The sequence below is a fragment of the Streptomyces carpinensis genome, assembly GCF_002154505.1.
Classification (GTDB): domain Bacteria; phylum Actinomycetota; class Actinomycetes; order Streptomycetales; family Streptomycetaceae; genus Streptomyces; species Streptomyces carpinensis.
Genome location: NZ_MUBM01000016.1, coordinates 1 through 54,272, shown reverse-complemented (window position 1 = coordinate 54,272; position 54,272 = coordinate 1). Strand labels below are relative to the sequence as shown.

Sequence of the window (54,272 nt, the reverse complement as noted above, 5' to 3'; positions counted from 1 at the left end):
CATCGGTGAACGCCCCGTACCCCTCGCCGATGTGGTCGTGACAGATTCTGAGCATGTCGGCGGTGAGGTCCGTGGCCGAGGTCGGCGAGAGCGGGGCGGCGAATTCGCGCACCGCGGCCGCGACCTCGGCGAGGGCACCCGTGTCCACCCCGAGAACGCGATGCGCTCCGAGCCCTGCCACGAGACCGGCCATGGTGCCGCCGGACCCGAGCGCCACCACGGTGTGTCGCAGGTGGGGAACCTGAGCCTTGAGCTCCTCCGCACAGCGGAGGTATCCGCGGGCCGCGAGCGTGCTCGATCCTCCGAAAGGAATGAGGGCCGGCCGCTTGCCTTGACGCCGAAGCTGCTCGGTAACGGCTGCGGCTTCCCGGGCCAGGTGGGAGGCGTCGACATTGCCTGCCCAGACGACGTGCGCACCCATAAGACCGTCCAGCACCAGGTTGCCCGAGTGTGACGTCCCAGGGAATGCCGGGAAGACCAGTACGGCGTCCAGGCCCGATCGGGCGGCTGCCGCCGCCGTCAGGCGGGCGTGGTTGCTCTGCGGGGCGCCGGTGGTCACCAGGGTGTCGGCCCCCTCGGCGAGCGCGGCCCCAACGGTCCATTCGAGCTTGCGGATCTTGTTGCCGCCGCCACCGAGCCCGGTCAGGTCGTCACGTTTGATCCATAGATCATCGGGCTGCAGGCCGACGGCGGCGGCCAGGCGGGGGAGTGGTTCGACCGGGGTGGGAAAGGTGCCCAGGCTGATACGACGGGGAGCGATGGTGGTCACTAAATTCCCTTGTGTGTAGGTGTTCCTGGACGTTCCCTGGCGATGGTCGAGGGCCTGCTTGGCCTTGACAGCCTCGCACGACGACTGGCTGGATGCCCGCGGAGAGACGACGACCGGCTGTACGGCGCGGAGAGCGGCTGACCCGTATGCGCCACCGCGGTGCGGTCGGCGGTCCGCAGGACGCAACTCCAAGCTGGGTACCACTCTGCGGCCGCCGCGTGTCAGCTGTCGTCGGTTGCCGCGGACTCCCGCCGCCGCTTGCGCTCCCGGTACTGGCGCATGGACACGGCGGAGCCGCAGCTGGGGCTGCAGTACAGGGCGCCACCGTTGCGGGTGCGGTCGAAGAAGCCGAAGTGGCAAGGAGGGTTACGGCAGGCCTTGACGCGTCCCCAGTCGCCACGCTGGGCGAAGGTCGTGACTGCGGCGAGCACACCGGCGAACGCGCGGGCGACCCCGGTCTGCTCGCATGACAGGCGGGCGCCTTCGGCGGTCACGACGGTGACGAGGGGGTAGAGCCGTCCGACGCGGCGCAGGTGCTGCTCGGCGGCCTCCAGTGGCGCGCCGAGGCTGGGCTCGTCGCCGGAGTGGGCGAGCAGCACGGTCACCAGGGCGTCCCGCATCTCGCGAGCGGCCGCGGCGTCGTGCGGTGAAGGTGGCGCGGTTCGGCAGCCTGGCCGGGACGGCGAACTCTCGAACGCCTACGTTGACGGCGGCGCCGGACATGCCGCCGGTCCGGAACTTGACCTCACTCCCGGCGGCTCCTCGAGGTCTTGCTGACCTAAACGACGGGATCCCCGGCGCACCACCGCTCCCGTACCAGGCCCCCGGCGGGACAAATAGCCTAGTCGCAGGGGTGGTTGGAGTCGAGAAGCGTCCCAGGAGAAGGGAATCGGCCCCTGACGCGAGGTGGAGTCGTCACCGCACTCGCAATGGCCGCCGCGATCGGCTTCGTCGCCCCAGCTCAGGTTCAGTCCACCGCTCAACTGTCCGCGTAAGTCGGCGACGGCTGGCGCCGCGGAACCATCACCAGCAGCCCCGCCGGGATCAACTGCCACACGGCGTGGGACCCGTACGTCGGCGACCAGCCGCCGAACCCGACTGGCACCTGCACCGCGAGCTTCCCGGTCAGGACGCCTTGTCCCCGTCGGTTCCATCGGCCAGGTGGTGTCCCGCCTCAACTAGACCTTCACCTACCGCGTCGGTGAAGGCCGCGATGGCCTCATTGTGCCGGGTGGGGACCCAGACCACTGACGTCAGCCAGGCCAGGGGCGCGCCTTCGAGGGGGCGCCATACCAGGCCGGAGACGAGTGGTGTGGTTGGGGCCTCGTTCAGGTGCACGCCTCGGCCCGCGAGCACCAGCCCGTGCACGAAGTCGGGGTTGCGGGCGTGCCGAATGGCGCCAGGCAGGAAGCCCCCGTCCCGGCATGCCAGCAGCATGTGGTCGTACAGCCGTGGCGCCATCATCCGCGGGAAGATCACCAGGGATGCCCCGTCGAGGTCCCGCAGTCGGACCGGTGCGTCGCCCTCGGCGCAGGGATGATCCTCATGGAGCACCACTCCCAGGTCCCGCCGGGCCAGTGGGCCGGAGTCCAGTCCGACCGTGTCCGCGGGATGGCGGACCACCCCCGCATCCAGTTCACCCTCCCGCAGCCGTACCAGCTGCTCGTCGGTGGTCAGTTCGTGCAGGTCGATCAGGACGTCGGGGACGCGTCGGGAGAAGCTCTCGGTGAGCGTGCACAGCACGGAAGGTTTGGTGTCCGGCGGTACGCCGACGCGCAAAGCACCCGCCTCCCCGGGCCGCAGCCTGCGCATCGCTTAACGGGCGGTGTCGACACCAGCCAGGACGGGGCGCACGTGTTCCAGCAGCAGCGCGCCTGCCTCGGTCAGCTGGATCCGAGGCCGGGTTCGGTCGAAGAGTCGTACGCCCAGTTCGCGTTCCAGGTCGCGGATGCGCTGGGACAGCGGGGGCTGAGCCATGTGCAGGCGCTCGGCGGCCCGGCCGAAGTGCAGCTCCTCGGCGAGTACGGCGAAGTAACGCAGGTGGCGAAGCTCCATCGGCGCACCATATCGCTGCGATATCACCGGCAGTCCCGAATGGTGTTAGCCCCATCACATGGGTGGCTGTTTGCATGTCTGCCCACGGGGGTTTCGCCACAGGACGTTCCCCCGCCCTTCTGCTCGGTCCTGACGCCGCCCTATGCGTCCCGGCCGCCCCGTCCGAGGAAAGGAACCGCGCCATGCCCGGATCCATCACCGTCACTCGCTACCCCGTCACCGCCGGCGAGAGCGAGGCATATGTCCTCGAAGTGACTCTCAACCGCCCCGACAAGCTCAACGCATGGACTGCCTCCATGCGCTCGGAGTTGGTGGCCGCGCTCGACGCCGCGGGCGATGACAACCAATGCCGGGCCGTCGTCCTGACCGGTGCCGGACGGGCGTTCTGTGCTGGGCAGGACCTCGCGGAGACCGCCGCCATTGACCCCGACGACCACGCCGCGGCCGAAGAGTGGATCAACGACTTCGGACAGCTGTTCCGGGCCGTGCGCGGCCTGGACAAGCCGGTAATCGCCGCCGTCAACGGTGTCGCGGCCGGCTCCGGATTCCAGTTCGCCCTCCTCGCCGACCTGCGCGTCGGACACGCGGGGGTGCGGATGGGCCAGCCCGAAGTGCTCTCCGGCATTCCCAGCATCACCGGCATCTGGGCCATGCGCGGCATCCTCGGCCGCGCCAAGACGACCGAGTTCGCGCTCACCGGCCGGCTGGTCCACGGCGAGGAGGCGCTGCGACTCGGGCTGCTGACCCGTCTGGTGGACGAAGACCGGGTCAAGGAGGAGGCACGGGCAGAGGCCGCGCGGCTGGCACAGCTGCCGCCTGGTGCCCTCGCACTAACCAAGGGCCGGCTGCGCGAGCTGGACGACGCCGGACTCGACGAAGCGATCGACGCGGCCAAGAAAGTGCACGCGGCCGCCTACGCCACCGGAGAGCCGCAGCGCGAGATGGCCCGCTTCCTCTCCAGCCGTCACCGCTGAGTCCGCCCTTACCTCTTCAAGGAGTTGCTGCCATGTCCACCGGCGTCACCACCGCCGATCCCGTCCACGACGGCGAGACCGCCTACCCGCGTCTCGTCGAAGGCCATCACTGGAGCGTCCCAAAGACGTACAACATGGCCGCCGACGTCGCCGACCGACACCCGGGCGACCGGCTGGCACTGATCTTCGAGGACCATACCGGCCACCGGGAGGAGGTCCACTGGCAGCAGATCCAGGACCGCTCCCGACAAATCGCCGCCCACCTGCACGCCCTCGGAGTTCGCAAGGGCGACCGAGTGGCGGTACTGCTGCCGCAGCGCCCCGACACCCCGGCCACCTACCTGGGCGTGCTGCGCACCGGCGCGATCCTGGTGACGATGTCCCTGCTGTGGGCCGACGAGCCGATCCGCTACCGGCTCGCCGACTCCGGCGCCACAGTGCTCGTCACAGAGTCCGGGGCGCTGCACCGCGCGAACGGCTTCGACGGCACCGTCGTCGACGTGGACGATCCGGCGATCATGACCCACCCACCCGAGTTCACCACGGCCGATACCGCGGCCGACGACCCGGCGCTGATCTTCTACACCTCCGGTACCACCGGCGCGGCCAAGGGCATCGTCCACGCCCACCGCACCCTCCTGGGGCACAACGAGTTCCGCTACTGCCACGACCTACGGCCCGGGGACGTGTTCTACGGAGCGGGCGACTGGGCCTGGTCGATGGCCAAGCTGATGGGCCCGCTGAGAGCGGGCGCCGTGCACCTGGTCTACCGCCCGGCCGGCGGATTCGACCCGGCCGGCCTGCTGGCCAGCATGGCCCGCAACCAGGTCACCACAGCCCTGGTCAACCCCACATTCCTGCGCAAAATGCGCGAAGAGATACCGGACGCGGGCACCCGGTACCCGCAGGCCTTGCGAGTGGTCTGCTGCTCCAACGAGCCGCTCACCCCCGATCTCATCGACTGGTTCCGCGACCAGTTCGGTGTCACCCTGCTCGACTACTACGGCTCCACCGAGTCCTATCCGCTGCTCGGGAACTACCCAGGCGTGCCCGTCAAGCCCGGCTCCATGGGCCGCCCCCTGCCCGGCTGGGACGTCGCACTCCTGGACGATGACGGACATGAGGTCCCGGTGGGAGAGCCGGGCGAGATCTGCCTGCGGGCGGGCTCCAACCCGCAGTTCCCCCTCGGCTACTGGCAGCGCCCTGAAGCGTCCGCCGAGACGTTCGGCGGCACCTGGTACCACACCAAGGACCAGGCGGTGCGCGACGAGGACGGATACTTCTGGTTCCTGGGCCGCACCGACGACGTGATCAAGACCTCCGGGTACCGTGTCGGTCCGTACGAAGTGGAGGCCGTCCTGCGCGAACATCCCGCCGTCGCCGACGCCGGTGTCGTGGGCGTCCCCGACCCAGTCCGCGGCCAGGCGGTCAAGGCATGGATCGAACTCGCACCCGGCCACCAGCCCTCCCAGGAACTGGCCCGCGAAATCTCCGACCACACCCGCAGGTCCCACTCCCGCTTCGCCTATCCGCGACTGATCGAGTTCATCGACGAACTACCCCGCTCGGCCACCGGAAAGATCCAGCGCGCCGCCCTCCGCGCCCGTGACCTCAGCACACCCGCCCCCCGCCCTGTAACAGGGACACCGAGCCGGAAGGACGGACCGAGATGACGAGCCACCGCCCCAGCAGCGCGCCCATAACCGCGGACGGCACCACCGTCCCTGAACCTGCCCCGGCCGAAGCACCCGCGATCCGCCGAAAGGTAGCCGCGGCCACCGCGATCGGCAACTTCGTCGAATGGTTCGACTCGGGCGCCTACGCCGTCATGTCGGCCACCCTCGCGAGCCTGTTCTTCCCCCAGTACGACACCACCGCAGCCCTGCTGGCGACCTGGGCCATCTTCGCGGGCGGCTTCGTCGCACGCCCGCTGGGCGCGGTGTTCTTCGGCCGCTACGGTGACCGCATCGGCCGCAACCGGATGCTCGCGCTCAGCGTGCTGTGCATGAGCGGCTCGACGCTCCTGATCGGGCTGCTGCCCAGCTACTCGGTCATCGGCATCACCGCGCCCGTGCTGCTCTTCCTGCTGCGGGCCGTCCAAGGGTTCTCCACAGGCGGCGAGTACACCGGCGCCTCAGCGTTCATCATGGAGTACGCTCCCGAAGGGCGCCGCGCCCGCTTTGCCAGCGTCGTCGCCATCACCGTCGGCCTGGCGTCGGTGGCAGGCTCCCTCACTGGCCTGCTCATCACCACCTCCTTGGATGAAGCCTCCCTGCGCAGCTGGGGCTGGCGCATACCCTTCCTGCTGGCCGGCCCGCTCGGCCTGATCGGCTTGTATCTCCGCAGCCGAATCGAAGACACCCCGGTCTTCCGGTCCATGGAACGGCGCGAGGCGGTACGCCATGCGCCGATCCGCGACGCGTGGCGGGTATGCCGCCGCCAGGTGCTCACGCTGTTCGGATACAGCATCACCAACGCCGTCGGCTACTACCTGATGAGCAGCTACCTGATCGCATACATGTCGGAAGAGGTGGGCTACAGCAAGTCGCAGGCCATGCTGACGGGGTGCGTAGCCATGCTCGCCTACAGCGCCGCCTGCCCGCTGATGGCCGCGGCCAGCGACCGCTACGGGCGCCGGCCGATGCTATTCACGGCGTGCGCGGGCTTCGCGGTGATCACCTTGCCCGCCTTCTGGCTGATCGGAACATCCCTGGCAGGAGCGCTGGTGGGAACGGCGGTCCTGGCGGTACTCGTCGCGGTGATCGGCACGTCGAACGTACCGGCCATGGTCGAGATGTTCCCGGGCCAACTGCGCGCGAGCGGTTCCGCGCTGGGCTACACCGCCGCCTACGTACTTTTCGGCGGCACCGCCCCGTTCGTGGCAACTGGGCTGGTCACTCTTACCGGCACCCCGCTCGCCCCGGGCTTTTACCTGATGGGCTTGGCCGTCGTCTCAAGCCTGGTCGTCCACTTCTCCTTCCGAGAGACCGCACACCTGCCACTGGCCCGCACAACGGTGCTGGAGAGCTGACAGCCCTCTTCCCGACAACCGGAGCGTCGGCCCGCACTTCATCCGCGGGCCGACGCACCCATTCTCGGCTTGTGCGAGTGAGCCCGAAGAAGCTGATAATGGCGGTAATTCGGCGACCGCGCACCTGGTGTGCCTCCCCCATGGTGCCGAAGCCGTCGCCCTTGTCGTCGTCATCGCTCAGCGGCTCAGTAGTCGCTTTCGTCGTACACGATCAGCCCACGAATGACTCGGCCTTCGAGCATGTCGTCATAGGCTTCGTCGATGTCCTCGAGGCGGTAGGTCCGGGTCACGAGGTCAGCCAGATTGAGGCGGCCCGCTCGGTACTCGTGCAGCAGCCGCGGAACCTGCGAGCGGGTGCCGTCGGCCGACGTCATGACCTGTAGCGCGAGTACATCCTCGAAGACCCGGTACGTCACGAGGGCGATCCGGTGGCCGATCAAGCGCTACAACTCTGGGCGGCCCCACCGACCCTGCAGCTTCGAGCCCCTGCTGACGACCCCGGCGTCATCCCGTTTCCCGCGCAGCGGATCCAGCGTGACGACGTGCTCGGCGTGCTCGGCGGGCTCATCCACGGGTATCACAACGTCGCCTGACGTAGTTCCTACAGTCGATGGAAGCCAGGGCAGTGCAGTCGCGAGGCTTTTGGAACCCTACAGTGGTGACGGCCTACCGGTGGTCGCCCGAAGACCTCGCCGCGACCTGGGATTGGCCAAGGTCGCCCCGTGATCCGTGAGCCGCCCCCGACAGGCGGCGGTTCCAGGAGGTCCTGCTCCTCGCCTCCAAGACCTGAACACTTTCATCAGGCATCCCGTTGTCGCAGCACCGCACCGCCCAGCAGCAGTGCGGTGGCTGCCCACAACGCCAGTACGCCCAGCCCCGTCCACGGGCCGATAGGCAGCTGGCTGAGTTCGGTCGTCGTCTGGATCGCCAGGCCCGCGGGCATAGGGCCGATGCGGGCCAGCTGACGCTGCAGCCACGGGTCGGTCACGACGTGGCTGAGCAGAGGAAAGAGGTACAGCAGGGCCAGGACTGTGCCCGAGGCCGCCGCGCCGTCGCGGACGGCGAAGGTGACGCCGAGCGTTGGCCCTGGCATCCCGCCCCAGGGCAGGGCTTCGCCGTGGTCGCTTCGCTGTACTAAGCCTGCGACGGCGTCGGGTTCAGTGACCTTCGCCTGCGGATATGGACAGCCGCTTGACGAAGGTCTTGCCGCCGTCGCGGGATTCGTACACGCCGTCCTTGGTAGCGGCCAGGACGTGGCCGGTGTCGAGGGCGGTCAGGGCCGCCGGTTGGCCGCCCGGGACCGTGCCGGTCTTCTGCCATGTGGCACCGCCGTCGACGCTGCGGTGCAGGCCGCCTGAGAGGTCGACGCCGTTCAGAGCGTCGGTCTTGGGCCAGGAGAGGAAGGCCAGGATCTGGCCGGATCCCTTGCCGAATGTCTTGCCGCCGTCGGTGCTCCGGGCGACGCCGGCCTCGGTGGTCGCCAACACCAGATCCGGGTCCTTGGAGCTGACGGCGCCCTCACCGCGGCCGCCGCCATCACCTTCCTGATCCGCCGCGCTCGGCGCCGCCCCGTCGCATCCCGGTCGGTCGTCGTGCCGACCCAGCTCGTTCCCGCCCCCGTGGAGGCCCGCAACGATGGCCGCTGACATCAAGGCCCGCACCACCACCGCTCGCGTGGCCCGCGAGCGAGAAGAGGAACGCCAAAGACGCATCCGGCGGTGGCGCAACCTCGGTGTCCTCGCCGGGACAGCACACCTAGTGCGGCGGTGGGGCGCTGCCCGTTGGACTGCGCCCCACCGCCACGGCTTCTACCGCTCAGTCGGCCGGCGTCAGCGCCACCTCGGCACTGCCGGAGAGGGCCGGCAGGCCGCTCGGTGGGGTGTCCGTGTAGGAGGCGTGGAACACCGCCTTGAGGTTGCTCGCACCGGCGTGGCCGCCGTCCACGAAGGTCTTGAACGACCCACTGCAGCCGCTGCTCGAGGACAGCGGATGTCCGTGGGCGTCATGGCCGAGGATGAACGAGACACTGACCTTCGAGCAGTCCACCGGCTGGTCGTCCGTCACGTTGACCGTCCAGGTGACCGTGTCCCCCCAGTGGAACGCGGTGCCGCCGTGCGGAGCCGGGTCGGTCGTGAGGGAGACGACCGGCGCCCTGTTGCCGACCACCACGGGCACCGAAGCCGAGGCCGAGCGGCCGGTGCTGTCGGTCACCTTCAGCGTGGCGTCGAACACGCCGTTGCCGGTGAAGGTGTGCGCCGGGTTCGCCTCGGTGGAGTCCACGGTGCCGTCGGCGTTGAAGTCCCACGCGTAGCTGAGGGCGTCACCGTCGGCGTCCTTCGTTCCCGTGCTGGAGAACTGGACCGTGAGCGGGTTGGTGCCGTTCGTCACGGACGCGGCGACCTTCGGCTCGGGAGTGCGGTTGCCCCGCGTGAAGTCGATGCGGGCGAGTTGGGCCTCGGGGAGCTCGGCGAAGTACCCCGTGCCGTACTCCAGGACGTACAGCGCGCCGTCCGGACCGAACTCCGCGTCCATCGGACCGTCCGTGATGATCGAGGGGATCGCGTCCTCGATCTTCTCGATCTCGTTGTTCTTGCCAAGACTCAGGGCCTTGACCTGGTCGCGGGTCCACTCCATGAACAGCGGCTTGCCGTCGAAGTACTGCGGCCAGCGGATCGGGGAGGTGCTGTGCTTGTCGTACACGTAGGACGGGCCGCCCATGGGGCCGATGCCGCCCGTGCCGAGCTCCGGGAACTTCTCCGAGGCCCCGTAGCCGTACCACATCTGGGGGTTCTTCACCGGCGGCAGCTCGCGCAGACCGGTGTTGTAGCGCGAATCGTTGACCGGCTTGCTGCAGTCGAAGGCGCCGCTGGACTTCTTGGTGGCGAAGTCGTAGTCCTGGTAGGGCTGGTCGGTGGTGACGCAGAACGGCCAGCCGTAGTTGGCGGGACGGTCGATGACCATCCAGCGGCCCTGACCCTGGGGGCCGCGGCCGGGGTTCGGCTGCCCGGCGTCGGGAGAGTAGTCACCGAGGTAGAGGTCCCCGGTCTTCTCGTCCACCGTGAAACGGAACGGATTGCGCAGACCCATCGCGTAGATCTCGGGACGGGTCTTGGGCGTGCCCGGTTCGAAGAGGTTACCGTCCGGGATCGAGTAGCCGCCGTGCGTCTTCACCTTGATGCGCAGGACCTTGCCGCGCAGGTCGTTGGTGTTCCCCGCGGAGCGGCGGGCGTCGTAGGCCGGGTTGCGGCCGGGGCGGTCGTCGATGGGGTTGTACCCGTCCGAGGAGAACGGGTTGGAGTCGTCACCGGTCGACAGGTAGAGGTTGCCCTGGTGGTCGAAATCGATCTTGCCACCGACGTGGCAGCATATGCCGCGGTCGACCGGGACGTCGAGGATCTTCTGCTCGGTGTCGAAGTCGAGAGTGTGGCCTACCAGCTTGAACCGCGAGAGGCGTATGACGCCCTTGTACTTGGCGAAGTCCTCGGGCGTGCCGTACTCGGGCGCGTCGCCCTCGTTGACGCCCGCGGTCGCCGGGTCGTCCACGGGGGTGTTCAGACGGGGAGAGTAGTAGAGGTAGACCCAGTGGTTCTTGCTGAACTTCGGGTCGATCGCAATGCCCTGCACGCCCTCCTCGTCGTGCTGGTAGAGCCCTGCGGGGCTGTTCTTCATGTCGGCGGCGAGGAAGTTGACGCCGCTCTTCGGATCGTGGATCCGCACCTCACCGGTGCGCGCGGTGTGCAGCACCCGACTGTCGGGCAGGACGGCGAGGGCCATGGGTTCGCCCGGGCGGTCGTCGAGTGTGACCTTCTGAAAGGCCGACTGGTCCGGCGGGGCCGCATCGGCCTTCGCGGCTTGGGCGGCGGTAGCGGGCATCAACCCGACCATTCCCGCGAGCAAGGTTGCCCCCACGAGGGCGGTGATCCGTCTGCTGCGCACTCAGAACCTCCTGTGGCTCTGGCCGTCGGCCGCAGAGCATGAGTCCATGCTTCTCAGCCGGTTCACGGGCGCGGCGCCCGTGAACAGGGACCGGCGCAGATGCTATTGGCCAGTCTTTTACCGCGTCAAGGACAAAGTTGACTGGTTTTTAGGCATAGTTAGGGCTAGACAGAGCGAAGCTCTAATGTTCGGGTCGTTCGGCGTCCTTCAAGCGCCTGGTCCTTGACCTCGGCGGCGCCGACCCAGACAACGGCTGATCGAGCGAACCCGAAACCCCGTCAACCCCTCCTGACCAGTTCGGTGCCATCAACGAACGTGTCGCAAGCCCCAAACCGAATGGATCTTTGCTGGAGTGGCCGTTCTGACCAGGGAGCCTCCGGATTGATGCGCAGTCTGGGCCGGCAGTCGGTGGGCATGGACGAGCTGGTCGAGCACTGGACGGTGCTCGATGACGAGTTGGAACTCGTCGCGGGGAAGCGCGACGCAATTGGGCTTCGCGGTCGTCCGTCAGGGCCTCAAGATCAACTCGTTGCCCCGTTAACGCGTATCTGGGTCACCCCCCAATGGATGGGAGGACAACGACGCCGTCGCCCGCGCGACCTACAAGGCGTGGATCGGGCGCTACACCCACGACCCCGCCGTCGTCCAGTTCACCACCGAGGAGAACGACGGCGTACAGCGAATCCTGCGCAAGTGGGTCGTCGACCGGGAGGTCGTCACTGAACCCGGCGATCCGCTGTAGAACGCGCGTTCCCGGCCACGCTTCGGCCGTCACCCAGAAGACGGACAGTGCAATCTCGGTTTTGATGCGCAGGCATTGCCCCAGTGACCTGGGAATCCAGGCCGATCGGGGCCACGCTCAGCTGCATAGAGTGATCGAAGCGGATCAGTTCGTGTCGTGATGCACATCAACACGAGGCTTTCACCTCTCTATGCCGGATCCTCCCCTCATGCGGTCACCGAGGCCGCATCCGGCCGAGGAGAGAACCGATCGCCCGGGTGCTGTGGCGGCGAGCTGCGGTTCTACGAGCACGTGCGCTCGCCGCGGCAGTGGGCGGGATGGCTGGAGGATGTGATCACGCCGCTGTGGAGCCGGGTCGGCGGAGGCTGCCATCCCAACCGGGACACCGAGGCCGCCATCCGGGCCGCCGGATTCACCGTCACCGACATCGACCGCTTCGGCTTCTCCTTCTCGCCGTTCGTGCCGAAAACGCTGCATATCGCGGGCACCGCCGTACAGTCCTGACGGCCGGGCGCCACAGGCCGCCCGGCCGCCCGGCCGTCACGCCGTGGCGCCGCGCTCCTTGAGCATGTCCGCCATCAGCTTCATCTCCGCCTCCTGGCTGTCCACCATGCTCTGGGCCAGCCGGCGCACCTGCTCGGTCTTCGCCATCCCGGCCGCGGCCTGGGACATCGCGATGCCGCCCTTGTGGTGGGCGGTCAGCAGCCGCAGGTAGAGGATCTCGGCCTGCTTGCCGCTGGCCTTGCGGAGCTGGTCCATCTGGGTGTTGGTGGCCATGCCGGGCATGAGCGAGCCGTCGTGGCGGTTCACCCGCTGAGTTGACGACTTGGCGCTGATCCCGAGGGACGGTGCGAGGCAGGCGAGTGTGGGGGCGGCTCGCCCGGCGCAGCTGCTCTACGCGAGGACGATGAGAGCGCCTGCTGGTCCGTGGAGGCCCGCGACGGAGCCGTCGAGGGCTAGGGCCGCTGGTGGGGTCTGGCATGCGAGCCCGACGCCACGCGCCTCGTTGAATGATCTGATGGCGCACTCCATACCCGGGCGAGGTGTGGCGCGAGCTGCCGACCCGTGAGTCATCCCAGGGCGCGGCCGAACCTGACGCTCACCTTGCGGCAGATCCGGTCGGTTGATCTTGCGGAGTAGAGTCGAACCACCTGCGCGAGAACTGGCGTCAGTACCACGCCAAGAGATTTAGATCATGCGCGTCGACCCGGGCCCGGGCGCCGACTGGCCGCCTCAAGTGTCAGAGACGCTCGAGCAGCTCAGCCTTCTTGTCCGCGAACTCCTCGTCCGTGAGGATGCCAGCGTCGTGGAGCGACGCGAGCTTCGCGATCTGCTCGACGACCCCGATCCTGATTCCGCCTGGCGCTGCCCTCATCCGTGGACGTTCGGCCGCGTTGCCGTCAGCACTGCTGCCGTCACAGCCGCATCCGGACTTGCTCCGCGATCGCGCGGCCACACAGGCTCCCTGCGCCAGCAGTCGACCATAGGGGGGTTTGGAGACGGTGACGGTCGCTGCGATCCCGGATCAGGCGCCGAACAGCGCGGCAGAGATGCAGATCAGCAGGTAGGCTGCCGCGGCGATCGTCACGGGCGGCTGAGGAGCCAACAGGCTATGGTCGTCGGTTTCTGCTCAGCGACTCCGCGGCGGTGATCAGGGAAGCACCCAGCAGCACCACGTCCTTGATCAGAAATTGGCCGGCCGGCGAGAGCTTCGGCTCTCGGCCCCGCTGGTGCCATGCCTCCGGAGTGCTGATCAGGAAACTGAGCGTGACGGTGAACATCCCGGCCGCGAGCAGGCTGCCGGCTGCCGAGACTCTGGGCGCCCACCGTCCGGTGGAGATCATCCCGGCGATCGTGATCTCAGTGATCCCGATGGCTCTGGCCAGTCTCGTCTCTCCGAGCCCTCTCAGCGGCCGTCGTAGCAGTGGGCTCGAGACGACCACAGGACGGATGTTCTCCACCTCGTAATCCTCGAACTTGAGCCGTCCGATGCTGGCGAGGTTCAGCACGAGTCCGAATCGGCTCGCCGTGATCCCTCCGGAGCGCAACCTGGCGATAACGGTGTGCGCGGCCATGGCATTCTCCTGTCTTCGCACAGGGGCTGCCCCGACGGCCGGTTCGTGGTGGCGTCTGCGCTTCCCGGCGCAGCCGCAGGCCCGAGGCGGACTCTGCCGAGTAACTCGGCCGAGCGGGAGGGGCGTTTTCTTGGGACTTCTCCCATCATGTCAAGGGCCTGCGCCGGAGGCATCCCAGGGTCGGCCGGCCCGGCTACAGCGCATCACGGTTACTCGAGGGCAGGACGTCGGCCCCATCGTCCCAGCGGCAGCTTCGCCCGGGGCGCTGGTCGCGCCGACGTGCCTGGGCTGTGGTCTCCAAACACAACACACGGTGAGGCACCCGACTGCGTCAAAGGGCAGCTCGTGGCACGGTGGTCGGCTTCGGCTCGTGTCCGCGCGGCAATCGTGTGGTGACCGAGTGGAGTCGGCGGACGTGATCTAAGCGAGCGCTTGCCCACTACCTCGCGCGAGTCAGGCAGGAGGTACTGCGCCTGAGTGTCGACTTGTCGGTGTGCCGGCGGGGTTCACAGAGGACCCGGAAGCGGGCTCCGCCGCTGGTTTCCGAGAGGCGGAGGCTGTGGACTTGCCGCTCCCGTACCATCCAAGGGGGCCCCGCGGTCGCAGGGCGTGGAGGAGCACAAGCGGTCGTGTCATCGGCGTCGACCGACCGGGTGCCCCTGTCTGGAGTCGCTCCCGGTGTAGAGGGTGCTTCCGTCGGCGCTGAAGCCCTCCGCGGCGCGGCCGCTGCGGACGAAACTTCCTGCGCTGAGCGCGGCTGGTACCTGTTCGCCCTGCGCTGCCGCGGCGTTTGCAGCGGATAGGCAGCGACGGCGCTCGGCCACATCGCCTCGCCCGCACTCGCATCGCGATCACTCAGGCCCACTACCATCCCGATGCCCGCGCCTACCTTCAGCCACGCAAGGAAGCGGGCGACACCAGCACCGAAGCCATAAGCGCACCGCGACGGCGACTCTCCGAGGTCGTCTACCGCGCCCTCCTCGACGACGCCAACATCGGCACTCACCAGGACTCCCTAGGACTCCCTTCTCAAGCAGCCTGATTGACATAGGAGCTAGGGGACGCAACGCGGCCACGACAGGGCGCCGGGGCGAGAACGGTGGCCAAGATGCCCTGCAAGCCCGTGAACGCGACCCTGAAAGGGTGAGTGACAGTGAGAATGGCTCACACGCTGGGCGCAGTTCTCTGGCATACCTATTCGTTACTGGCCACCGCGGAGGAGTGCCGGCGGTTCGGGTCCCGGCCCGGCGGACGGAGGCTCTGGCATACAGCATGCAGAAAGCCGGGCACGCGCAGGCCTCACGCGGCTGTGGCCCAGCCGAGGTACCTCACGGCGCCCCGGCGAGCCTATGGCCCTTTGAGAGAGGAAGCTGATGGAGGACGACACACTGGCTCAGAAAGCAGCCCGCCTGGGGTGCGCCACGCTCGTCGACGCCATGAACCGGGTCCACGGCCACCGAGCGCACATACCCGCCATGTCGAGCCCCGACCCTCTCCGCTCTCTCTTCGGGCCAGCAGCCACCATCTCCTATCTCCCCTACCGTGAGGACCTGGCGGCAGAGGGTAATGACTTCCGGTACTACTTCTACGGAGCACTCGGGAACCCGCCCGGGGCGGGCCAGGTGCTCGTGCTCTCCAGCGGAGGGCACGCCGACGTGTCCCATGGCGGGGGCACAAAGCTTGCCAGGGCAGACAGCACCGGGCTGGCCGGCGTCCTCGCCGACGGCCGGCTACGTGACTTCGGCCAGTTGCGCGGCTATAGCTTCGCTACCTGGTGCAGGGGGGAAGCGGTCCGATGGGGCGGCGACACGGTGATGCCATACGCCTGCGCTGTGGCTGTTGAGATTTCCGGTGTGTGCGTGAGTCCCGGTGACTACATCTACATGGACAGCGCCGGTGGCGTCGTGATTCCCTCCGCCAGCCTGCGGCGGGTGCTTGCCATCGCCGAGGACATCTCAGCCGAGGAAGCGGAGGCCGCGAAGGGCATCAGAGGTGAACGGGCGCAGCCAGGTGCGTAGCGGCGCAGACCCGCGGGAAGCGGCGGCTGCTGGAGGCAACCTTCCCGTCGTGCCCCACGCATACGAGATCAGCACCCTGCCGAGCTGGACGCCCTCTTCTGGGCCCGGTGCGTCCCGTTGGCGCTGCACGAGTTCTCACGCGGTGCCGACGACGGCGACGTCACTCGTGAAGGCCCAGACCGCCAGGTGGTCGGACCCAGCGTCACGGTGCACGCGACGACCAGTCGGCCGTCGCCGGACGTGACGGCGCCAAGACGATCCCGGCCGCCTGGAAGCACGCGTCCACCTCCGTGCTGTCGAGGGTTACCTGCAACGCAGCGCCGCCGCTACGGGCCCGGCACGAGCGATGGGGGCAGCTTGGGCAACCCTTCCTCGTCCCCCCGTCCCCGGTCGTGAGGGGAGGCAGCCGGGCTCGCGACGGGCGGCCGCTTCTGACCACCACTTCAACGGTCCGCCCGTGCACCGCGCCCCAAGCAGGCCTCACCCGCAGCCCCTGCACCCCGGCAACACGGTAAGAGTCCGGGCGATGCATGACGCGAATAGGGCAGAAGAGACACTCCAGCACCGTCTGGGAGGTAGGCATGCTGGAGTACAGCAAGAGCCCACAGCGCATCTCACAGCTCACCGACCAGCAGTACCGTGTGACCCAGCGAGACGAGACGGAGCCCTCGTTCTCCAACGCCTACTGGGACAACAAGGAACCCGGTATCTATGTGGACATCGTGTCCGGGGAACCCCTCTTCGCCTCGGTCGACAAGTACGACAGCAGGACCGGCTGGCCCAGCTTCACGAGGCCTCTGGAGTCCGGCCACGTCGTCGAGAGGCCCGATACCAGCCACGGCATGGTCCGTGTCGAACTACGGTCGAATCAAGGGGACAGCCACCTCGGGCACCTGTTCCCGGACGGGCCCAGCGACCGCGGAGGACTGCGGTACTGCATCAACTCCGCCTCGCTGCGCTTCATCCCCCTGGAGGATCTGGAGCAGGAGGGCTACGGCCAGTACTTGAGCGTCTTCGAGACGAGGGAAGAGGACGCCGCCGAGAGCCGATGACCGGCAACCAGGGCAGGGCCCCGGAGCCCGAACGGCACGGCAGCTCGGCGCCCCGTCTTCCGGCTCGGGGCCCAGCAGGGCCCCAGCCGATACCCGTGTACAGCAGTACGGAAAGCGCTCATGTGCTGCGGCGCCCAAGGGGTCGAGTCCCCTCCAGGGAGCGGAGGCGGCCAAGACATTAGAGCACACCCCAGCAACGGAACCGTCGGACCCGGGAGAAGGACCGCACAGTGACCAGGAACATCGACAACCTGCACCCAGAAGACGGCGCCATCGTGCCGCGTGAGCAGATCCCCACCGCTGTCACCGCAGGCCGCCTGGCCTACGGCGATGGCACGACCCAGACCTTCCAACCCGACGGGAGCACCTCCTACTTCGAGACAGGACGCCAGACGGAGGGCACCTGGTCCGTCGACGAGAATGGGCGCTTCTGCTCCTTCTGGCCGCCCACCTACCAAGCGTCCTACGATCTGCGCTGGGTGGTGGAAGGGGGAGCAGTCGTCGGCCTTCGGTTCTCCGACCTGAGGAGCGGTACCTGCTTCGACGGCCGTTTCCAGTAGCCCCAGGTTCCGCTTGAGGTGGCAAACCCGAGCCGTGGCCCACCAGCTTCCAGCGGCCCCGCCTTCCGGTTGTGGCGGGCACCACCGACCGGAAGGGAGGGCCGTTCTTGCCGCTCCCACGGCGACGGCGTGCCATCCGCAGGGGAGGCCATGGTGGCTCAGTCGGCGCCGACGGGGATCGACAGTACTGTGATGCCGCTCATGTCGAGCCAGACCGTCTCCGGCGCGCGCACCAGACGGAGCATGACCTGTCCACACTGCTGGCAGCGGGCTACCAGTCCCGGTGCCTGGCGATATACGTGCAGGCTTGCGACGGGCCCTGTGTTGCTGCAGTGCGCGCACTGGCTGGTCGCTGCTGTCAGGTCGACCGCGAAGAGTTCGGCGAGGGGGCCGGCCAGCGCGTTGCCGTCGATGTAGCCGCCCTCTGCGTCGCGTGGGATACCGGTGTCTGCCGGTGTGCCTGCCGTCATCTCAGTCTTCTCCTCCGCCGAAGCGCTCTGTGCGGACTCGCTCGGGGTCGTGGCCAAGGAGCACCAGGTAGGCAGCTGCCTTCTCGACGAATGCCGTGGGTCCGCAGACGTAGCAGGTGGGCGCGAAGTCCGGTGGCCATCCATGGCGTGCCAGGTCGTCGGGTGTGATGCGGCCCGGGGGGCGCACGGACTGCTGTGGCCCTTCCCGGGTGTAGATGTGTGTGACGTCGACTCCTGGTGTTCCTTGGCGGATTTCTGGCCCGTACAGCAGCTCGGCCGGCGATCGCAGGGAGTACAGCGCCCGGAAGGGAACCCGGCTGCCGGCTGCACGCCGCGAGCGGATCATGCACATCAGCGGCACCAGCCCGGAGCCGCCGGCCACGAGCAGGACCGGTTCTTGCTGTTCCGGCTGCCAGACGAACCAGCCTCCGACCGGTCCCCGCAGTTCCAGCTGGTCGCCGGGCATGAGCTCGTCGACCAGGTAGGGCGAGACCTCGCCCCCAAGGACGCGCTGTACTGTCAGTTCCAGGCGCGTTCCGTCCGGGGCCGAGGCGATGGAGTAACTGCGTTGTGTGCTGTAGCCGTCTTCCGCGGTGAGCCGGATGTCCACATGCTGGCCTGCCAGATGGCCGGGCCATTCCGGCACCTCCAGCACCAGTGTGACGGCCGTCGCGGACTCAGCGCGACGTTCTGTCACCTCGGCGACTCTCCATCGGAGCCGGTCGCCTAGTCTCCTCGATACCGCTGTTCTTGCCACGGGTCTCCGTAATTGTGGTAGCCGGCGCTCTCCCAGAACCCCGGGGTGTCGTTCTCCCGCAACTCCAGTCCATGCACCCACTTCGCGGACTTCCAGAGGTAGAGGTGCGGGACGAGCAGTCGGGCCGGACCGCCATGCTCGGGGGCGAGCGGCCGGCCGTCGTAGCCGTACGCGATCCAGGCCTTGCCGTCCAGAAGATCCTCCAGCGGGAGGTTCGTGGTGTAGCCCCCGTAGGAGGAGACGAGCACGTACTCGGCAGCCGTCTCGACATCGGCGAGCAGGACGTCCAAAGACACCCCCTGCCACCGGGTGCCGAACTTCGACCACTTGGTCACGCAGTGGAGGTCTGCCGTCGGGGTTTCCGACGGCAGCTTCGTGAGGGCGGTCCAGTCCCAGCTGTGCCGCCTCCCGGTCTCCGTGGTGACGGACAGCTCCCACTTGTCTGTGCTTATCCACGGCGTGGGTCCGGCCGAGAGGACCGGAAAGCCCGTGGTCTCGTATTGTCCGGGTGGCAGCTTCCTGCCCGCGGGCGGCCGTCGGCCGTGGAAACCGCGCGAGATGATCGCCATGCTGGCCGTCCCATCGGCTCGTCGGAAGCAGGGCTAGCGCCCCTAAAAAGTATCAACGACGGCGAACACACGCCTCTTATCTTTCTTATCTCCCACAGCCCTCAGCCGCATCTCCGCCTTCGGCGCGCCGTCGCTCCAGACATGGCGCAGTCAGTCGAAGTGCCCGGCGGCCGCCAATTGAGCCACACCGAAGCAGCACGCCAAAGCACTGCCCCTCGGGAAAGGAAACCGCGCTCGGGTCCGCTAATCGTCGTGAGCGGGGGTGGTCGGGTTTCCGAGACGCACGGCGGTGGCCCCGGCCGGCCTCAACCTCGTAGGTCGGGGCAAATGTTGATCCACGTCGAAGGGGAAGGCAGTCCCACATGATGGAGGCGGCCGTATTGGCCGGAGGGTGCTTCTGGGGCCTGCAGGAGTTGTTTCGCGCGCTGCCGGGCGTGGTCGCCACCCGGGTGGGCTACACGGACGGCGAAGTAGTGAATCCGACCTACCGGAACCACGGTGGCCACGCGGAGTCGGTTGAGATCACCTACGATCCTTCCAAGACCAGCTACCGTTCCATCCTCGAGTTCTTCTTCCAGGTCCACGACCCCACCACGTTGAACCGCCACGGCGACGGCCTGGGCACCAGCTACAGGTCCGCCATTTTCTACGTGGGCGAGGAGCAGAGCCGGATCGCCGCGGCCACGATCGCCGACGTCAGTGCCTCGGGCCTGTGGCCCAGGAAGGTGATCACGGAGGTGGTGCCGGCAGGCACGTTCTGGGAGGCGGAGCCCGAGCACCAGAACTACCTCAGACGCTATTCCGGCGCGCATACGTGCCACTACGTGAGGCTACTGGCCGAGCGTGTCCGTCGGGCCGTCCCGTCGCGCATGTGGCCGCCGAGATGGGTATCTCCCGCACTACAGCACACAAGTGGGTACGTCGCTGGAGGCAGGAGGGGCAGGCCGGGCCGGCCGACCGTTCCAGCCGCCGCCACAGGACGCCACATCGGACTGCGGTAGCGGTGGAGGAGCGGGTCTGCCGCCTGCGGCAGGAGCGCAAGCTGGGCCCGGCTCGGATCGGGCCGATCGGCAGGTAGGCGGGCCGCAGCTCGCGCACCCGCTCCTTGAGGATGGTCAGGCCGCGGTCCCAGCCGATCCGCTCGGCGATCACCGTGGCCGGCATCGTCGGACTCTGCTTCAACAGCTCGCGGATGGCGGGTTCGACCGCATCAACCGCCGAGCCCTTCAGCGGGCGCTGGTAGACCGGCGGCCGGTCCGAGGCCAGGGCCCGCAGCACGGTGCCCCTGGAAATCCCCAACTTCCGAGCCACCGCCCGCGCCGACAGGCCCTCGGCCCGGTGCAGCCGACGGATCTCAGCCCAGTCCTCCACGCCGATCACCTCTCTTCCCTCCTGACTCCCGTACCAGTGAAGTCAGGATGATCAAGAGATCACGCAGTGGCCCGCTTTTGATCCGCCGTCCGTGGCCCTCATTTCACCCGTCGACGACGTCTCGCAGAGCACTGGGAAGACCATGACGAAAGTTTCGGCACCGTGCGTTTCAGTTCTTCCTCGTGCGTGCCGCCCCAGATTCCGTACTGATGTGCTGTGGCGAGAGCCCGACTGGCGCAGGGTCGGCGGACGGGGCACGTCTTGCCCGCGGTCTTCGCTTCGTCGGCCCGGTGCTGGCCGGGGCCCTTCGGGCTCACGGGCGAGAGCAGCTCGGTGTCGAGATCCCGGTGCCCGCGCCCCCGTCGAGCAGGCATCACGAGTCTCGTCCAAGCGGTCCTCACCCTGCACGTGGCCAGCTCAAAGTGAAGACGGAACACTCATTCGGATTATTCGGAATCGTCAGGCTTCAGCCGCAGGGAGAGGCTGTTGATGCAGTATCGCTTGTCCGTCGGTGTCGCAAATCCCTCACCCTCGAACAATTCTCCAAGATACGACCCACAACGAGCGCACCGAACCACGGGATGGGGGGACTCGCTCTGCTGCACTTCGACCGAGTCGAGATCCTTGGGGTCGTAGAACGCAGGCCAGCCACAGCGAGAGTAGAATTTTTCCGCAGAGGTGAAAAGATCAGCGCCGCAGGCCCTGCAGGAGTAAACACCCTTTTCTTTGGCATCGGTGTACTCTCCCGTGAAGGCCGCTTCGTCCTCAGCTCCGCGCAGCACCCTGTATTCCTCCGGGCTGAGCTCCGCGCGCCACTCGGCGTTTGACTTCTCGATATCGTACGCCATGACTTCATCCTTCAGAGATGGGAGCGCTGCTTCGGGAGGTGAGCAGCGCTGGGCGGATCGTTGCTTTTTGCTCGACCATGGGCTTCAGCGCTTCGCTGTCGTGGGTGTTGGCGGACGAGACGCCGACGACCAGGGGCAGTCCGTTCGCGTCCGACAGGACGTGCATCTTGGAACCCGGCTTAACGCGGTCCACGGGGCTCGGACCTGTGAGTTCGCCCCTTTTCAGCCCGCACGTGAGCGGAGTCGAGGACCACACGCGAGACGTCGATGAGGCCGGCGTCATCGAGTCGGTGCAGCACCGCCTCATGCAGCCGGCCCCACACACCGGCCCGTGACCAGATCAGGAACCTGCGGTGCGCGGTCGACTTCGATATCCCGAAACCGTCTGCGACCGATATCTGTAGAGCTACGGATCAGAAGGTCACACCGCCCACGAGACGGTTCGGCCGTACACCGGGCCGTCTCAGTTCCCGTCTCATTCAGCCCCGTTCACGGTCGTTCAGGCGAGACCCGAAGCCGTCCCGGCACCGAGGGCCGGGCGGTCATGAACGCACGTGAATGCCCCTGCACGTGGCGCGGAGCCCCACCAACACAGTTGGGAATACTGCTCGCGGTGGAGAGGGATGGTCCGGTTGCTTGTTGGGTGCGGGTGACGTGCCGGAGGCCCGTGCGTGTCAGGCTGCGGAGGCCAGGTCTTGTTCGGCCCAGATGACCTTGCCGCCCGATACCGGGCGGGCGCCCCATCTGTGGGACAGCTGGGAGACGAGGAAGAGGCCGCGTCCGTTCTCGTCGACGCTGGTTACGTGACGCAGACGCGGGGAGTTGCCGTTGGTATCGAACACTTCGCAGGTCAGAACGTGGTGCTGGATCAAGCGCAGTCCGATCGGGCCTGTGCTGTGGCGGAGGGCGTTGGTGACCAGTTCACTGACGATCAGCTCGGTGGGGCCCTGGAGCTCTTCCAGGCCCCATGCGGACAGTTGGCGGGCTGCCATGTGCCGGGCGCTGCGGGCAGCGCTCTGGTCGCTCGGCAGCGTCCAGGAGGCGACCTGGGTGGGGCTGAGTGAGCGGGTCCGCGCCAGGAGCAGGGTGATGTCGTCGGATGGTGCCTGGCCTGGAAAGCCTTCCGTCGCTCGGGTGCAGAGGTTTTCCAGGGAGGGACTTGGTTGTGCCAGGGCGGTGCCCAGGCGGTGCATTCCGGCGTCGATGTCGTCGTCGCGGGTTTCGATCAGCCCGTCGGTGTACAGGGCGAGGAGACTTCCCTCGGGCAGTTCCAGCTCCATGGCCTCGAAAGGGACGCCCAGCCCGAGGCCGAGTGGGGCTCCGGTGGGAAGGTCGGGGAAGGTGGCCTGGCCCTGCGGGTCGACGATCGCGGGCGGGGGGTGCCCGGCCGCCGCCATGGTGCATTGGTGGGTGACCGGGTCGTAGACGGTATACAGGCAGGTGGCGCCTATCAGCGCGGGGGGCTGGTCCGGGACGTCGGTGTCTTCCTCGGCCAGTCGTTGGAAGGTGTCATCGAGGCGGGCCAGCAGTTCGTCGGGGGGCAGCTCCATGTGGGCGAGCGTGCGTACGGCGGTGCGGAGCCTGCCCATGGTCGCGGCGGCGTTGATGCCGTGTCCGACCACGTCGCCGACGACGAGGGCCACCCGGGCGCCGGACAGCGGGATCACGTCGAACCAGTCGCCTCCGACGCCGGCGTCCGTGTCGGCGGGCAGGTAGCGCGAGGCCACTTCCACCGCCGCGCCGCCCATCAAACGGTGCGGGAGCAGGTTGCGTTGGAGGGCGAGGGCCGTGGCGTGTTCGCGGGCGTACTGGCGGGCGTTGTCCAAGGATGCGCGTGCTGGCTTGGCTGAGGATGGCAAGGCGCTCGCGCGCCCGCTGACTACCGGTGACATCCACGCTTATGCTGCACACCCCCAGCGCCTTGCCGTCCGCGTCCTGGAGGCAGAAGAACGAGGTCGAGAATGCGTGCTCCCGGCGCGGATCGTCCGGCGGCCACGCCCGGTACTCGTGGACCGTGGAGGTGCCGCTCGCCAGCACCTGCTCCATCACCGCTTCAAGGGCTTCGGCCTCGAAACCGGGCAGCGAATCGGTGAGTCGCCGACCGAGCCGCCGGTCACGGGAGGTGCCGTCGTGGCTCGCCATCGTGTCGTTCACCCAGACGCAAAGTAGCTGCGGGTCACGAACGACGATGCCGATAAGCGCGCGGGTGAGAAGCGCCTCCTGCACCGATCCGTCTCTCGCTTCCCGGGAGAGCGTGTCGATGTCGGTGGTGGACACAAGCCACCGGAATGTTCCGTCCTGCCCCCACAACATCGAGAGCCGGTAGTTGATGTTGAGCATACGGCCGTCTCGGTGGCGCACCGCCATCGTGCCCGACCAGTCCTTTTGGACACCGCACTGCTCGATGAATGCCGATGTCGTCGGCGTTTCCTCGGAAAATGGCAGTACGCGTGCGACGGACCGGCCCACCACCTCCGCGGCGGGGTAGCCGACAAGCTGCTCGGCGGCCTGCGTCCATGCGACCACCGTCCCATGCTCGTCGAGCATCGCGACCGCTGCCTTGGACATCTCGCGCATCGCTTCGTTCAGGGGCATGCCGATAACGCTACGGTCTCAGTGGCACGGGAGTACGGTCCATTTATATGACAGATTCCCGGACCAATTCCGCGACCGACCCGCCCTTCGCGTTCGGCGCCGACCTCCATCTGGAGCTGCGCGGACCCGGGCTGCGCGCAGGGCTCACGGACGCCTTGAGGGAGGCCGTGCGCACGGGGCGTCTGGCGCCCGGCAGCCAGCTGCCGGCCTCCCGCTCACTCGCCGCGGATCTCGGTGTCTCCGGCAGCAGCGTGGTCGAGTCCTACGCCGAGCTGGTCGCTGAGGGCCGGCCCGGGTCACGAGGTGGTGCTGGTGGATCTGGCCGCGGCGGTGCCGGTGCTGGCCGGGCCGCTGCGCCCGGAGGCCATGGTCGACGAGTTCGCGGTCGCGAAGGAGTACGTCAGCTGGCTGACGCATGCCAAGAGCGCGGTGCGAAGCGAAGGTGTCGCCACGGATGGGCCGCGACCTTGCTGAACGACAAGCCGCACTACCGCGGAGATCTGCACGCGCCACGACGGTCTTGCGCGCCCGCCTCATGAGTCGGATGCTCGACTGCCGCCTGGGCCCGCCGTCGAGGATGCGACCCTTCTCGTGTTCGATGGGCAGTCTCAGCCCGTCGAGGGCTAGCGAACCTGCAGTACGTCGACTTCGGGAGACCTCACGAAGGTCTGCACGTAATCGATGGCTGCCTGCAACGCGTCCTTCAGCGGGGTGATGTCCCGAGCGACCTGAGCGAGGAGGCTGCCGCCCTGGAATGCGGAGAGAAGCAGATTGGCCAGCTGCGTCGGATCCGCGTCAGTGCTGATGCGGCCGAGTCGCTGCATGTGCTGGAGCCCGTCGCGGAAGATGTCCCGCCACTGGTCGAACGCACTCGCGAGCTCGTCGTGAACGTCAAGGTCGGTCTTGATGATCTCGCTCGCAAGGGAGCCGAGGCTGCAGCCTTCCTGGTAGGCGCGCTCGTAGCCGACGTAGAAATCCGCCCACGCCCGAAACGCGTCGAGGTTGTCGAAGCAGGCGAATCGCTCACCGCGATGGAATGCGAGGACGCGATCGGCCTGCCATGCGATGACTGCCAGGACGAGGCTCTCCTTGGTCGGGAAGTAGTGGTTGAGCTGTGACCCGCTGACGCCGGCGGCGCGGCGGAGCTGCTCGTTGTTCGTCGCGTGGACACCCTTCGTGTAGATGAGTTCCGCGGCATGCTCCAGGATCCGGGTACGCGTCGCCTGGCCCTTGTCCGTGAGCTTGTGAGGCACCCGAGCTCGTGTCGTGGCTTCCATACGTCACACGATACCGCAGAGTGGGCTTGACAGCCCAGTCTTGGGCGGTGTTAGCTCTGGGAAGTGGGCTACCAAGCCCAAAAAAGCTCGGCCTGAGCTGGGCTCGGCGACCACTCGCACACCTACCGGAGGTTGATTCGCTATGTCACGACTGAACGTTCCCTCTCCCGACGATGTCCCCGCGGGAGCGCAAGGCATCCTCGACAACATTGGCGCACAGCTCGGCTTCGTCCCGAACATGTTCAAGACCATCGCGTCGAACCCGACCGTTCTGGACGCCGTCGTGACGCTGCAGAGCACCATGAGTCGCGTTCTGGACGCGAAGACGCGGCACACCATCGCGCTCGCGGTCTCGGAGGCCAACGGTTGCGCTTACTGTCTGGCGATGCACACGTACGTATCGTCCGAACTCGGCGGAATGTCGAGCGACGACATCGAACTGGCTCGCGCCGGGAACTCGGTCGACCCCAAGCGCGCCGCAGCCGCTCGCTTCGCTCAACGAGTGGTCGAGAGCCGCGGGCGAGTCAGCGACGCAGACCTCGCGGCTGTGCGCGGCGCCGGCTACACCGACCCGCAGATCTTGGCGATCGTCACGGTCGCAGTGCAGGCCCTGCTGACCAATTTTCTCAACAACGTCAACCAGACCGACATCGACATCCCCTCCGCCAGCTCGGTCGGTGTGCCCAGTTGAGCGCCGAAACCTCAGAGTGAAGATATGGCGGCCGGCCTGTACCTACCGTCGGCCGGACCAAGTGAAGGGATAACCATGAAGGCAAGCGGAGTGTCCGGACCCGACGCGGACGTCGTCCTCCTGGAGGTGCCTGAGCCGTCGGCTCCTGGTGCTGGTCAGCTTCTGCTGGAGGTGGAGGCGGCCGGGGTCGGTCCGTGGGATCGGTTGCTGAACGGTGCGGGCTGGGATGTGGGGCTGCGTCCGCCAGCGGCGCTGGGTGTAGAGGGCGTGGGCCGGGTTGTGGCTGCGGGTTCGGATGTCGAGGGCTTTGCTGTCGGTGACCGGGTGCTTGCGCATGAGGCTCCGTTGCCCGGTGGCAGTGGCTTTTGGGCTCAGCGGGTGCTGATCACTGCGGCCAGTGCTGCGATCTGCCCGGCGGGGCTGGATCCGGTGCAGGCGGGGGCGCTGCCGGTTGCCGGGCTCACGGCGTACCAGTCGCTGGAGGCGCTGGGGCTCACCCGGGGGCAGCGGCTTCTGATCACCAATGGTGGTGGGGCGACCGGTGTGCTGGCGTTGCAGATTGCTGCTGCTCGGGGGATCGAGGTGACGGTGACGGCGTCCGCTTCGGCTGCTGAGCGCCTGCGTGGTCTGGGTGCGTTGGAGGTTGTCGACTACCACGACTCGGATTGGGCGGGTCGGGTTCGTGGTGGGTTCGATGGTGCGCTGATCGCTGCTGGTGGTACCGCGCAGGCCGCGCTGTCGCTGGTGCGGGACGGTGGGCGTCTGGTGTCGCTGACCTCGGACGCGCCAGCGGCAGAGCGTGGTATCACCGCTACGGATCTCTACGTCCGGCCTGATGCCGCTCAGCTTGCCCATCTGGCGGAGGCGGTCGTGGAAGGAAAGCTGAAGCAGAACGTGGAAGCGCTCCCTTTGAATGAGGGGCCGGCCGCTTTCGCCCGGGTGTCCGCCGGGCAGGCCGGCGGCAAGAAAATCGTACTCACCTGAGCACATCCACGGCGGGGTGTCGCCCGGTCCTGACACCGACTCATGGCACCCGCGGGACACGGTACGGCCGCGTCCGCGGCCGTACCCACCAGGCGCGGCAGGAAAGGTTGACGAGCAATGGGAATAATCACTGAGGACATGCGGCAGATCGTCACCAGCGCCAAGCTGGCGTTCGTTGCGACGGTCCGCGAGGACGGCTCTCCGAACCTCTCCCCGAAGGGGTCCGTGCGCGTCTACGACGACGATCACCTGGTATTCATGAACATGGCCTCGCCCAATACGGTGGAGAACCTGCGGCAGGATCCGCGCGTTGAGGTCAACGTGATCGACTTCCTGCTCCGGCGGGGGTACCGCTTCAAGGGAACAGCCGAGATCCGCGGGGAAGGTGACCCGGTGTACGACTGGTCCCGCCAGTGGGTGCTGAACACCCACGGCGATCCCATCTACCCGTGCCACGAGGCCGTACTGATCAGGGTGGACCGGGTGCTGCGGGTGGACTCTCCCGCGTACACGTTCGGGCACGCGAACGAGGATGGCCTGAAGCATGAGTGGGCCGCCAACTACGGTGTGGCATACCTTTGATGCAACATCGAACCACCTGTCTCGCAGGGCCGGCCGCAGACCGTGGTCTGCGCCGGCCGGCCGCCGAAGTGTCCGCTGAAGGGCTCGACGGTGCGCGGTCAGGGTGCAGATCCGCAAGCTTTTGCGGGAGACGCCGACGATGCCGGCGACGGTGATTGTGGAGCGGATTCGGCTGGCAGCGGGGGATGGCGATCCTCAAGGAACGTGTTGTGCGTGAGCTCGGACCGGCGTGTTTGCCGGTGGACCCGGTGTCCCGGACGATGTATCGGCCGGGCGAGCCGGCCCAGCGTGATCTGTGGTTCTCCGAGGCGGACATCCCGCTGGCCCATGGGCAGACGGGCCGGCCGCCGGTCTGGGTGATGGTGTCCGGCTGTTCGTGGGTGATCGCCGGGAGGATGCTGCCCTCGCGGCGGACCGGGGACCATGATCCCGGCCCCGGTCGGGGAACGGCTGGCGATCGCCACCGCGGAGTACAACAATTGCACCTACTGCTTCTCCGCCCACACCTATATAGGGGCGCGCGTCGCCAAGGTCGGCGCCGGGGGACTGGAGTGTGCCCGCCACGCGGAGTCCGCGGACCCGCACGCCGCCGCAGTGCCGGACCCGTCCCACGCCATTGCCCGCGGCCACATCGGTGAGACGCAGCTCGAGGCTGCCTGGGCCGTGGGCGTCACCGACGCCGAGGTCGCGGGCAATCTGGCGTTGAACATCCTCGCGAACTACTTCAACGTCCTCGCCGATACGGACATCGAATGGCCGGTCGTCACCCCGCACACCGACGCCTGACCGACGCGCCCTGGCCTGGTCGGGGAGCCCCCGCCCAGGCCCGACCCACCAGGCCCGACGGGCAGCATCACCACCGCCTCGACCGTCGTCAGGCACTCCAGGAATGCGAGGAAGAACATGAGTGAATCGCACGAAACCCGGACAGGAGTGCCTTACGACGTGGTCGTGCTGGGCGCAGGCCCGGCCGGTGCGAACGTCGCCGACCGCGCCCGCGCCGCCGGCCTCTCCGTAGCGGTCGTGGAACGGGAACTGGTCGGCGGTGACTGCGCGTACTGGGCGTGCGTGCCGAGTAAGGCGCTGCTGCGGCCGGTCATCGCGCTCGCCGACGCGCGGCGCGTGGACGGTGCCCGGCAGGCTGTCACCGGTCGGGTCGACGCCGATGGCGTCTTCGCCCGTCGCAACCGCTCTGTCTCCGACTGGGACGACACGAGACAAGCTCTGTTCCTCAAGTCCATCGGAGCCGACCTCTTCCGTGGCCACGGCCGTCTCGACGGGCCCCGACGCGTCAGCGTCACCCGTGACGACGGCGCCCGGCAGATCCTCACGGCCCGGCATGCAGTGGCCATCGCCACCGGCAGCCGACCGGCGTTGCCCGATATCCCGGGCATCGCCGAGGCCTGTCCCTGGACGAGCCGGCAGGGCACCGAATCCAGCACCGTACCCACTCGCCTCGCCATCATCGGCGGCGGCGGAGTCGGCATCGAGATGGCCACCCTATGGCAGGGCCTCGGCTCCCAGGTCACCCTGCTCGCCCGGCGCCGCCTGATCCCCCGCATGGAACCCTTCGCCGGCGAACTGGTCGCTCAGGGATTGAGAGAGTCGGGCGCGGATGTGCGGATCGGCGTGCAGGTGACCGCCCTGCGTCGCCCGGACCCGGAGGGGCCGGTCACCCTCACCCTCGACAACGGCGGCGAGCTGGAGGCCGACGAGGTCTTGTGCGCCACCGGCCGCGCCCCCGCCACCGGCGACATCGGCCTGGACACGGTCGGCCTCACCCCCGGCTCCTGGCTCGATGTCGACACCACCTGCCTGGTACAGGGGGTCGACGGCGACTGGCTGTACGCCCTCGGCGACGTCAACCATCGTGCCTTGCTCACCCATCAGGGCAAATACCAAGCCCGGACCGCAGGCGACGCCATCGGCGCCCGCGCCGCCGGCCGCCCGCTCGACGACACGCCCTGGGGCGACCACGCCACCACCGCCGACCAGCACGCCGTACCCCAGGTCTTCTTCAGCGACCCTGAGGCGGCCGCGGTGGGCCTGAGCGCCGAGCAGGCGGAGCGCTCCGGGTACCGCATCAAGACCGTCGACCTCGACTTCAACGCTGCCCAGGGCGCCAACCTCTACGCCGACGGCTACCAGGGCCACGCGAGGCTGGTCGTCGACCTCGACCGGGAAGTCCTCCTCGGAGTGACCTTTGTCGGCCCAAACGTCAGCGAGCTCCTGCACTCGGCAACCATCGCGGTCGCCGGCGAGATCCCGCTCAAACGGCTTAGGCACGCGATCCCCCCCTTCCCCACCGTCAGCGAGATCTGGCTCTTCCTCCTCGCCACCTACCAGCATGATCAGGAGACGCCGTAGACCACCGCCACCTGGCACCGAAGCGTGAGGAACCGGGCGCGCCGGCCCTGTCGCCACAGGGCCCGCCTCCCGCCATCCGGTCGGCGCCACCGGACGCGGTCGTGGGAGATGCGCAGCAAGACGGCGCCGCCGACGAGCGATTGATCGTGGAACCAGGCGTCTGGCCCGCCAGGGAGTCCGGGGTGGTGCTGCAGCGCGAGCAGTGGGCGATCTTCGCCCGGTGGAACCAGCGCCGAAGTGCAAGCGGTACGGCCTGGGCGCGAACCCTCTGCGCCGATCCTGCTTCGCCAAGGTGGCCGCGAAGTGGGGGCCGGGCGTGTGGCAGAAGGGCTTCGACGCCTGACATTGCGCCGACTGAATGGCGGCCCCCCGGGGGAAGGGTGGGCCGCCGTGGTGGTGCAGGTCAGCGGGTGGCGCGGATCATCACGGTGAGCAGCGAGGAGGCCGGCGAGGGCTGGCTGTGGCCGATGTCCTGATACTCCCAGGACCGGTAGAGCTGGTGGACCTTGCCGTCGCCTGCGGCCTCGTTGACCATGAGCGTCACGTACGGCTCTTCGCGCGTGGCCAGGAGCGCGTCATGGATGCGCCGCGCGGAGCCGGTGCCGCGCCGCGCCACGCTGGCCGTACGCCGACCGACTCCATGGACACACCGTCGATCGAGGAGAACAGCAGTTCATCCAGACGCGGCGGCACTTTGTTCACGGCGAAGGACTGTCGACCACACCCCGTTCCAGCCGAGCGATTTTCGGGCGACCTCAACCAGCATTACGTGGAGATCAACAGTCACCGTGCGTACACGACCAAAAGAAGTGGACCAGAGCCCTTCCAGGGCCAGCGTTCGTCGGCGAGTTTGAACAGCAGTTGTCGATCTACCGGCTCCGAGATGTTCACGAGTTTTGACAGCACCAGGCGTGTCGGTGGGCTTCGCTAGCACCGTCTAGGGTGTGGGAGCTATGCGGCTTGTCGAGACGGAGATCGCCCGGCATGACTGGAAGAGCATGCTGTGCGGGTGCGCCGGTTCGGCAGAACACCTGGCCCGGGATCTGCTGCGGCTGGCGGGTAGGGGATCTGGGCAGGAACCGAGCCACGTCAGCCTCGAAGAGCACGTCTGGTCTCCGGTGGTTCTGTGGGAGCCGGCTCCTGCGGTGACATCCGTCGCTCTGGCAGTTCTCGCGGACGATGTGGCACCGGCAGCCAGACAGTGGTTCCTCGACCTCCTGCAGTGCGTGGTGGCAGGCGAGGGCACGGACGGGGAGTCCGCTCGGCGGGGACTCGATCTCCCGGAACTGTGCCGGGGCCTTGCCCTGCAAGGTCTCCGGCTGCTCTATGAAGAGGTGATGTCGAATCGGGCCCCCGGGACCGTCAGCGCCGCATTCGAGATCCTCACGGTGGTGGAGCCCGACAGGGCTCGCCTGCAGCGTGTTCGGGAGATCGCGGCCGATTGGCTGCCCGTGTGCTGCCGAACCGGGCTGTGCGACGACGACCTGCGTGTCCTCGACTGCTGACTTCGCTTGAGTCGTGGTCGAGCTGCCGCCCGCCGCCTGCGAGGGCGGCCGACCAGCGGGGTGCCACGGTGGTCCCATCGACAAGTGACCTCACTACTGCTCGATGGAACCAGCTGATCGGTTCGCCAGGGCGGACGGGTCATAGCGAGTCCCGGACGGCGTCCGGCAGGGTGGGTCGATTGCCTTCCTTGCCTTGGCGGCACTCGCGGCGATCTGGGCACGGACATTGCTCCAGCCGTGTGCGCGTCGCTGCATCCGGCGCCCGCGCTGGTGGCTGGGCTGCGCCGGCTGCACTCCGGCCACGTCGGTGACTGCGTTGATCGGCTCGCCGTGGGTGTGGCCGGTGTCGCCGCCCTGGTCGGCCCCCCGGTGTGATGAGCAGGGCAGCCTTCCTGGGAGCGGATGACAGCGATAGGCCGGGGTACCCCACGACCTGTGACACAGGAGCGAGGAGGACCCATGGGAAAGATCGGCAAGACCGCAGCACTGACCGCAGCGACCAAGCCGCTGCTGACCGCGAAGGCTGCCGCAAAAGCCGGAAAGGCTCCCGCGTGGTCTCTGACAGTCGCACGAACACTGGGCAGCGAGGATGCCGTCGAGGTACTCACCCGGCAGCACCGGCAGATCAAGCTCGGCTTCCTGCGCGCTGCGTTGCCGGGGCCGCTGCGCCGCCGGAACTTCGATCAGCTGATGCGCCTGCTGGCCATACACGAAGCCGCCGAGGAGGCCCACATCCACCCGGTCGCGCGCCGGGCGCTGCAGCACGGCCGCGAGCTGGCCGCCCGCCGCCGCCACGAGGAGAAGCAGGCGAAGCAGTTGCTGGTGGCTCTGTGGCGTACCGGGCCGAACGGCCGCGGGTACCTGCGGCGGCTGAACGAGGCCCGCCGCGCGGTCGCCCGACACGCGGCGCGCGAGGAACGGGAGGAGTTCGCCGCTCTGCGCACGGCCCTGAGCGCGTCTCGGCTGCGGATGCTTGGCGCCGAGGTCAAACTCACCCAGGCCTACGCGCCGACCCGGCCGCACCGCTGGGTCAACAACGAGGCCACGAACAAGCTGGCCGCGCCCATCCTCGGCCCTCTCGACCGAGCGCGTGACGCTGTTCGGCACCGCGTGGCCTCCTGACGGTCACCAGGCACAGACGCGTAGGCGTAGGCCGGTACTCCGTCTCCCGGTGGCCGCACAGAGCGGACCAGCTTGTCCATCGCGGCACTTCGCTTCTCACCCCCCAGCACTGGAACGACGTCGTTCTACTGCGGCGGACTCCATGACCGCGGGCCGCCACTCAGTCGAACGGCTCGTCGCTCCAACGGAACCAGGCCCGCTCACCGTCGATATGCAGCAAGAACTCCGCAACCGGGCCCGCGGGAGCGACCAGTTGGAGCTTCTCGCCGATCTCGCGAACCACCTCGTCCCACTCGTCGAGGTCCTCTTCTTCGACCAGTTCCAATTCACGGTCGAACAGCGGTTTCACCTCGGCAAAGCCTTCAGCCGGTATGAAGCGCCCGGACAGCCACGGGAAGTCGCCCTCCTCGATGAAGATCTCTCCGACCACCTGCGCTCCCCGGCGAAGCTGCCAGACTTCCCCCTCGCTCCACACGCCAGCCACCTCTCCACGGACCCAGAATCCCAACAAGGCTTCCACCCGGGTCTGACACATGAGAGCAGCGCCCTGCCCCTCACAGAGCACCAGGGCCCGGCGACCTTCGGTCGCCGGGCCCTCGACACGCCGCTGTTCGCTCCCCAGAGTCCCCACTTGGTTGCCGAGTGAACGAACTGAGCCCACCAGCAACCCTGGTCAAATTCGACCAGCTTCATCACGGCGCCGAGCCACCCAAGTGCGCCGACCAGTAGCTCGGCGGCTGGCCTGGGGCCCGTAGCCACCCTGGCTACGGGCCATCACGCCGTCGTGGGTCAGCCCAGGTGGCCGGTGGCGCGCGCCAGAGCCTCGAAGACCTGGAGGGCTATGGAGAGGGCATCGTACGTGTGGTGCCACAGAGCGGCGGCCACGTGGCCGCCCACGTACTTGCCGGCGGCGCCCCCCGAGCCCACGAGGAAAGCGTCGGCGACGCGGCGGTTGAGCGGCCGGCTGTCGTTGTGCTTGTTGATCACGAAGTCTCCCCCCAAGCGGCCCCGTGGATCGGGGCGTTGGACGAGAGATGCCGGTCCTCGAAGGGGCCGACAGACACATCCAGTAACTTCCGGGGGCGGACACGACGAGGCCCCCGCCGGATCTCTCCGGCGGTGGCGGTCTCAGTCCTCGCCCCTGGGTCAGGTCAGAGCGAGGCCGTCCTCGTCACGTCCGTGATCCGGCACGTGACCTTGCCCGACACCTCCGCCGTGCCGCCGGCCGTCTCCTCGGCCGTCTGCCCGTGCGCGAGCTTGTTGACCATCCCGGTGCCCTCCGCCTTCCTGGTGCCCGAGGCGTCAAGGAACTCCACCGACACGATGTAATCCGACGTCTTCGACGAGTGGTTCGTGACCGACAGCTTCGCCTGCGGCCAGTTGCCGAACTCGTCCTTGCTGCAGGCCGTGATCTTTACGTCGTCCTCCGGGCTGTGCTCCTTCGCAGGCTTGGAGTCCGCCTTGGCGGTGGAACCCGAGTCCTTGCTGTCCCCCGTGCTGGTGGCGGTGCTCGTGCACCCCGTCAGTGCCGCCGCGACAACGGCAATGCCCGCCGGCCAGATACGCGTACGCATGTCGTGTTGTGCCTTCCTGATCAACCTTCGGACCGCAGAAGCTATCGGCCTGAACCAGGCGCAATCCTCGAACCGGCTGGTAAGCACCCGAAGGGGTCGTTTGTCGGCGGTTTGACCGACCCATGGGCAGACGATGCCTCGCCGGAAACCGGCGTGTGCTCAGCCCTGCTCGCCCGCTACCGTCCCCTGCGTGCAGGCGCGCAGGCAGCAGCTACTTGCCGGACACCGGCAATGCGATGCGCGGAGGTCCGCCGCGCATGCATGCTGATGTCTGCAGCAGAAACGGGGGGTGTCAGTGGAAGCAACGACAACCCGCAGCGTGACGCGTGCACGCATGGCATCGGGCCTGGCGGTGACGGCCCTTCTGCTACCTTTCTGCGGCGTCGGGCTGGCCAAGGCGGGGGCATTCCCCGAAGGCGCACCGATCGTGATCGGCTTGCTGTCCATGATCGCCAGCTCCGTCCTGCTACCGGCACTGTGCGAGGAGCGAGCCCCGTTCCGGCACTCATCGTCGTACATCACTGCGCACACCTTGACCGGCGAACGCTCCGTCGACCTCAACCGGATCACCACCGTCCGGCTGCTGACGACCTTCTCGTACGGCAGGACGTACCGGACCCTGTTGGTGCGCGACGCCCACGGTGTGCGACTGGGTATCACGACCGAGAGGGGCCGCAGGAAGCTGCGCCGAGCGATCGAGAAGGCGGACGCAGGCGCCGCGCGAGGTGGCCCCCGGCCCCGGGTGAGCCGTGCGGCCCGGGCACATCTGGGCCTTGCCCCAGGGCGAGGGCTCGTCGTTCACACGATTCTCGCCTTTCTGCTTGTGACGGTGTCCGGGAGTCTGTACGTGGTAGCTCTACTCCGACTCGGCGGGCAGTAAGCCTTCCCCCCGTAGTGACTGATGAGCCCCATGGCCACTGCCACAACGACTCAACGATCTTGCTCGTCGGTCGGCGGATGCACTTCTGTCGGCGATTGCCTCAAGCTGGCCAGGTGAGCCTTATCTGTTCGACTGCGGGTAGGGAAGTCGGCATCGTGTCCGTCACCCACGCCAACCGAGCGCGGCATCGAGGTGCACGTGCTCCCCGTCACGGCGACGAATGGCGATAGATGGAGGCCTGCCGCCCGACGTGGTGAGCGGCAGGCCAGAGTAGGTGCGAGTCCAGGTTCCCGCCTGGTGTTCCCGTGGGAACACGGAGGCAAGGTAGATCGGTCTGGGGCGGACCGAGACGGCTCGAGGCGGGCTGAGGCGGGTCACGTTTGTTCAGGTCGGGCGAAAATCGCAGGTCAAAGCACGCATGAAGAACCGACGAGGCGAGCTCTCGGGTTGGGCACCCGTCCGTGCAGGGGGATGACGACGAAGGAGATCCGCATGAGGTCCACCGGTTTTCCCGCTCTCGCCGCCGCCGTACTTCTCATCGGAGGCGTGGCGGCCGGCCTGTTCGGGCCCCAGCCGTACATGGGACTGCCCCTGCTGGCGGCGGCCCCTCTGGCCGCGTGCGCCCTGTCGTCCTTCCGCGTCAGCCTGCTTGTGGCGGTGCTGGCGTGCGTGGCCTCGGTCGGGCTGAACCTGTACCTGGATCGTCCGGCGACGGCGTTGTTCGTCGACTTGGCCGACGTCGTCATCACGGGGGCTGTGGCCTTGATCGTCAACAGAGCCAGGGCCCGTCAGGAATACCGGCTGGCGCAGGTCCGTGACGTGGCGGAGGTCGCGCAGCGGGCGGTGCTGCCGGACCCGCCGCGCCGCGTGGGGCCGGTGAGGGTGGCCGCCCGGTATGTGGCCGCGCATGCCGAGGCCCGCATCGGCGGGGACCTGTACGCGGTGCTGGCCACGCCGTTCGGAGTGCGCGCGATCATCGGCGACGTCCGGGGCAAGGGACTGGGCGCCGTCTCCACGGTCTCGGTGCTGGTGGGCGCCTTCTGCTACGAGGCCGAGCATGTGACCACCTTGGCCGAGCTCGCGGACGGGTTGGAGGAGGTTCTGGCCCGGCGCGGCACGTCCGACACGTTCGAGGACTTCACCACCGCCGTGCTGCTCCAGATCTCCCCGGACGGGAGGACGGCTCAGGTGCTCAACCGCGGGCATCCATCGCCGTACCTGGTCGACGAGCGGGCCGTGTCGCCGCTGGAACCGACCACTCACGAGCTGCCGCTGGGGCTGCGGCTCCCGGGCGCCGGGACCAGCGGCCAGATGGCCGCGGACGTCTTCCCCTTGCGTTCCGGGGCCTTTCTGCTCCTGGTCACCGACGGAGTGACCGAGGCACGCGACGGCAATGGAGCGTTCTACGACCCGAGCATCCGCCTCACCCCGGGCGCGTATTCCAGTCCGCAGTGCCTCGTCGATGCCCTCCTGCGCGACGTCCACCGCTGGACCGGGGGCCGTAACCAGGACGACATGGCGGTCCTTGCCCTGGCCGCGGGTGCGCGATGAGGTGCTGGTCATGCACGTGCTGCGCCGGCCGGACGAGGTCCGTGATCCTGCCGAGCCGCTGCCGCCGCCTGTGGAGGTGAGCGAGGAGCATCCCGTGGTGGACCGCCGCGCGCGCCGCGCCACCGCCAGGCCTTCCTCGGAGGCGATGCCGTGATGCGACGACGCAGCCGGGCAGGCCTCGCACCGGGTCAGAGGTCACTCGTGTACGCCCGCCAGCTCCACCGCCCTGCGGCGCAGGGAGAGGCCGGCCGAAGCGACCGCCGAGATCACGGCGAGCACCGCGCACGCGCCCATGGTCGCCGCGAGCGTCGCCCACGGGATCTCGATGGACGTCCAGACCGAGAGCAGGCCCAGCGCGCTCCACATGCCCAGCAGGTCGACTCCGGCGACCAGCGTGCCCAGCAGTCCGCCGACCACGACCACCGTCACCGCCTCGGCGCCCACCAGCCGCAGCACCTGCCACCTGGTGGCGCCGGCCAGCCGCAGGACAGCCAGGTCGCGTACCCGGTCGGAGGTCGCCATGACCATCGTGTTGGCCAGCGAGATGCCGGTGTAGAGGAGGGCGATGCCGAGGACGAGGAAGAAGCCCGTCCGGGTCGTCCGGTTGGTCTCGGGGTACGTCGCCCGAACCCAGGCGTCCCTGGTGAGGACCTGCCCGCCCGACGCCCGCACCGCCTGACGCAGACCGGCTGCCACCGCACCTGTGCCGGCACCGTCCGCGAGGCGTACGTCGACCCGGTCGACGGGCGCCGCGGGGGCGTTGCGCGGGGTGACGTAGACGCCGTTGTTGCCGGTGCCGACCGTCATGACTGCGGCGATCTTCAGGGACTTCCGTGTGCCGTCTGCGAGCCACACGTCCACCCGCTCGCCCACGGCGCGTTTCTCCCACTCCTCGTTGACGATGATCGAGTCGTCGTCCAGCTCGCTCACCTTCCCTGCGACGATCGGGAGACGGGCCGTTGCCGCGAGCGGTTCCGGCTCGACGGCCCTGGCATCGGAGCTGATGAGCGCCGTGCCCTCCTCCAGGACGTACACGGCGCTCGACGAGCTCGCCGAGACGACGGCACCGGACACGGCCTGAAGCCGCTTCAGCGTCGCATCGTCGAAGCCGGCGCCGCCGGCCGGAATGACCACGAAGTCGGCGGCCGTCTGCTCGCGGACCTCGGTGGCCTTCGCTTCGTCGACAGTGGCGGTGGCGCCCAGCAGCGAGCCCGCCAGCGCGACCGTGACCAGCACGGGTGCTGCGACGGCGGCGGTGCGGCGCACCCCCGCGGCGGCGTTCTCCCGCACCAGCATCCCACCGGCGCCGGGCAGTCGGGCCGGCAGCCAGGCGATCAGCCTGGTCAGTGGCCGTACCAGCACCGGCGCGAGCAGCGCGACCGCGGTGATCAGCAGCATGGGCCGGCTCACATAGGTCTTGCGCTGCAGCAGTTCGCCCGGGTTCGTCACCAGGGCAAGGGCCAGCGTCACCGCGGCAGTGATCAGCAGGGCCGCGCCGAACAGCCGGCGGCCCCGTGTCATGGCCCGGGTGTCCACGGACGCCTCGCGCAGCGCCTCGATGGGACCGGTGCGCCCCGCCCGCCAGGATGCGGCCATCACGCCACACAGGGCCACGAACAGGCCCGTCCAGAACGCCATGTGGTAGGGCCAGGTGTAGTCGCCGATGGTGAACCAGCCGGGCGCGAGCCTCTCGTCGACCGCCCACTCGGCGAGCTTGGGAGCCCCGTAGGAACCGAGCACACAGCCGGCGGCCGAGGCGAGCACACCGACCACGAGCGCCTCGTGGACGACCATGCGGCGGATCTGCCCCGGGGTCGCCCCGGCGGTGCGCAGCAGCCCGAATTCGCGGCGCCGCTGGGCCACCGCGAACGCGAAGGTCGAGGCCACCACGAACACCGACACAAAGGCGGTGACGCCGCCGGTCGTGCCGAACATGGCGTTCATCGCGGTGAGGGCTTCTCTGCCCCGGTCGGGGTCGGCGTCGGCGTACCGGCGCGCGTCCCCGGTGAGGACCTGGACGCCCTCGCTGTCGCGCACCGCCTCGCGCACGGCGGCCGCATCGGCGTCGACCACGAGTTGGAGGCTGCGCGGCGACAGTTCGGCGGCGCGGGTGTCGGTGTAGAACACGGCGTTCTCGAAGCCGAGCCCGGCCACGGTGCCGACGACGCGCACGGTGCCGCCGCCGGTCCGTACCCGGGTGCCCGGACGGGCCCAGTCACCGCTGACGACGACCTCGTCCGCGGCCTCGGGCGGGCGTCCCGCGTCGAGCTCATACGGCGCGAAGGCCGCGGTGGACCAGGGGTGGCCCACCAGATCGGCGGGCCCGCCCTCGACCCTCACGGCGAAGGTCCGGTCCTCGACGACGGTCCCGAGGTGCCGCAGCTTCGCGACCGTGTCAACGGGTACGGGACGCGGCTGCGCGAGCTTGTGGGTGCGGTCGCCGACCGGGGTGGGCACCTCGAGGGTGTCCTGGCCCTTGACGACGACCGGCGCGGCGGCGAACCGCTCCGGCACCCGGCCGGGTGCGTCCGGCGAGGACGCCAGGGCCAGCCCCATGACGGCGATCAGCGCCACGCCCAGGCAGAGGGCGACGAAGCTGCCGACGAAGGTGGTCCAGCGGGTGCGCAGGGTGCGCAGCGTGGTGCTCAGCACGGCACGGCCTCGAGCTTGGTCATGTGCGCCGCGATGTCCTCGGCACCGGCACCGATCAGCTCGCCGTTGACACGGCCGTCGACGAGGAAGACGACGCGGTCGGCGTAGGAGGCGGCGACGGGGTCGTGGGTGACCATGATGATCGTCTGGCCGCCCCGGTCGACCATGCCGCGCAGCAGGGTCAGTACCTCGCGACTGGTCCGAGAGTCGAGCGCGCCGGTCGGCTCGTCGCCGAACAGCACTTCGGGGCGGGTGATCAGGGCGCGGGCCAGGGCAACCCGCTGCTGCTGGCCGCCGGACATCTCCGTCGGCCGGTGCCGCGCCCGGTCGCCGAGTCCGACCTGTTGGAGCACCTCGCGCACCTGGGCCTTCTTCGGACGGCGGCCAGCCAGCCGCAGCGGCAGAGCCACGTTCTGCTCGGCGGTCAGCGAGGGCAGCAGGTTGAACGCCTGGAACACGAAGCCGATGCGTTCGCGGCGCAGCAGGGTCAGCTTGGTCTCGCTCAGCCCGGTCAGCTCCGTGTCGCCCACGGTGACCGAGCCGGACGTGGGCCGGTCCAGACCCGCGGCGCACTGCAGCAGGGTCGACTTGCCGGACCCGGACGGGCCCATCACCGCGGTGAACGTCCCCCTCGGCAAGGCGAGCGACACCCGGTCGAGGGCGGTGACGGACGTGCCGCCCGAGCCGTACCGCCGGGTTACGGAACGCAGTCGGATCGCGTCGTCGGTCATGTGTCTCCCCACCAGCATCTGCTCCACGGCTCATTGGTGCCTCCACGAAACCGCGGAAGCCCCTCGTGACGCAGTACGGCCGGAACGAGACTTGGGGTAGGGCCAGGCCTACCACTTGTACGGACTCTGAACCGATGGCACCGATCGATGAGGCCACTTACGGTCATGCACATGCATCCTCGGAATGTGTGGCAGGCCATGTCCCGGCCGGGCTTCTTGCTGTCGGTCTGGCCTTGGCGCTCCGCCGCGTATCTGCTCACCGGCGCGGTGACCGGCGTCGCCGCCCTGGTGGGGATCGTGACGGTGGCAGCGGTCTGCGGTGCGCTCGCCATCGTCCTGGTAGGGCTGCCGCTGCTCGTCCTGGCCGCCCTCGGCGGGATCCCGGTGGCCGGGGTGGAACGTCGCAGGCTGCGCCTGATCGACCGCAACCCGCTGTCCGGTCGGCACCAGGTGCCGACCGCGCCGGGACTGCGGGCCTGGCTGACCACTCGGCTGCGCGAACAGGCGACCTGGCGGGAGTTCGGGTACGCGTTGCTCTTCGCCGGGCTGCTGTGGCCGGTCGACGCCCTGGCGATCACGGTCGCCCTGCTCTTCCCGCTGTCCATGGTCGCCACTCCGCTGCTGATGGCCACGGTCGGCGACGGTCATGAGGCGAAGGTGCTCAAGCAGTGGACGGTCACCACATGGCCGACCGCTTTCGCCGTCGCCGTAGTGGGCTTGTTCCTGATGGGGCTGTGCGGTTACGTGCTCGGGGTCACGGCGGGCGCCCGCGCCGAGCTGACCCGGCTGCTGATCGCCTCCCGCGAAGGCGAGCTCGGCGCCAAGGTGGTCGAACTGGCCCGCTCCCGCGTCCGGTTGGTGGATGCCTTCGAGGCCGAGCGGCGCCGCATCGAGCGCGACCTGCACGACGGCGCCCAACAGCGCCTTGTGGCCCTGACGATGACCCTCGGGCTGGCCCGCCTCGATGCCCCGCCCGGCCCGCTCGCCGACCAGCTCACCCAAGCCCAGGAGGAGGCGGGCAAGGCACTCGCGGAGCTGCGTGAGCTCATCCACGGCATCCACCCCAAGATCCTCGCGGACTACGGCCTTGACGCAGCGGTCGCCGACGCCGCCGACCGCTGCGTGGTCCCCGTGGACGTCCACCTCGAACTGCCGGGCCGGCCGACCCAGGCGGTCGAGTCCGCTGTGTACTTCGTGGTCTGCGAGGCATTGGCCAACGTCGCCAAACACAGCGGGGCCGACCGCGCGCAGGTGAGCGGCAGCCATCGCGACGGACGCCTGTTCCTCGAGGTGCGCGACGACGGCTGCGGCGGCGCGGACGCCTCGGCGGGCAGCGGCCTGACCGGTCTCGCGGACCGCGTCTCGGTCCTGGATGGCAGACTTGCCCTGACCAGTCCGCCGGGTGGACCGACTCTGTTGCGTGTGGAGATTCCTTGCGAGTTGACCAAGGCGGCCGATCGCTCCGCGTAGTGCTGGCCGAAGACAGCGTGCTGCTACGGGAAGGGCTCATCGGCCTGCTCAGCCGCTGCGGCCACGAGGTGGTATCGGCCGTCGGGGACGCGCGGGCACTGGTCGCCGCGGTCGAGGAGCATGCCCCCGACATCGTGGTGACCGACGTGCGCATGCCGCCCGGTTTCCAGGACGAGGGCCTGCACGCAGCAGTGCGGCTGCGCGAGAAGCGCCCCACACTCCCGGTCCTGGTCCTCAGCCAGTACGTGCAACGGGCATACGCGGCCGAACTCCTGGACTCCGGCGACGGATCGGGCGTCGGCTATCTGCTCAAGGACCGGGTCGGGCACGTCGAGGAGTTCGTGGCAGCGCTGCACAAGGTGGCGGAGGGCGGGACGGTGGTCGACCCGGAGGTGGTGCGCCAGTTGCTGCGCCGCCGTCGCGATCCGCTGGAGCAGCTCACCCCGCGCGAACGCGAGGTGCTGGCACTGATCGCCGAGGGCAGGTCCAACGGCGCGATCGCCAAGGAGCTGGTGGTTTCCGAAGCCGCGATCGGCAAGCACATCGGCAACATCCTCACCAAGCTCGACCTGCCTCCGACAGACGAGACCCACCGCAGGGTCCTGGCCGTCCTCACTTATCTGCGGGCCTGACGCTCACCAGGCGCTCCGGGACGCCGTACAACCCCGGAAAGCAGGTGCCCCGGCACTGCGATGCTGGACGCAGGCCCCCACGTGTGGACTGACAGCGCATGCCGAGTGCCTCGAGGACGGCGCGTGGTCGCTGGCTCGGCGTCGCGGCGCGCCGGCGTGTGTTGCTGATGAACGACCCCAGCCCCCACAGAGCTGCCATCGACGTCCTCGGCGTGTCTGCGCGGCGCTGGGAGGTGGCCTGCGCGGGCGTGGTGGTGCCGGGCGGCGGTGATGTCCCGTTCCCATGCGGCGTTCTGCGGGCGGCGTGCAGGCGGCTGTTCGTCCTCGCCTGCCGGCTCGAGCCCGAGCGCGCTTTCCAGGAACCACTGCTGGGCGGGCAGGAGTCTGTCCCAGCGCACCGGGGTCGGCGTGGCGCTCAGTTGGCCGGGGTGCCGATCCGCTCCGCCAGATGGACGGGGGCCTCGACGCCTGCGGGCAGCAGTGGGTCCGGCTCCAGTTCGCCCCACGTGGCGCGCAGCGGCAGAACGCCTGCCCACAGGCCGAGTCGGGCGTCCTCGCCGGCGCCGTCGTCCGGGGCTCCGGTGCGTATCTTGACGGACGCCTCGTCCAGGGGGAGGGCGAGCAGCGCCGTCGCGGCGAGTTCCTTGGGGCTGGGACGGCGGGCGTAGTCCCATTGGCCGGGCGTAGCCTGTTCGGTCAGGCAGCGCAGACCGGCGAGCTTCTCCTCGGGGTCTGTGACCAGGCGGGCGGTGCCGTGGACCATTGCGCTGCGGTAGTTGACGCCGTGCTCGAAGACCGAGCGGGCGAGGACGAGGCCGTCGACGTGGGTGACCGTGGCGCAGACCGTGGCGGCGGGTGACGCGAGCAGGCTGCGGCTGGCGACCGAGCCGTGGAAGTACAGGGTCCCGCCGTCGGAACCGTAGACGGTCGGCACGACCATCGGGCTCCCTTCGACGGTGACGCCGAGGTGGCAGATGAAGCCGGCGTCGAGGATCGAGTCGAGCTGGTCGCGGTCCAGGCTGCCCTGTTCCCGCAAGCGGCGGTGACGGGTGCGCTCGGTGACTGGCAACCGCCGTTCCGGAGTACCGGAGTCCATGGGTGCTTCCTCTCTGGGTGCGGTCGGGTGGGTGGCATTGCGGCGGGTGAAGAATACTGATTCCATCGACAAGCCGCCATGAATCTTCATAATCCGTTGCTGAACTAGGGTCTTCGCAACGAAATCCCTCGCCAGTGCGGAACCGGTCCTGCCCTACGACCGACTGATCCGCCGAGCCACCGCATCGTTGACCGCCTCGCCGCACGAGCCGCTTCACCTGCTGGTGTCGGGCGCCCCGCTTGCGGAGGGGGGCGCCGCATCGCGACGCGGGGGCGTACGCCACGACGCCTGGCCACCGGACCGCGGACAGGCGCCGTCGGCGCGCGGGTGACGCGCAAGAGCGGATCACGCACCTGGACGACGCGGTCGGCGTGCATGGCGCTCGGGGCCGGCGCACATGCCTTCGCGCGGCCGTGACCAGCTCGGGCGGCCCACGGCTCCTCGATCGCAGCGACGGGGGAGCGCAAGGCGGTCGACGGTTCGCGCTCCGGGGGACATCGAGAGGCCGGCCGTCGACCGGGAGCGGATCACGTCGAGGGCGATCCCGTTCGTGCAGGCGACGAGGTACCGAACGTCGCGAACGGACACGGCCCGGACGCCCGGACTGCCGCTGGTACGGCTGCACCGTGAGGCGCGCTTCGTGACGGTCACCGCGCGCCGCGGGAGGTGTCGGCCGCCGGCCCGCACAATGGGAGGGGTTGGCCTCCATCCCGCGCACCCCGAGCCGGGGCGGAGGCCACCCAAGGCTTTCGGCCGTCCATGATCCGCGGGTGGCAAGACGGCGGGGCCCGCACCTGGGCTCCCCGGGCGGCTGGGACAGTGACCCGGCAACCCCTACAAAGGGAACGCTCATTCGACAGGCGAGGGCAAGCGGGACCGCAGGGTTACTGTCCACTGCCCCGGATAACGACGACCGGACAGGCCGCGTACTGAGTGCAATGCTGGGCCACCGATCCCAACAGCAGCCCCGAAAAGCCCCCGAGACCCCGGCTGCCGACCACGAGCAAGGACGCGTCACGGGCCGCGTCGAGCAGCGCAGTGGCTGCGGTGCCGTTCCACACCGCGGTACGTACCTCCACCGGTGGCTGCGATCCCACGGTTTCCTCGACAGCTGCCGCGAGTCCTGTGCGTGCCTGGCTCTCGAGGGCCGCTTCGTCGCCGGTCTCCGGGGGCAACCAGCGGGGGACCGAGAGGTGGAACGGCGGAAGATTCCAAGCAGTCACCGCCTCCACCACATCACCAGTGAGCTTCGCCTGACGCACGGCCCAGCGAAGGGCCTGCTTCGATGAGTCCGAGCCGTCCACCCCGACCACGATGCGGCCCCTCTCCTCGGGCTGGTCAATCATGCTTCCTCCTCGGCTCGGCGCTGGGAACGAGCGCACGGGGTCCGCAGTCCGCCGCCACTGAGCTTGGCCTTCAGCCTCATGCCGGCCCGCGCAGTATGCGCAGTTCGACAGGTCCAGACGGGGGCCGAGGCCCTGCTTCACCAAGCAGGAGAAGGTCATGCAGACGGTCGAGGCCGCCGGCGACGAGCGCGACAGCGCATCCCGATCGCCCCTACGCCAGTTGGAGCTCCCTCACGGCAACAGGGGCTCCTGGCCGCAACGGCGGCTCGGCCGGGAGGCGGACGGTCGCACGGCAGTGGCCCCCGGTGAGGAGAGCGTGCTCGTACCGGCCGCCGGGTGGCAGCACCGGAGGCCGTCCGGCTGCCGCGTCCAGGTCGCGCATCGCGGCGCCGTACCAGAACCTCTCGGCTCACCGCCCGTTCGGCCTCCGGGGTGAGGGGCTCGCGCAACGCCTGGACCGCTCGCCGGGTGTTCGCCCACCGCCGACCGCCGACCGCGACCGGCGTGCGCCGGCGATGGGCGACCGGCTACCGCCGTCCACAGACCACCGTCCGTCCTGTGTCAGCGACCGGCGCCCCCGCCGCCCACCGACCGCCACCCCCGGCGCGCCGGCGACCGGCAGCGCCCCTCACCGCTGGGCGCCGCCGGTCGTCGTACGTCGGGTCGGTCACCGCCCGGTCAGCCGGGAACGGCGGACCGGGCGGGAGCGTGGACGGGCGGCCGGGAGCCGTCGAGCGCGGGCTCGGCCGCCGCGAACCGGCGCACGGGCTGGTCCCGGGTCGCCAGCCGCGGCACGCGCGTCGGCACCGTGACCGGGCCGCCGGCGGTCGGCAGGGTGAACCAGACCACTTTGCCCCGCTCGCCGTCCGGGCGTGCGCCCCAGCTCTCGCTCATCGCGGCCACCATCGCCAGCCCGCGGCCTTCGGTGGCGAGCGGCGCGATCTCGCCCATGTCCTCCACGACAGGAAGACGCGGATCGTGGTCGCGCACGGAGACGGTGAGCCGGTCGAGTAGCAGCTCGAGCTCGACGGTGCACAACTTGTCGGGCTGGGCGTGCTGGTGGACGTTGGTCAGCAACTCCGTCACACCGAGCGCGGCCCGGTCTATCAGAGGGTCCAGATGCCAGTAGCGCAAGTGCGCCGATACGATTCTGCGGACCTGGCCGATCCGCGACGGCAGGGCTTGGAGCTCCACCGTGCAGTGCCTGCTTGGGTGACTGATCACGGCTGCGACTCCCCGACGTTGAGGTCCGGAAGAACACGACGTTTCGGATGCAGCAGGACGCCTGCGTGACACTGCCGCCTGCTGTCGTGGCCGGCGGGCTGGTTCGCAGCGTTATCGCCGGTAAACCCAGAGTGACGTGAGACCAGCGTGACGCAAGGGGTTCGGCACCGCAACTTCGAGCCACCTTCAGGGTTGAGGTCAGCCGACGCGTCCCGCCGCCCTTCGGACGGCCTCGACGAACCGGCGCGCCGCCGGCGGTCCGCTCTCGCCGGGAGCAGGGTCCCCCGCGCCCAGGGTCAGCGAGTAGCGGTTGCCGTTGAGGTCGGCGAGCGCCCGGTCGGCCGGGCCGAGCCAGGGCCGGGAGGCGCGCACCGTCCGCACCGGCGCGCTGTCGATCTCGCTGCCGTAGCTGGTGAGCAACTCCAGCCTGCCGTCGCTGATCCGGACCCGCCCGGCCCGGGTGAGCGAGCGCAGTCGTCTGGCGATCCGCACGCCCGTGGCCGTGAACTCCGGTTCCGCCATCCCTGCCGCCCCCTCGTGCGCGCCACCGGTGCGTGACTCGGCCCGGTCACCGAGTCGGCGTGGTTCGTCCGGGATCCAGTGTGCGTCCCGTCCGGCTCTTCGTCCCGCGCGGTGCAGTCTGCCCCCCTTCGGCACGCGGCACCAGTGCACGCGGCCCCCTGGCGACCGGCATCCGGAGCACGCGCGCGAGCGCGCCCCCACCGATGCGCGCGGTGCGCCGCGCACGCGCCCTGGCGAACTGTGCCCCAGGCCTGTCTTTGACCCGCCCAAAGTGACGTTTATGCAGGTGAGAAGCGTGCCGAAGGTGTCTATCATCGGTGGCGTCCGGCCGCGCGACACGCCGTCGGCGCCCAGCGTTAAGGAGTCCCGCCGTGAGTACCACCGAGCAGCGCCGGACCGGCGAAACCCTCGACGTCGACCGCAGCGACACGGGCTACCGCGACTGGCTGAAAGAGGCGGTCCGCAAGGTCCAGGCGGACGCCAACCGGTCGGCCGACACCCACCTGCTGCGCTTCCCGCTGCCCGAGGAATGGGGCGTCGACCTGTACCTGAAGGACGAGTCGACCCACCCGACCGGCAGCCTCAAGCACCGTCTGGCCCGCTCGTTGTTCCTCTACGGCCTGTGCAACGGCTGGATCCGGCCGGACCGCCCCGTGATCGAGGCCTCCAGCGGCTCGACGGCCGTCTCCGAGGCCTACTTCGCGAAGCTGATCGGCGTGCCCTTCATCGCGGTGATGCCGCGCACGACGAGCGCGGAGAAGTGCCGCCTGATCGAATTCCACGGCGGGCAGTGCCACTTCGTGGACGACCCGCGCACGATGTACGAGGCCTCGGCCCGGCTCGCGGTGGACACCGGCGGCCACTACATGGACCAGTTCACCTACGCCGAGCGGGCCACGGACTGGCGCGGCAACAACAACATCGCCGAGTCCATCTTCCGCCAGCTGGAGTTGGAGCGGTTCCCGGAGCCCGCGTGGATCGTCGCGACCGCGGGCACCGGCGGCACCTCCGCGACCCTCGCGCGCTACGTCCACTACATGCAGTACGACACCCGCATCTGCGTCGCCGACCCGGAGAACTCCTGCTTCTTCGAGGGCTGGACGACCGGCGATCCGGACGTCACCTGCGACTGCGGTTCGCGTATCGAGGGCATCGGCCGGCCGCGCATGGAGCCGAGCTTCGTGCCCGGTGCCATCGACCGGATGATGAAGGTGCCCGACGCGGCCGCCGTCGCCGCCGTACGGGCGCTGGAGCGGGCCATCGGCCGCAAGGCGGGCGGCTCGACCGGCACCGGCCTGTGGAGCGCCCTGAAGATCGTCGCCGAGATGCTGGCCGAGGGGCGCCGGGGCAGCGTGGTCACGCTGCTGTGCGACCCGGGCGACCGCTACCTCGACAAGTACTACTCGGACACGTGGCTGGCCGCACAGGGTCTGGACAGCGCACCGTACACGGCGGCGATCGACTCCTTCCTCGCCTTGGGGCAGTGGCCGCGCTGAGGCGGAAGGCGGCCGTTCCGCCGTCGGCGCGGGCCCACCGCGGTCGCGTGCCCAGCCCGGCCGGACCCGGCCGCCACTCCTCGGCCGGCGCACGGGCGCCCGGCGCACCGGTGACCTCGACACGGTGGACGGCGCACACCTCCGGGGCCCGGGCCGACCGAGCACCGCCGACCGCGACTGACGTCCCCTCAGGCGCGGCGCCTCAGACGTCTTCCTCGTCTCCCGGCTCGCCCGCCACCACCAGCCGAAGGTGTTCCGAGATCTCCGCGCGGGCCTCGGCCGGCAGCCCGGCATCCGTCACCAGCGTGTCGATCCGCTCCAGCGTCGCGAAGGAACTCAGGCCCACCACGCCCCACTTGGTGTGGTCCGCGACCACGACTACCCGCCGCGCGGACTGCACCAGCCGCCGGTTGGTCTCGGCCTCGGCGAGGTTCGGCGTCGACAGGCCGGCCTCGGCCGATATCCCGTGCACGCCCAGGAACAGCATGTCGAAGTGGAGCGAGGCGATCGCCTGGTCGGCCACCGGCCCCACCAGCGAGTCGGACGGCGTGCGCACCCCACCGGTCAGGACCACCGTCGCCGCGCCCTGCCGCTGGCCGGAGGCACGCTGCGCGGTGTGGAAGACGTCCGCCACCCGCACCGAGTTGGTGACCACCGTCAGATCCGGCACGTCCACCAGATGATGGGCCAGTGCGTACGTCGTCGTACCGCCCGACAGGGCGATCGCCGTGCCCGGGGCGACCAGCCGGGCCGCCGCCCGCGCGATGTCCTCCTTGGCCGTAAGCTCCAGACCCGACTTCGCCTCGAAACCCGGCTCGTGCGTGCTGGCCTCCACCACCGGGACCGCGCCGCCGTGCACCTTCTCCAGCACGCCCTGGCGAGCCAGCGCGTCAAGGTCGCGGCGGATCGTCATGTCCGACACGCCGAGCTTCCGGGTCAGCTCGTTGACCCGGACACCGCCACGGCGGCGGACCTCGTCCAGGATCAGGGAACGTCGCTGCTCCGCGAGGAGGTTCTGATTCTCACTCACGTGTGCTCCGGTTCCTTTCGCCTCAAGCCGTCCTACACGCCCGGCGCACCCGCCCGACGAGGAGGTTCGCCAGACCGGGGGTGCGCGGACGTCCCATCCTTTCACGGGTCGCCCGCCGCGGCGCCATCGCCCGCCAGGACGCGCACATGCCAGACGTGCGGCGCCCCCCACCGCACCCGAACGCGCACAGCGGAAGCCGGCGGCGCCCCACCCGGACGGACCGCCCGGCACAGCTCGCACGGCGGGCCCGGCGGCGTCGCCCGAACCGGCCGGAGCCGCCCCTGGAACTCCTGGCCCACGAGGTCGGCACCGCAACCTGTACCGGCTCACCGACCCCATCGGCGGCCCGGTCCGGCTGCCCGGACGTCGACCGAGCCCCGCTGAAGGACCCGCTCGGCCCCGGCCGCACCGCCGAGCATCCCCTGCCCGCCCCGATCCTGGGTCACTCCGGCCACCAGCCGACCATGCCTTCGCCGAGGAACGCCGACGGCTCCTGGCCCGGCTCCGCCCGGAGCTGCCGGCCCCACGGGGCGGCCAGGGGCTCAGGGCCTGTCCGGAACAGGCGCCGCGACTCTCCTGCGACCTGGTCCGCCGAACAGCCCCTAAGAGAGCGCGGGCAGGTCCTCGGCGTAGAGCAGCGTCAGATCGTCGGTGCTCGGGTCGTCGAGCTGCGCCACCCGGCCCGCGTGCCGCTCCACCATCGCCTCGAAGGTCTGGCGCGCGGTGCGGCCGTTGCCGAACGCGGCACCCTTCGGGATGTCGGTGAAGTACTTCAGCAGCGCTTCCGCGGTCCCCGCGGCGAGCCGGTACTCGTGCTCCTCGGCCTGCTGCTCCACGATCCGCAGCAGCTCGTCGGGGCCGTAGTCGCTGAAGGTGATAGTGCGGGAGAAACGCGAGGCCACACCCGGATTGACGGAAAGGAAGCGCTCCATCTCGGCCGTGTAGCCGGCGACGATCACCACGACCGCGTCCCGGTGGTCCTCCATCAGCTTCACCAGCGTGTCGATGGCCTCCTTGCCGAAGTCGCGCCCGGCGTCCTCCGGGGAGAGCGCGTACGCCTCGTCGATGAACAGCACCCCGCCGCGCGCCCGCTCGAACGCCTCCTGGGTGCGGATCGCGGTGGAGCCGATGTGCTCGCCCACCAGGTCGACACGGGACACCTCGACGAGATGGCCCTTGTCCAGCACGCCGAGGGAGGCCAGGATCTCGCCGTACAGACGGGCGACCGTCGTCTTCCCGGTGCCGGGGGAGCCGGTGAAGACCAGATGGCGCTTGACCGACGCGGCCTTCAGACCTGCCTGCTGCCGGCGCCTGCCCACCTCGATCATGTCGGTGAGGGCGCGGACCTCCCGCTTCACGCTGTCCAGGCCCACCAGCGCGTCGAGTTCGCCCAGCACGTCCTTCGCGGTGCGCGCGGGCTCCTGCGGTTCCGGCGCGGACAGCAGCGGCTCCTGCTCGGTGCTGCGCTGTCCGGGGATCGCGCCGAGCAGTCCCGGCGACGGGCTCGGCGTCGGATGCACGGCAGTCTCCCGTGCCACGGGCGGGCGCACGCCACCGCTCTCGTCGCTGGCGCAGTCCTCCACCACGGGTCCTGACCCACCCGCCGCGTCCGGCCCGCCGTCGGCGAACTCGTACCCGCCGCGCGCACACCGCTCCGTACGGCACTTCCGCAGCGTCGTACGGCAGCCGTCGATCACATGGAAGCCGTAGCCGCCGCTGCCCGTCACCCGGCAGCCAAGGAAGCTGCCGCGGCCCCCGGCGGAGACGTAGAATCCCGCCTCGGCGGGCGAGGAGACCGTGCAGCGCTCGATGGTGGGGTCGGCGCCCTTGGTGACGATCACGCCGGTCTGCGTGGCGTCCACCGTGCAGTTGTTGAGCGTGCCGCCGCTGCCGTGGTCACGGAACCAGGCTCCCGTGCCCGCCTCCTTGATCCGGCAGTCGTCGAGCTGCGCGGTGGCGCCGTCGCTCACCGACACCGCGGTGTTGCGCACCTGGGACAGGTCGCTGTCGACGACGTCCACCCGGGAACCCCGGTCCAGGACGAACAGCGCGTCCGGCACGTCGTGCACCCGGCAGGAGTCGAGGACCGCGGTCGCCCCGTCGCTGACCCACACCGCCGGATAGTCACCCGTGCTGTCGAAGATCTCGCACTGGTTGGCGTCCACCCGGGTGCCCGGGTCCCACACCGACAGGCCGTTGCGCCCGAACCGGCGCACCGTGGTCCGCGTCAGCGTCAGCACGGAACGCGAGCGAAGGTCCACCGCGTTCTCCGGGATGTCGTGGATGCGGCAGTCGGCGAGGGTGAGGACGGCGTCCGTGTCGAGGGTGACGCCGTCCGCGGTGGTGCGGTGCACATCGCAGTCAGTGAGGTGCGCGGTGGCCCGTCCGGTGATCTGCACACCGCTGCCCCGCACCTCGTAGACCTCGCAACCCACCGCCTCCACGGCGGAGTTGTCGCCCGTCACGGTGATGCCCGGGCCCGCGGTGTGGTGGACGCGGCAGCGCTCGAGCCGCGGATGGGCACCGCCGTGGACCGCCACGCCCGACTGCCCGGCCGCCACGACCTCGCACTCCTCGAACACCCCGCCGCCGTCCAGTACGGCGATGCCGACACCGGCCGGATTGTCGACGGTGCAGCGCCGCACGGTCGGCCGGGCGCCGCCGCGCACCTCGACGCCCGTCGCGGACCGGGTCACGATCCGCACGTCCTTCAGCTCCGGCGCGCCGTCCTCCACGAGCAGGGCGGGCGCGGCGGCGTCCTGGCCCTCCACGTGCAGGTCCTGCACCACCGCCGAGGCACGCACGGTCAGCGGCACCCCGTCCACGGGGGCGATCCGCACCGAGCCGGCGGAGCCCTCGGGACCCCGCAGGGTCACCGCCCGCTGGACGACGAGGTTCTCGCGGTAGGTGCCCGGGGCGACGGTGAGGACGTCGCCGTCCGCCGCGGCCTCCAGGGCGGCGGCGAGCGATGCGTACTCACCCGTGCGGCGCCGCCACCGCGATGTGCCGGTGTGCGTCACCTGGACCGTGCCCTGTGCCATGGCGTTGCTGTGCCCCCACCTCGTCGTACTGATGGCGCGTCAGCCTTCGGGGCAGGCCCCTGCGGCTCGCTCGTGCGCGGGTCGTTGCCGAATGCGTCGGCCGGTCCACCGTAGCGTGCGCGCGGACGGTCGGTTGACCGGAGTCGGCAGGCCGTCAGCTGCCGGCGCCGGTGCGGCCCCAGTCGGGACCGGCGCGCTCCCAGGCCCGGTCCCAGCGCGCGTACCGACGGAGGAGCAGTCGCCAGACGATCAGCCTGCGTATGCACTCCACCAGTCCCGCGGTCAGCAGGGCCGCGCCGAGTCCGGCCAGGACGGCGTGGGTGGTGGCCGTGGCGGGGTCCAGAGGGCGGGTCACCATCCGCCCGTCCCGGTCGGTCCACAGCGGGAAGTGGTCGCCGGGGTGCGGGGACTTGAGGTCCGTCGTGACCGGGCCGTGCTGCCGGGTGCCGTCCGGGGCGGTCCAGTCGGCGAGCACACGGCTGCCAAGCTCCCGCTCCGAGGAGGCCTCCGGGTCGGTCACCGGCGCGACCTGGTGCAGCTTCCTCACCACGGTGGCCGTCACCAGGTGCCTGGCCTGGCGCTGGTCCCGCACCGACTGCTGCAGGGCGTCCTGGGCGAGGGAACCGACGACGGAGCCGAGCACGGGGGCGGCGACCAGGGCCAGCAGCAGGGCCACCAACGCCACCCAGGACTCGACCAGGTCCGTCGTGCGCCGCAGCGGATTGCGCCGCCAGCGCCAGAGCCCGCTGATCGCTCGCATGTCCGCACCCCCCTTCCCCCTCCGTTGATAACCCCCCGCGGAGCCGCTCGCCCGCGAACCCGGGCGAAGAGAGAGCGAAATCACCTCTGACCCGCAACTCTCATGAAGCTCTCACGAAGTCCCAACGACCGGCCCCCGGTTCGGGTTCCCGGGTCGGACGGGATCGGCGCTCACTCGAGGATCGTGACCCGGTCGCCGACGCGGATGGTGCCGGTCGTCTCGGGCACCAGGTTCTGTCCGAAGACCAGTTCGCCGCCGAAGCGGCGGTGGCGGCCGAGGGTGCGCAGGGGTTCCTTGCCGCGCGCGGCGGTGGCCTGGTCGGTGGTGGTCACCACGCACCGGCCGCAGGTCTTGGCGACCCGGAAGGAGACGTCGCCGATCGCGATGCGCTGCCAGTCGTCCTCCGCCCAGGCGGCGGTCCCGCCCACCACCACGCTCGGCCGGAAGCGGTTCATGGGCACCGGACCCTCCTCGGCGTGGTCGCCCTCGGCGATCAGCGAGTTGAGGGAGGCCAGGGACGCGAGCGAGGTGAGCAGCAGCGGAAAGCCGTCGGCGAAGCTCACCGTCTCGCCGGGCAGCGAGTAGTCCGGGTCGACGGGCCGGCGCGTGGCGGGGTCGTCCATGTGGACGAGGCGGACCTCGGCTCCCACATAGCCGCTGCACCAGGCGTGCGCGGCGGCACCGGCGGGGACGGCCTCCACCTTGTCGCCGAAGATGTCCACCGTCACCGTGGCGCCCGGCTCCGGGACGGGCACCGTGATCGGCTCGCGACCGGGCGTGGACAGCCGAAGGCCGCCGCCGGGCACGAGCTCGGCGACGGCCAACGCGAGATGTGGCTGCTGGCGTTGCGTGACGATCTTTCCCCCGTCGTCGATCAGCACCCAGCGCCGGTCCCCGGCCAGCCCCCAGGGCTCCACGACGGCCTCCCGGAGCCCCAGGGCCCGGAACGCCTTGACCGGGTGGATGTGTATCGATCGCAGTTCCGCATTCCCCATGACCTCATCCTGCCAGGTGGCACGGACGGTCGGGGAGTGGATCAGTAGCCGCGGTACTGCTGGTTGTTGTACGGATCCTGGTAGGGAGCCGGGGCGGGGCGGGGCGCCGCGGGGCGCATCGCCTCGTAACCGGTGCCGCCCGCCATCGGGCGCGGTGGCATCGGCTGCTGCGGGCCGGGATATCCGCGCGGAGCGGAGGCCTGCTGCGGGATGTACGCCGTGGGCGCCTGCTGCAGCGGGGTGGGCTGCGGCGCCTGCGGGTAGCCGTAGGAGGGCTGGGACGGAGCCGCCGGGAGGGCGGGCAGCGCCGAGGGGAGCGCGGGCAGGTGGCTTCCCGTGTCGTACGGCGCGGGGACCCGGATCGGGGCGATCTGCGGCGTGCCCCGCTCGGCGACGAGCGAGTCGTAGATCGGGGTGTCCGGGAAGGAGGCGGAGTAGTAGCCGCCGCCATAAGTGGAGCGGGGGGAGGTCATGGCACATAAGTTAAGCCCACGATGTGCTGGTTGGGGAGACCGATAAGAGGGTTGTTTTGCGTGTCTGCAGTGACGCGGAATACCCAATGCGAGCGAACTTGGTGGAAAAGGGGCGTCGCTCGAGTCCCGGATCGTGTAAAGGGCGAGTTCCCGCGGGGTTACCGGGGGTTGCGCACGCGTGTTCCGGCGCTGCCCATGGGAGTTGGCCGCGAGCGGGCATAGGTTGGGCGGGAGCGAGCCGGCGGACTGCCGGGGCACGGCCCGGCGACACACGTGATGGGGGAAGGCATGTCCATGATGAAGGGGTCGAACACGCCGGTGCCGACGGCGGCCCTGCGCGTCGAAGTGGGCCGGCGCTCCGGTCCGGGCGTCCCTGACGTGGATGCCTCGGCGTTGCTGCTGGTGAGCGGGAAGGTGCGCTCGGACGGGGACTTCGTGTTCTACAACCA

55 protein-coding genes and 8 pseudogenes (1 of these 63 running past the window's edge) are annotated in these 54,272 nt (G+C 69.5%); 27 read left to right on the top strand and 36 right to left on the bottom strand.

Going from position 1 to position 54,272, the window contains the following annotated elements:
- From BZY54_RS02795 to BZY54_RS54635, 4 genes are all read right to left on the bottom strand, one after another.
- A protein-coding gene (locus tag BZY54_RS02795) for a D-cysteine desulfhydrase family protein (RefSeq protein WP_208640529.1) crosses the window boundary here: on the bottom strand, positions 1–760 show its 5' portion. 236 nt of this gene lie to the left of the window's left edge; 760 of the gene's 996 nt are visible here — the first part of the coding sequence; it begins with the start codon at positions 758–760; its stop codon lies off the left edge, out of view.
- A 230-nt stretch (positions 761–990) separates the two neighbouring features.
- The gene (locus BZY54_RS02790; RefSeq protein WP_086722793.1) at positions 991–1,389 is read right to left on the bottom strand and encodes a CGNR zinc finger domain-containing protein; all 399 of its coding nucleotides are present in this window, start codon (positions 1,387–1,389) and stop codon (positions 991–993) included.
- 505 nt (positions 1,390–1,894) lie between these two features.
- Positions 1,895–2,581: a LysR family substrate-binding domain-containing protein gene (locus BZY54_RS02780; protein WP_279634634.1), complete on the bottom strand. Its 687-nt coding sequence runs from the start codon at positions 2,579–2,581 to the stop codon at positions 1,895–1,897.
- Positions 2,582–2,584: 3 nt separating this feature from the next.
- The gene (locus tag BZY54_RS54635; protein WP_279634633.1) at positions 2,585–2,824 is read right to left on the bottom strand and encodes a LysR family transcriptional regulator; all 240 of its coding nucleotides are present in this window, start codon (positions 2,822–2,824) and stop codon (positions 2,585–2,587) included.
- Between the two features lie 182 nt (positions 2,825–3,006).
- Here BZY54_RS54635 and BZY54_RS02775 point away from each other — a divergent pair, with 182 nt between their 5' ends.
- Genes BZY54_RS02775 through BZY54_RS02765 form a run of 3 tightly spaced genes read left to right on the top strand, consistent with a single transcriptional unit; the run spans position 3,007 to position 6,829 of the window.
- Entirely contained in the window at positions 3,007–3,798 is a 792-nt protein-coding gene (locus tag BZY54_RS02775; protein WP_086722792.1) for an enoyl-CoA hydratase/isomerase family protein, read from the top strand.
- A 32-nt stretch (positions 3,799–3,830) separates the two neighbouring features.
- Positions 3,831–5,471: an acetate--CoA ligase gene (locus BZY54_RS02770; RefSeq protein WP_086722790.1), complete on the top strand. Its 1,641-nt coding sequence runs from the start codon at positions 3,831–3,833 to the stop codon at positions 5,469–5,471.
- Positions 5,468–6,829 (top strand): MFS transporter, encoded by a 1,362-nt coding sequence (locus tag BZY54_RS02765; RefSeq protein ID WP_086722788.1) that lies wholly within the window; start codon positions 5,468–5,470, stop codon positions 6,827–6,829. The genes BZY54_RS02770 and BZY54_RS02765 overlap by 4 nt, the downstream gene beginning before the upstream one ends.
- 185 nt (positions 6,830–7,014) lie before the next feature.
- Here the strand turns inward: BZY54_RS02765 and BZY54_RS02760 are convergent, their stop codons facing one another.
- From BZY54_RS02760 to BZY54_RS02745, 4 genes are all read right to left on the bottom strand, one after another.
- Positions 7,015–7,269 (bottom strand): hypothetical protein, encoded by a 255-nt coding sequence (locus tag BZY54_RS02760; RefSeq protein ID WP_086722786.1) that lies wholly within the window; start codon positions 7,267–7,269, stop codon positions 7,015–7,017.
- A 359-nt stretch (positions 7,270–7,628) separates the two neighbouring features.
- Positions 7,629–7,922 (bottom strand): hypothetical protein, encoded by a 294-nt coding sequence (locus tag BZY54_RS02755; RefSeq protein WP_086722784.1) that lies wholly within the window; start codon positions 7,920–7,922, stop codon positions 7,629–7,631.
- A gap of 64 nt (positions 7,923–7,986) precedes the next feature.
- A complete protein-coding gene (locus tag BZY54_RS02750; RefSeq protein WP_208640523.1) occupies positions 7,987–8,316 on the bottom strand; it encodes a WD40/YVTN/BNR-like repeat-containing protein in 330 nt (109 codons plus the stop codon).
- Positions 8,317–8,644: 328 nt separating this feature from the next.
- Positions 8,645–10,702 carry a PQQ-dependent sugar dehydrogenase gene (locus tag BZY54_RS02745; protein WP_244216920.1) on the bottom strand — a complete coding sequence of 686 codons (2,058 nt, stop codon included), beginning with the start codon at positions 10,700–10,702 and terminating at the stop codon, positions 8,645–8,647.
- A 1,096-nt stretch (positions 10,703–11,798) separates the two neighbouring features.
- On the opposite strand from BZY54_RS02745, the gene BZY54_RS02740 reads away from it, so the two are divergent.
- A complete protein-coding gene (locus BZY54_RS02740; RefSeq protein ID WP_086722781.1) occupies positions 11,799–12,011 on the top strand; it encodes a hypothetical protein in 213 nt (70 codons plus the stop codon).
- A 36-nt stretch (positions 12,012–12,047) separates the two neighbouring features.
- Here BZY54_RS02740 and BZY54_RS02735 read toward each other — a convergent pair whose 3' ends face one another.
- The 3 genes from BZY54_RS02735 to BZY54_RS02725 all read right to left on the bottom strand — a co-directional run bounded on the left by BZY54_RS02735 (position 12,048) and on the right by BZY54_RS02725 (position 13,582).
- Positions 12,048–12,344, bottom strand: coding sequence for a DUF305 domain-containing protein (locus BZY54_RS02735; protein ID WP_279634637.1), 297 nt, complete (start codon positions 12,342–12,344; stop codon positions 12,048–12,050).
- A 403-nt stretch (positions 12,345–12,747) separates the two neighbouring features.
- Entirely contained in the window at positions 12,748–12,882 is a 135-nt protein-coding gene (locus BZY54_RS02730) for an SHOCT domain-containing protein (protein ID WP_086722779.1), read from the bottom strand.
- A 235-nt stretch (positions 12,883–13,117) separates the two neighbouring features.
- Positions 13,118–13,582 (bottom strand): DUF417 family protein, encoded by a 465-nt coding sequence (locus BZY54_RS02725; RefSeq protein WP_086722777.1) that lies wholly within the window; start codon positions 13,580–13,582, stop codon positions 13,118–13,120.
- A 1,373-nt stretch (positions 13,583–14,955) separates the two neighbouring features.
- Between BZY54_RS02725 and BZY54_RS02720 the strand changes: the two genes are divergently transcribed.
- The 3 genes from BZY54_RS02720 to BZY54_RS02710 all read left to right on the top strand — a co-directional run bounded on the left by BZY54_RS02720 (position 14,956) and on the right by BZY54_RS02710 (position 17,212).
- Positions 14,956–15,600, top strand: a complete 645-nt coding sequence (locus tag BZY54_RS02720; protein WP_086722776.1) for an RraA family protein — start codon at positions 14,956–14,958, stop codon at positions 15,598–15,600.
- A 581-nt stretch (positions 15,601–16,181) separates the two neighbouring features.
- Positions 16,182–16,652, top strand: coding sequence for a peptide-methionine (R)-S-oxide reductase MsrB (gene msrB / locus BZY54_RS02715; RefSeq protein WP_086722775.1), 471 nt, complete (start codon positions 16,182–16,184; stop codon positions 16,650–16,652).
- A gap of 230 nt (positions 16,653–16,882) precedes the next feature.
- On the top strand, positions 16,883–17,212 hold the full coding sequence (locus tag BZY54_RS02710; protein WP_086722773.1) for a hypothetical protein: 330 nt from the start codon (positions 16,883–16,885) through the stop codon (positions 17,210–17,212).
- Between the two features lie 158 nt (positions 17,213–17,370).
- Here the strand turns inward: BZY54_RS02710 and BZY54_RS02705 are convergent, their stop codons facing one another.
- From BZY54_RS02705 to BZY54_RS02695, 3 genes are read right to left on the bottom strand one after another with little or no spacing between them, the layout of a single operon-like run.
- Positions 17,371–17,682: a DUF6510 family protein gene (locus BZY54_RS02705; RefSeq protein WP_086722771.1), complete on the bottom strand. Its 312-nt coding sequence runs from the start codon at positions 17,680–17,682 to the stop codon at positions 17,371–17,373.
- Position 17,683: 1 nt separating this feature from the next.
- On the bottom strand, positions 17,684–18,439 hold the full coding sequence (locus tag BZY54_RS02700) for a ferredoxin reductase (protein ID WP_086722769.1): 756 nt from the start codon (positions 18,437–18,439) through the stop codon (positions 17,684–17,686).
- Positions 18,409–19,008 carry a sulfite oxidase-like oxidoreductase gene (locus BZY54_RS02695; RefSeq protein WP_086722767.1) on the bottom strand — a complete coding sequence of 200 codons (600 nt, stop codon included), beginning with the start codon at positions 19,006–19,008 and terminating at the stop codon, positions 18,409–18,411. Before BZY54_RS02695 ends, BZY54_RS02700 begins: the two co-directional genes overlap by 31 nt.
- Positions 19,009–19,370: 362 nt before the next feature.
- On the opposite strand from BZY54_RS02695, the pseudogene msrA reads away from it, so the two are divergent.
- A pseudogene (gene msrA / locus BZY54_RS02690) lies at positions 19,371–19,838 on the top strand (peptide-methionine (S)-S-oxide reductase MsrA); the annotation flags it as partial.
- Positions 19,833–20,077: pseudogene (locus BZY54_RS52075) on the top strand (helix-turn-helix domain-containing protein); the annotation flags it as partial. The pseudogenes msrA and BZY54_RS52075, both read left to right, overlap by 6 nt.
- Here the strand turns inward: BZY54_RS52075 and BZY54_RS02685 are convergent.
- The 6 genes and pseudogenes from BZY54_RS02685 to BZY54_RS54950 all read right to left on the bottom strand — a co-directional run.
- Positions 20,068–20,388, bottom strand: a pseudogene (locus BZY54_RS02685) (helix-turn-helix domain-containing protein); the annotation flags it as partial. The pseudogenes BZY54_RS52075 and BZY54_RS02685 sit on opposite strands and share 10 nt — an antisense overlap.
- A gap of 89 nt (positions 20,389–20,477) precedes the next feature.
- Positions 20,478–20,753 (bottom strand): WhiB family transcriptional regulator, encoded by a 276-nt coding sequence (locus BZY54_RS55260; RefSeq protein ID WP_086722765.1) that lies wholly within the window; start codon positions 20,751–20,753, stop codon positions 20,478–20,480.
- Between the two features lie 72 nt (positions 20,754–20,825).
- Complete coding sequence (gene msrB, locus BZY54_RS02675; RefSeq protein WP_086722763.1) at positions 20,826–21,227, bottom strand: peptide-methionine (R)-S-oxide reductase MsrB; 402 nt, start codon at positions 21,225–21,227, stop codon at positions 20,826–20,828.
- A 73-nt stretch (positions 21,228–21,300) separates the two neighbouring features.
- Positions 21,301–21,607, bottom strand: a pseudogene (locus BZY54_RS52070) (transposase); the annotation flags it as partial.
- 294 nt (positions 21,608–21,901) lie between these two features.
- Positions 21,902–23,053, bottom strand: coding sequence for an ATP-binding SpoIIE family protein phosphatase (locus tag BZY54_RS54955; protein WP_341868661.1), 1,152 nt, complete (start codon positions 23,051–23,053; stop codon positions 21,902–21,904).
- A 112-nt stretch (positions 23,054–23,165) separates the two neighbouring features.
- Positions 23,166–23,774 (bottom strand): annotated as a pseudogene (locus BZY54_RS54950) (PAS domain-containing protein); the annotation flags it as partial.
- Between the two features lie 95 nt (positions 23,775–23,869).
- Between BZY54_RS54950 and BZY54_RS52720 the strand changes: the two are divergent.
- Together BZY54_RS52720 and BZY54_RS52715 are read left to right on the top strand one after the other, a co-directional pair.
- Positions 23,870–24,097, top strand: a pseudogene (locus tag BZY54_RS52720) (GntR family transcriptional regulator); the annotation flags it as partial.
- Between the two features lie 37 nt (positions 24,098–24,134).
- Entirely contained in the window at positions 24,135–24,296 is a 162-nt protein-coding gene (locus tag BZY54_RS52715; protein ID WP_244216931.1) for a hypothetical protein, read from the top strand.
- Positions 24,297–24,445: 149 nt separating this feature from the next.
- On the opposite strand, the gene BZY54_RS02655 is transcribed toward BZY54_RS52715, so the two are convergent.
- On the bottom strand, positions 24,446–25,099 hold the full coding sequence (locus tag BZY54_RS02655; protein WP_086722762.1) for a TetR/AcrR family transcriptional regulator: 654 nt from the start codon (positions 25,097–25,099) through the stop codon (positions 24,446–24,448).
- A 142-nt stretch (positions 25,100–25,241) separates the two neighbouring features.
- Between BZY54_RS02655 and BZY54_RS02650 the strand changes: the two genes are divergently transcribed.
- The 6 genes from BZY54_RS02650 to BZY54_RS54630 all read left to right on the top strand — a co-directional run bounded on the left by BZY54_RS02650 (position 25,242) and on the right by BZY54_RS54630 (position 30,066).
- Positions 25,242–25,790: a carboxymuconolactone decarboxylase family protein gene (locus BZY54_RS02650; RefSeq protein WP_086722760.1), complete on the top strand. Its 549-nt coding sequence runs from the start codon at positions 25,242–25,244 to the stop codon at positions 25,788–25,790.
- Positions 25,791–25,865: 75 nt separating this feature from the next.
- Positions 25,866–26,774: an NADP-dependent oxidoreductase gene (locus BZY54_RS02645; protein ID WP_158103800.1), complete on the top strand. Its 909-nt coding sequence runs from the start codon at positions 25,866–25,868 to the stop codon at positions 26,772–26,774.
- A gap of 117 nt (positions 26,775–26,891) precedes the next feature.
- The gene (locus BZY54_RS02640; RefSeq protein WP_086722757.1) at positions 26,892–27,356 is read left to right on the top strand and encodes a pyridoxamine 5'-phosphate oxidase family protein; all 465 of its coding nucleotides are present in this window, start codon (positions 26,892–26,894) and stop codon (positions 27,354–27,356) included.
- Positions 27,357–27,779: 423 nt separating this feature from the next.
- Positions 27,780–28,142, top strand: coding sequence for a carboxymuconolactone decarboxylase family protein (locus tag BZY54_RS51525; protein WP_167413931.1), 363 nt, complete (start codon positions 27,780–27,782; stop codon positions 28,140–28,142).
- A 117-nt stretch (positions 28,143–28,259) separates the two neighbouring features.
- Complete coding sequence (locus tag BZY54_RS02625; RefSeq protein WP_086722755.1) at positions 28,260–29,723, top strand: dihydrolipoyl dehydrogenase family protein; 1,464 nt, start codon at positions 28,260–28,262, stop codon at positions 29,721–29,723.
- A 220-nt stretch (positions 29,724–29,943) separates the two neighbouring features.
- Complete coding sequence (locus BZY54_RS54630) at positions 29,944–30,066, top strand: hypothetical protein (RefSeq protein WP_279634632.1); 123 nt, start codon at positions 29,944–29,946, stop codon at positions 30,064–30,066.
- A gap of 60 nt (positions 30,067–30,126) precedes the next feature.
- Here BZY54_RS54630 and BZY54_RS02620 read toward each other — a convergent pair.
- A pseudogene (locus BZY54_RS02620) lies at positions 30,127–30,356 on the bottom strand (GNAT family N-acetyltransferase); the annotation flags it as partial.
- Between the two features lie 320 nt (positions 30,357–30,676).
- Between BZY54_RS02620 and BZY54_RS02615 the strand changes: the two are divergent.
- The 3 genes from BZY54_RS02615 (at position 30,677) to BZY54_RS02610 (ending at position 32,350) form a co-directional block, all read left to right on the top strand.
- Positions 30,677–31,228, top strand: a complete 552-nt coding sequence (locus BZY54_RS02615) for a hypothetical protein (protein ID WP_086722754.1) — start codon at positions 30,677–30,679, stop codon at positions 31,226–31,228.
- A 237-nt stretch (positions 31,229–31,465) separates the two neighbouring features.
- Positions 31,466–31,603 (top strand): hypothetical protein, encoded by a 138-nt coding sequence (locus BZY54_RS50715; RefSeq protein ID WP_158103799.1) that lies wholly within the window; start codon positions 31,466–31,468, stop codon positions 31,601–31,603.
- 84 nt (positions 31,604–31,687) lie between these two features.
- A complete protein-coding gene (locus tag BZY54_RS02610; RefSeq protein WP_167413933.1) occupies positions 31,688–32,350 on the top strand; it encodes a hemerythrin domain-containing protein in 663 nt (220 codons plus the stop codon).
- Positions 32,351–32,510: 160 nt separating this feature from the next.
- On the opposite strand, the gene BZY54_RS02605 is transcribed toward BZY54_RS02610, so the two are convergent.
- The 3 genes from BZY54_RS02605 to BZY54_RS02595 all read right to left on the bottom strand — a co-directional run bounded on the left by BZY54_RS02605 (position 32,511) and on the right by BZY54_RS02595 (position 33,924).
- Entirely contained in the window at positions 32,511–32,825 is a 315-nt protein-coding gene (locus tag BZY54_RS02605; RefSeq protein ID WP_086722884.1) for a hypothetical protein, read from the bottom strand.
- Between the two features lie 314 nt (positions 32,826–33,139).
- Entirely contained in the window at positions 33,140–33,337 is a 198-nt protein-coding gene (locus BZY54_RS02600; protein ID WP_086722753.1) for a hypothetical protein, read from the bottom strand.
- A 164-nt stretch (positions 33,338–33,501) separates the two neighbouring features.
- On the bottom strand, positions 33,502–33,924 hold the full coding sequence (locus BZY54_RS02595; RefSeq protein WP_086722752.1) for a hypothetical protein: 423 nt from the start codon (positions 33,922–33,924) through the stop codon (positions 33,502–33,504).
- Positions 33,925–35,296: 1,372 nt separating this feature from the next.
- Here BZY54_RS02595 and BZY54_RS02585 point away from each other — a divergent pair.
- Positions 35,297–36,355: a PP2C family protein-serine/threonine phosphatase gene (locus BZY54_RS02585; RefSeq protein ID WP_244216919.1), complete on the top strand. Its 1,059-nt coding sequence runs from the start codon at positions 35,297–35,299 to the stop codon at positions 36,353–36,355.
- 10 nt (positions 36,356–36,365) lie between these two features.
- Positions 36,366–36,509 (top strand): hypothetical protein, encoded by a 144-nt coding sequence (locus BZY54_RS52710; RefSeq protein WP_244216918.1) that lies wholly within the window; start codon positions 36,366–36,368, stop codon positions 36,507–36,509.
- Between the two features lie 41 nt (positions 36,510–36,550).
- Here the strand turns inward: BZY54_RS52710 and BZY54_RS02575 are convergent, their stop codons facing one another.
- Both BZY54_RS02575 and BZY54_RS02570 read right to left on the bottom strand, forming a co-directional pair.
- Positions 36,551–39,007, bottom strand: coding sequence for an FtsX-like permease family protein (locus BZY54_RS02575; RefSeq protein WP_086722749.1), 2,457 nt, complete (start codon positions 39,005–39,007; stop codon positions 36,551–36,553).
- Positions 39,001–39,738 (bottom strand): ABC transporter ATP-binding protein, encoded by a 738-nt coding sequence (locus tag BZY54_RS02570; RefSeq protein ID WP_086722748.1) that lies wholly within the window; start codon positions 39,736–39,738, stop codon positions 39,001–39,003. The genes BZY54_RS02575 and BZY54_RS02570 overlap by 7 nt, the downstream gene beginning before the upstream one ends.
- Before the next feature lie 198 nt (positions 39,739–39,936).
- On the opposite strand from BZY54_RS02570, the gene BZY54_RS02565 reads away from it, so the two are divergent.
- Complete coding sequence (locus BZY54_RS02565; RefSeq protein WP_086722880.1) at positions 39,937–41,208, top strand: sensor histidine kinase; 1,272 nt, start codon at positions 39,937–39,939, stop codon at positions 41,206–41,208.
- Positions 41,208–41,840 carry a response regulator transcription factor gene (locus tag BZY54_RS02560; RefSeq protein ID WP_086722746.1) on the top strand — a complete coding sequence of 211 codons (633 nt, stop codon included), beginning with the start codon at positions 41,208–41,210 and terminating at the stop codon, positions 41,838–41,840. The genes BZY54_RS02565 and BZY54_RS02560 overlap by 1 nt, the downstream gene beginning before the upstream one ends.
- Before the next feature lie 415 nt (positions 41,841–42,255).
- Here the strand turns inward: BZY54_RS02560 and BZY54_RS02555 are convergent, their stop codons facing one another.
- The 4 genes from BZY54_RS02555 to BZY54_RS02535 form a co-directional block, all read right to left on the bottom strand.
- Positions 42,256–42,936, bottom strand: a complete 681-nt coding sequence (locus BZY54_RS02555) for a pyridoxamine 5'-phosphate oxidase family protein (protein ID WP_086722744.1) — start codon at positions 42,934–42,936, stop codon at positions 42,256–42,258.
- Positions 42,937–43,820: 884 nt separating this feature from the next.
- Positions 43,821–44,282 (bottom strand): universal stress protein, encoded by a 462-nt coding sequence (locus BZY54_RS02550; RefSeq protein WP_086722743.1) that lies wholly within the window; start codon positions 44,280–44,282, stop codon positions 43,821–43,823.
- Positions 44,283–44,960: 678 nt separating this feature from the next.
- Entirely contained in the window at positions 44,961–45,506 is a 546-nt protein-coding gene (locus BZY54_RS02540) for an ATP-binding protein (RefSeq protein ID WP_086722741.1), read from the bottom strand.
- Between the two features lie 198 nt (positions 45,507–45,704).
- The gene (locus tag BZY54_RS02535; protein ID WP_086722740.1) at positions 45,705–46,028 is read right to left on the bottom strand and encodes a hypothetical protein; all 324 of its coding nucleotides are present in this window, start codon (positions 46,026–46,028) and stop codon (positions 45,705–45,707) included.
- Positions 46,029–46,399: 371 nt separating this feature from the next.
- Here BZY54_RS02535 and cds1 point away from each other — a divergent pair, with 371 nt between their 5' ends.
- Entirely contained in the window at positions 46,400–47,524 is a 1,125-nt protein-coding gene (gene cds1, locus BZY54_RS02530; protein WP_086722739.1) for an L-cysteine desulfhydrase Cds1, read from the top strand.
- 202 nt (positions 47,525–47,726) lie between these two features.
- Here the strand turns inward: cds1 and BZY54_RS02525 are convergent, their stop codons facing one another.
- A complete protein-coding gene (locus BZY54_RS02525; protein ID WP_086722738.1) occupies positions 47,727–48,554 on the bottom strand; it encodes a DeoR/GlpR family DNA-binding transcription regulator in 828 nt (275 codons plus the stop codon).
- 310 nt (positions 48,555–48,864) lie between these two features.
- On the opposite strand from BZY54_RS02525, the pseudogene BZY54_RS52700 reads away from it, so the two are divergent.
- Positions 48,865–49,104 (top strand): annotated as a pseudogene (locus tag BZY54_RS52700) (hypothetical protein); the annotation flags it as partial.
- 52 nt (positions 49,105–49,156) lie between these two features.
- Here BZY54_RS52700 and BZY54_RS02515 read toward each other — a convergent pair.
- From BZY54_RS02515 to BZY54_RS02500, 4 genes are all read right to left on the bottom strand, one after another.
- The gene (locus BZY54_RS02515; protein WP_167413932.1) at positions 49,157–51,595 is read right to left on the bottom strand and encodes a right-handed parallel beta-helix repeat-containing protein; all 2,439 of its coding nucleotides are present in this window, start codon (positions 51,593–51,595) and stop codon (positions 49,157–49,159) included.
- A gap of 154 nt (positions 51,596–51,749) precedes the next feature.
- Positions 51,750–52,355, bottom strand: a complete 606-nt coding sequence (locus BZY54_RS02510; protein WP_086722735.1) for an Rv1733c family protein — start codon at positions 52,353–52,355, stop codon at positions 51,750–51,752.
- Positions 52,356–52,525: 170 nt separating this feature from the next.
- Complete coding sequence (locus BZY54_RS02505; protein WP_086722734.1) at positions 52,526–53,350, bottom strand: MOSC domain-containing protein; 825 nt, start codon at positions 53,348–53,350, stop codon at positions 52,526–52,528.
- A 41-nt stretch (positions 53,351–53,391) separates the two neighbouring features.
- A complete protein-coding gene (locus BZY54_RS02500; protein ID WP_086722733.1) occupies positions 53,392–53,823 on the bottom strand; it encodes a DUF6643 family protein in 432 nt (143 codons plus the stop codon).
- Between the two features lie 276 nt (positions 53,824–54,099).
- Here BZY54_RS02500 and BZY54_RS49090 point away from each other — a divergent pair.
- Positions 54,100–54,272, top strand: a 173-nt coding sequence (locus BZY54_RS49090; RefSeq protein ID WP_143667983.1) for a TerD family protein, incomplete at its 3' end; no start/stop codon positions are given.

Excerpts from the sequence above, each read along its gene's own strand:
- BZY54_RS02625 (WP_086722755.1), top strand. The coding sequence starts at position 28,260 with ATGAGTGAATCGCACGAAACCCGGACAGGAGTGCCTTACGACGTGGTC.
- BZY54_RS02570 (WP_086722748.1), bottom strand. The coding sequence starts at position 39,738 with ATGACCGACGACGCGATCCGACTGCGTTCCGTAACCCGGCGGTACGGC.
- BZY54_RS02565 (WP_086722880.1), top strand. The coding sequence starts at position 39,937 with ATGTCCCGGCCGGGCTTCTTGCTGTCGGTCTGGCCTTGGCGCTCCGCC.
- BZY54_RS02550 (WP_086722743.1), bottom strand. The coding sequence starts at position 44,282 with ATGATTGACCAGCCCGAGGAGAGGGGCCGCATCGTGGTCGGGGTGGAC.
- BZY54_RS02730 (WP_086722779.1), bottom strand. The coding sequence starts at position 12,882 with ATGAGGGCAGCGCCAGGCGGAATCAGGATCGGGGTCGTCGAGCAGATC.
- BZY54_RS02515 (WP_167413932.1), bottom strand. The coding sequence starts at position 51,595 with ATGGCACAGGGCACGGTCCAGGTGACGCACACCGGCACATCGCGGTGG.
- BZY54_RS51525 (WP_167413931.1), top strand. The coding sequence starts at position 27,780 with ATGATCCCGGCCCCGGTCGGGGAACGGCTGGCGATCGCCACCGCGGAG.
- BZY54_RS02780 (WP_279634634.1), bottom strand. The coding sequence starts at position 2,581 with ATGCGCAGGCTGCGGCCCGGGGAGGCGGGTGCTTTGCGCGTCGGCGTA.
- BZY54_RS02790 (WP_086722793.1), bottom strand. The coding sequence starts at position 1,389 with ATGCGGGACGCCCTGGTGACCGTGCTGCTCGCCCACTCCGGCGACGAG.
- BZY54_RS02500 (WP_086722733.1), bottom strand. The coding sequence starts at position 53,823 with ATGACCTCCCCCCGCTCCACTTATGGCGGCGGCTACTACTCCGCCTCC.
- BZY54_RS02585 (WP_244216919.1), top strand. The coding sequence starts at position 35,297 with ATGAGGTCCACCGGTTTTCCCGCTCTCGCCGCCGCCGTACTTCTCATC.
- BZY54_RS02755 (WP_086722784.1), bottom strand. The coding sequence starts at position 7,922 with ATGCCAGGGCCAACGCTCGGCGTCACCTTCGCCGTCCGCGACGGCGCG.
- BZY54_RS54635 (WP_279634633.1), bottom strand. The coding sequence starts at position 2,824 with ATGGAGCTTCGCCACCTGCGTTACTTCGCCGTACTCGCCGAGGAGCTG.
- BZY54_RS02640 (WP_086722757.1), top strand. The coding sequence starts at position 26,892 with ATGGGAATAATCACTGAGGACATGCGGCAGATCGTCACCAGCGCCAAG.
- BZY54_RS02650 (WP_086722760.1), top strand. The coding sequence starts at position 25,242 with ATGTCACGACTGAACGTTCCCTCTCCCGACGATGTCCCCGCGGGAGCG.
- BZY54_RS02770 (WP_086722790.1), top strand. The coding sequence starts at position 3,831 with ATGTCCACCGGCGTCACCACCGCCGATCCCGTCCACGACGGCGAGACC.
- BZY54_RS02765 (WP_086722788.1), top strand. The coding sequence starts at position 5,468 with ATGACGAGCCACCGCCCCAGCAGCGCGCCCATAACCGCGGACGGCACC.
- BZY54_RS02695 (WP_086722767.1), bottom strand. The coding sequence starts at position 19,008 with ATGGCGATCATCTCGCGCGGTTTCCACGGCCGACGGCCGCCCGCGGGC.
- BZY54_RS02555 (WP_086722744.1), bottom strand. The coding sequence starts at position 42,936 with ATGGACTCCGGTACTCCGGAACGGCGGTTGCCAGTCACCGAGCGCACC.
- BZY54_RS02615 (WP_086722754.1), top strand. The coding sequence starts at position 30,677 with ATGCGGCTTGTCGAGACGGAGATCGCCCGGCATGACTGGAAGAGCATG.
- BZY54_RS02720 (WP_086722776.1), top strand. The coding sequence starts at position 14,956 with ATGGAGGACGACACACTGGCTCAGAAAGCAGCCCGCCTGGGGTGCGCC.
- BZY54_RS02775 (WP_086722792.1), top strand. The coding sequence starts at position 3,007 with ATGCCCGGATCCATCACCGTCACTCGCTACCCCGTCACCGCCGGCGAG.
- BZY54_RS02610 (WP_167413933.1), top strand. The coding sequence starts at position 31,688 with ATGGGAAAGATCGGCAAGACCGCAGCACTGACCGCAGCGACCAAGCCG.
- BZY54_RS52710 (WP_244216918.1), top strand. The coding sequence starts at position 36,366 with ATGCACGTGCTGCGCCGGCCGGACGAGGTCCGTGATCCTGCCGAGCCG.
- BZY54_RS02725 (WP_086722777.1), bottom strand. The coding sequence starts at position 13,582 with ATGGCCGCGCACACCGTTATCGCCAGGTTGCGCTCCGGAGGGATCACG.
- BZY54_RS02505 (WP_086722734.1), bottom strand. The coding sequence starts at position 53,350 with ATGGGGAATGCGGAACTGCGATCGATACACATCCACCCGGTCAAGGCG.
- BZY54_RS02655 (WP_086722762.1), bottom strand. The coding sequence starts at position 25,099 with ATGGAAGCCACGACACGAGCTCGGGTGCCTCACAAGCTCACGGACAAG.
- BZY54_RS02645 (WP_158103800.1), top strand. The coding sequence starts at position 25,866 with ATGAAGGCAAGCGGAGTGTCCGGACCCGACGCGGACGTCGTCCTCCTG.
- BZY54_RS55260 (WP_086722765.1), bottom strand. The coding sequence starts at position 20,753 with ATGCCTGCTCGACGGGGGCGCGGGCACCGGGATCTCGACACCGAGCTG.
- BZY54_RS02705 (WP_086722771.1), bottom strand. The coding sequence starts at position 17,682 with ATGACGGCAGGCACACCGGCAGACACCGGTATCCCACGCGACGCAGAG.
- BZY54_RS02595 (WP_086722752.1), bottom strand. The coding sequence starts at position 33,924 with ATGCGTACGCGTATCTGGCCGGCGGGCATTGCCGTTGTCGCGGCGGCA.
- BZY54_RS02535 (WP_086722740.1), bottom strand. The coding sequence starts at position 46,028 with ATGGCGGAACCGGAGTTCACGGCCACGGGCGTGCGGATCGCCAGACGA.
- BZY54_RS02745 (WP_244216920.1), bottom strand. The coding sequence starts at position 10,702 with ATGCCCGCTACCGCCGCCCAAGCCGCGAAGGCCGATGCGGCCCCGCCG.
- BZY54_RS02510 (WP_086722735.1), bottom strand. The coding sequence starts at position 52,355 with ATGCGAGCGATCAGCGGGCTCTGGCGCTGGCGGCGCAATCCGCTGCGG.
- msrB (WP_086722775.1), top strand. The coding sequence starts at position 16,182 with ATGCTGGAGTACAGCAAGAGCCCACAGCGCATCTCACAGCTCACCGAC.
- msrB (WP_086722763.1), bottom strand. The coding sequence starts at position 21,227 with ATGGCGTACGATATCGAGAAGTCAAACGCCGAGTGGCGCGCGGAGCTC.